We start from the raw sequence: 57,671 nt of genomic DNA, 5'->3' as shown, positions 1-57,671 counted from the left end.
TTGATTTGGAAACCGGTTGTGCAAACTTTGCTCGTTTATGGGGACAGATTCCTTTCTTTGAAATATTAGCCAGTGAATATGCAAAAGCTCGAAATGCTGATGAAGCATATTGTAGGAAGCAGATAATGTATTACCGGAAGAGATTCTGGAAAAGATACGCAAAAAGGCACCAAGTAGGTTTTAAATTAGAACTCTGAGAATTATTTATATATTCAAAACTACTAAAAACAAAAAATGAAAGATTTTTTCAAACTTATCAAACAGTTTATTCTGCCATACAAGAAACATCTTTTCGGTGCTCTATTCCTCAATATACTATCGGGGTTACTGAATGTGTTTTCTTTTTTGGCACTGATACCTATACTAAGTATCCTTTTTAAAGTAAATGATGAAGTAGTCGTTTATGAGTTTATGCCTTGGCAGTTAGATGGTTTAAAAAAAATTGCCGAAAATAACTTCAATTATTACATGTCGGGACTCATTGAAAATCATGGTGCTATTTATACATTAATAGTTATTGGGATTGCTTTTATAATACTGACTTTCTTCAAAACATCTACGTATTTCGGATCATCGGCTATTATGATTCCGTTACGGACAGGGATTGTTAAAGACATACGTGTGTCGCTTTATAATAAAATAGTACAGTTGCCACTTTCTTTCTTCTCGGAAGAACGTAAAGGAGATATTATTGCCCGTATGAGTGGTGATGTAAATGAAGTCGAAAACTCAATTGGCAGTTCTCTGGATATGCTGATAAAAAACCCCATCTTCATCTTCATCTATTTTGTTACATTGATTGTTATTAGTTGGAAACTTACCCTCTTTACCATAGTGGTTATTCCGGGGTTGGCTTGGGCTATGGGCGCTATTGGTAAGAAGCTGAAAAGGAAATCTCTGACAGCGCAAGAGAAATGGAGCGAAACAATGACGCAAGTAGAAGAAACCCTTGGTGGATTGCGAATAATCAAAGCCTTCCTGGCCGAAAAGAAGATGATGAATCGCTTTGAAAAGTGTAGCGATGACTACAGGCATGCTGTAAGTAAAGTTGCAACCCGACAAGTATTAGCACATCCGGTAAGTGAGTTTCTGGGTACAGCAATTATAATTATTGTATTGTGGTTTGGAGGATATCTTATTTTAAGCGACAGTGCAACAATCACTGCCCCATCTTTTATATTCTATCTGGTGGTGCTTTATAGCGTGCTTAACCCACTGAAAGAGTTTTCGAGAGCCAGTTATAATATTCCTAAGGGAATGGCTTCTATGGAGCGTATCAATAAAATACTCGATGCCGAAAATAAAATACTGGAACAAGATAATCCAATACCATTGAATGGTTTTAACGACAAAATACAATTCGAGAATGTAACCTTTAGTTACGACGATAAACGAGTGGTTTTACAGGATATCGACCTCACCGTTTTTAAAGGCAAAACAATTGCTTTGGTAGGGCAATCCGGATCGGGTAAATCTACATTGGTTGATTTGTTGCCCCGTTATCACGACATACAAGAGGGAAAAATACTAGTAGATGGAATAAATATTAAAAACGCGAAGATTCATGATTTGCGAAGCTTGATAGGAAACGTAAATCAGGAAGCTATACTTTTTAATGATTCGTTCTTTAATAATATAGCCTTTGGTGTTGAAAGTGCAACAATGGACGAAGTTGTTGAAGCCGCAAAAATAGCCAACGCTCATGACTTTATCATGGAAACAGAATTTGGTTATGAAACAAATGTAGGCGACAGAGGATGCAAACTCTCCGGAGGGCAACGCCAACGTATTAGTATTGCCCGGGCCATATTAAAGAATCCTCCTATCCTTATTCTGGATGAGGCTACTTCGGCTCTTGATACCGAATCCGAACGTTTGGTTCAACAGGCATTGGAACACTTAATGAAAACCCGTACTACCATTGCTATTGCCCACCGGCTTTCTACTATTAGAAATGCGGATGAGATTTGTGTGTTACACGAAGGCCGCATAGTAGAACGGGGTAAACATGAAGAACTATTAGCCAAGAATGGCTACTATAAACGCTTGCACGATATGCAGAGCCTATAGTTATCTAGTTATCTCCCATCCAAATCATCATACAACGTCTGTAATATAGCCTTTCCCCGGTCTAGTCGATTCTGATCGGGCGAAGGGCTTTCGCTTACTATCACATCTGCACCTGTATCGTATACCGAAACACCTGTACTATCCTTAAAACCAAAGCCATTAGCATAAGAGAAAAAAGCAAAGGGATAGGTGTACAACTCACTGAATACATCCCGGCTGAAACAGAATTCTTTATGCTCAATACCCAACTGACCCAATAAAGTTGCAGCCAAATCCGACTGATTCATTAAAGCATCAATCTTCATTGGTTCTTTTATAGCACCACCAAGCCATAACATAGGCGAATGGAAGATGCGTAAATCACTGGTACTTAAATCATCGGGGTAACGGGTACCATGGTCGGGTAAACAAATTACCAATAGGTTTTCCCAAGCGGGAGTCTGTTTCAGTTTCTCAATAAAGGCTCCCAAACAGTTGTCTGTGTAAGCGGCTGCATTCAGTTTCTTGTCTTCGAACTTGTTGAAAGACGGTGTGTCGTACGGATCGTGGTTACTCAATGTAAGGTAAGTAGTAAACCAGGGAGACTCTTTTCCTTTACTTATTGTGTTATATAAATATTCGAATGTGGTTTTGTCGCTTACTCCCCACCGTTGCTCTTCCTGTTGTTTCAAAGTAAAATCCTTGTCGGCAACAAGTTCCTGATAACCAGTACTACGCAGATAGCTTTGCATGTTTGTGAAGTTTATATCGCCCCCATACAGGAAATTGGTTTTGTAACCATTGGTCGATAAGCTTTTTGCAATAGACGGCAGATTTTTGCTTTTTACCGGCAGCTTCATGATCGAAGCAGTGGGCAAGCCAAGATGACCGCTAAGTGCGCACACTACTGCACGATCGGTTCTGAAACTACTGCTATAATAGTTGGTGAAGAAGATGCCTTCCTCAGTTAGTTTATTTAGATTTACTGTAATATCGGGCAAGCCGCCCAGTGGTTCAATATAAGTAGAAGTAAAGCTTTCCAGTAGTATGATAAGCACATCCGGACGTTTGCTTGTGAGCAGTAGCTGTGTGTTTACACTATTGTCGGGATACAAGCCATTGAATAATGCTGTTCTTTCGGCCTCCGGAAAAAAGTTAAACTGGTTGGCAAACTTTTCGGATTTCATGGACGAAGAAAAGAAACTGAATACCGGATTAACTGCCGAGTGATTCAGGAACTGATTGCTACTATAGTATACCCGACCGATATTAGGTGTTGATTCGGCATATCCTCCTCTAATTAAAAAGAATATCACCCCACCAACAAATACCATTAACAGGCTGTTTAAAAGTTTGCCTTTCAACGACAGGATAGGAGATAGTTTGGTGGGAGTAATCTTTATAAATACCATTGCTATGATGCCGGTCACTAATACAATCATAAGTATTCTTACAATCAAGAACATTGTTGATACACTGGCAGCTGCATTTGATGGAGAATCGAGATAAAACAATACTGTAGCATCCAGCTTGAAATCCCAGAATTCGTAAAGCGAAGCATCCACAACAAAAATAATAGCCATTACTAGCCCTACCAGAATGAAATATCCCATTAATACTTTGCGCAGGTTAATCTTGCGAATCCAGATGCTTGACAGAATCACAGCAAAAGGAATTACGATTAGCATTGCCGACATGGTACTGTCTAATGTTAGCCCGTGCCACATAACCTCCATGTAATCGGTAAAAGACAATCCGGCTGCTAATGCGCTGTTATATAATATAAAGAATGGCTTGTAGATAATGAAGAAAAATAAGAAAATAAAAAATAAGCCTACAAGGTATAAGATTCTCTTTGTCATATTTTAAGTTTTTTGAGTTCTAACATCATTTGCGTCCAAAGTCAGCCGGTATTTCTCCCCATACCTTTGTTTCCCATTTCAGGATGGTGGTAGAGTAATTGTTTGTTTGCAACCATTTTTCGGCGCGTTCAATAATCCGGAATAACTCTTCTGTTTCTTTGGTGCGGGGTAGTTTGGTTTTGCATTTCTTCTGCTTCACCCAGCTAATAGCATTAACACTATCACTGTAAATGGGCATATCAAATCCTTTCTGTTTAAGGAGTGCTAGTCCATGAACAAGTGCCAGAAATTCGCCTATGTTATTGGTGCCTTTCATGGGGCCGAAGCGAAAAATCTCTTGTCCGCTGGCTATGTGTACACCACGATACTCCATTGGTCCCGGATTGCCGCTGCAAGCAGCATCAACAGCCAGACTGTTGTCAACTACCTCCTTGGGGTAAGAATCAAGTTTAGGGGTTTTGCCAGGTGCCTTCTTTCCGATATACGCATAGGGTGACGAAGCAGATGCCTTTTCGGCTTCTTCGCGCGTTTCAAATGATTTGTATTTTGCTCCGTCGTATCCTTTAATTTGTAGCTGGCAATCGTTCCACGAATCATAAATTCCCGGATTAACTCCATCCCATACCACATAATATTTCTTCTTAGCCATTTATAATAGATTCTATCTATTGTGATTGATGAGGCAAAAGTAGGAATAATTTTTAGTTCCAACATTCTTTCAATATATTTGTTATTAATGAATGGAAGGAGTTATAGTTTTAACTGGTTCAGTTAGGGACTGATTTGAACTAAAATTAAAACACAGAGTCACAGAAACACTGAGCTTTTCCTTGTGCTGAACACAGAGTTTCTAGCGTAGAGCTTTCTTGCATACAAATACGCTTCGAGACCTACAGCCTCGCATTCCATGCGATATCCTTCATCGTAGGCCGTTGGCCTACGCTAGAGGCTATTAGGTCGTTGGCCTATTTTGAGTATTGTACGACAAAAGCGAAGCCTCCGTGTTCAGCACAAGGAAAAGCTCAGTGTTTCTGTGACTCTGTGTTTTAATTCAATTCCAAATTTATGAAGTAGAGAACAAAAATATATAATTATGAATAGAACATTTGTTGAAGCTATAAAGCATCGCAGAAGCCATTATGCGTTAAAGAGCGAGTCGCCAATATCCAATAAGGAGATTGAAGAGTTGTTGAAAGTTGTTGTGAAATATGTTCCTTCGGCGTTTAATTCGCAAACAACCCGTACTGTACTATTGTTGGGCGATAATCATATAAAGCTTTGGGATATAGTAAAAGAAACATTGAAAAAGAGAATCTCTGCTGAGGCTTTTATTCAAACAGAAAACAAAATCAATACTTGTTTTCAGAGTGGTTACGGTACAGTATTATTCTTCGAAGACGAATCTATTGTAAAGGGGCTACAAAAGGCATTTCCATCGTATGCCGATAACTTTCCGGGCTGGTCGTTACAAACTTCTGCTATGCACCAGTTTGCTACATGGACTGTTTTGGAAGATGTTGGCTTTGGAGCTTCCTTGCAACATTACAATCCTTTGATTGATGACGAAGTGCGTAAAACATGGAATTTACCCGCTGATTGGAAGTTGATTGCACAAATGCCTTTCGGCGTTTCCATTAGCGAACCGGGCGAAAAGGAATTTAAGGATTTGAATGAGAGGGTTATTAGTTTTGAGTAATGAGTTTTGAGTAATGAGTAATGAGTATTGAGTGGTGAGTTTTAGCCATGCGGCATCGCTACTCAAAACTCATTACTCAAAACTCATTACTCATTACTCATTACTCAAAACTAATAACCCTTCCGGGCCCATATTAAAAAGAAGATCAATAATGCTGAGGTTGGGTAGGAATCCATGTCGGGCTTCGAACACCTGATAATAAGGGGTTGTAACTGATGTGGAGTTCTTTTTAGGGTGGATGGTTTCGCGGAAATCATACTCGTTGGCAGCGAAGTCTGTTTTATACTCCTTTGTTCTTTCCATATCAACATCTATATCAATCAATTTACAGATTAACTGGCAAAGCTCCTCATTAAAGTCGGCTAGGAAAGTATATGACTGCTCATAAAAAGGGCGGAAGTCATCTTTATAATACTCATAAAAAGGCGTGTTGTTATAAGCCGATTCAATTGCATTCCAATGAAGATGTCGCCAGTTACCATGATCCGATATGCGGATGTCTTTCATTGGGCATTTCAATGTATCAGGCCGAACAATAGGAACAGTTAATGCCTGAATCCCACCAGGCCCGGCTATATTACAACGGTTCCGATAGGTTTGCTTTATATAATGATCGTGCTGCTCAATAAATATTTTGTTGGCATGCAACAGCTTGCTGTAATACTCTATCGGGGCCAGATAGGCCGAACTTAAATAGGCCACTGCACGAAACTCATTACTCATTACTCAATACTCATTACTTATAACTTAAAAAATATTCTTTCCCATCTGAATCCCTCAAATAAGCCAGTACAAGGCTCTTTCGAGAACCAGATGAATGCAGCCTTGCCAATAAGGTTTTCTGCCGGAACAAAGCCAAATAACCGGGAGTCGGCCATGTTGATGGTATTGTTAGACATCATCCAGTAGTAGTTTTTTGTAAAAGTGAAGCTATTGGCTGGTTGCCCTTCAATGAAGAGGCTATCGTTTATTATTTCGGCTTGCTTACCCTCATGCAAAAGAATGGTATTACGGTAAAGAGTGAGGTTCCAGTTTTCGAAAGTTACGGTTTTGCCTGTGCCGGGAACAATAAGTTGTTTTACCATACTGGTGTCTTGAAACTGCACACACTTCACCCAATTATCCTCGCCTAAGGCCTGCTCAATAAGATAATACTCGTAACGGCTGAAGCTTCTCATAAATGCATCAGCATCGCCACCCATCAGATAATTATTCGTGATGGAAAGTACATTGAGCAAAGAATCCATTTGTCGTTCGCGATATCTGGAATACGAATAAAGGTTTTTTCTGTCGGGCCCGCTTCGTGCCCAGCCCGAAATGGCATTGAAAAGAGTGTCAAGCAGCAACGTGTCTCCCGGAACACCTACACACCGGCTGATGAATGCTTCCTTTTTATCGGATATCGGATTGTTGAAAACAACCAAATCGCCAGGCTTAGGAGATTTATTCCTATAGCTCAACTTATTCGCAATTATCCTATCGCCTTCGTACAAGGCATTCTCCATTCCCATAGAAGGAATGGTATAAGGAGTAAATACGAATCCGCGAAGCAATAAAACAAAGATTATTGCAGTTGCAAAAACAATTATCCAAGTCTTCATAAAACCAAAGGTTTTATGAATTAAGAATTAAGAATTAGGAATTAAGAATTTACCTGCGGCATCGCCAATTCTTAATTCCTAATTCTTAATTCTTAATTCTTAATGTACCATTTTAAACAAACGATTCCAACGAATCTTGCCATCAAACCATCCGCGGTCTTTATCTAGCGATAGCCAAACAACAATAGGTTTACCCACTACATGATCTTCGGGAACAAATCCCCAATAGCGAGAGTCGGCAGATTTATGGCGGTTATCTCCAAGCATCCAGTAGTAATCCATCTTGAAGGTATATGTATCTGTTTTTTCGCCGTTGATATAAATTCCGTCGGCCTTTTGCTCTACAGTATTGCCTTCGTATGCATGAATGCATCTTTCATAAATAGGAAGATTATCTTCTGTCAACGTTATTGTAGAGCCTTTTGCTGGTATCCATATTGGGCCATAGTTATCAACAGTCCAATCCATGTACAAGTTTTGAGGGTACATGTTACCGCGGGTACCTTCATCGGGTTCCTTAACTATTTTATGTATTAATGCTGTATTGGCCGAGAATGTTTCCAGCATTTTCTTTGTTAATGGCAAATAATAAACCGGGTTCGACTTGTTTTGAGCATTCTTTCCGGTTAGGCCAAGTTGCATAAGATATGCGTTCCACTCGCCATTTGTTACCATTATCTGGTCTTCATTGCTAATGCCCAGATCTCTGAATACCTTTTCCGGAATATATGCACCGGTAGTTTGCACAAAGTAGTTGAATTGAAGCCCTTCTGGGTTTTCGATAGCCGAACCGTTTACATACACCTGTCCGTCGATTATCTGTAAGTTATCTCCGGGAAGACCCACACAACGTTTTACGTAATTCTCGCGGCGATCTACCGGGCGGTAAATCACTTCTCCATAATTGCGTGGAATCTGCTGACGTCCAAGTGCATAATACTGATCGTAGATCATCCGCTGTTGCCAGCGTGTCATGCTATCCATGTTTACCGATTTACCATACAGTTTTTTGCCTTCGCGGTAAGCCATCAAATAAATGTCTTCCTGTTGGCGGCTAAGTACAACAGTGTCTCCGGCAGGGAAGTTAAATACCACAATGTCGTTTAACTTCACTTTACCAAAACCTTTCACACGTTTGTACGACCATTGAGGCCAATCCAAATAAGATTTGGTATTTACTATCGGTAATGTGTGCTGGGTTAATGGCATAGATAGGGGAGTGTTAGGTACCCGTGGTCCATAACTAACCTTGCTCACATAGAGAAAATCGCCTACAAGCAACGATTTTTCAAGTGATGAAGAAGGAATCTGGTAATTCTGAAACAGGTAGATATTCACAAAGTACACTGCAATCAATGAGAAAACAATAGCATCTACCCAACTCATTACATTGCGAACCGTTTGGTTCTTCGATTTCTTCCAGAAAGTCCAGGGGATGATTTTAGATATATATATGTCGAAGATTATCGGAACAAATAACAATCCCCACCAACTTCTTACCCAAAGCAGGAACAAAAGATAGATTGCCAGTACTATAAAAAATGTAATCCACTGGCGACGGTTTGCTTTTCTCATTATTATTAGTAGTTAGTAGCTAGTAGTTAGTAGCTGGTAGTTAGCTAGTAGCCAGTAGCTGGTGATTAAATTAGTAGTTAGTAGTTAGTAGCTAGTAGTTAGTAGCTAGTAGCTGGTAGTTAGTAGGTTAGTAGTAAAACATCCGCATGGCCTACTAGCTACTAACTACTAGCTACTAATTAACAGAACGGAAACAAATCACTCATTCCCAGATATCCTTCCTTGCCCGCAGTAAATTCGGCAGCAAGTACAGCGCCCATAACAAACCCATCCCGATTCTTTGCATCGTGCGTTATTGTTATGCTATCGGCAGCCGATTCGTAGCATATAGAATGTAATCCAACAACCTCTCCCTCACGAATTGACTCGATAGGAAGTTCTGTTTCGGTTTCCGATTCGGTATTTACCCAATTCTTTTTCCTGTCCAGATTTTCCAGAATACCTTCGGCAAGTGTGATTGCTGTACCACTGGGAGCATCCATTTTATGAATATGATGAGTTTCGCTCATGGTAACATCGTATTGGGGGAACTGGTTCATAACCTTAGCCAGAAACTTATTTACGCCCGAGAAAATAGCTACTCCCAAACTGAAGTTAGATGCCCAGAACAATGTTTTCCCTTCTTCCCGGCACATCCGCTTTATTTCTTCGCCATGTTCTTCCATCCAGCCAGTGCTTCCGGAAACCAATTTAACCCCTGCATTAAATGTTTTAATGTAATTATTATAAGCTACTTTTGGGTTGGTAAACTCAATAGCAACATCGGCCGAACGAAATGCATCCGAGTCAAAATCCTCCTGATTGTCGATGTCAATAATACAAACGATTTCGTGTCCGCGACGTAAAGCAAGCTTTTCAATCTCCTTGCCCATCTTGCCATATCCAATTAATGCTAATTTCATAAAAAGTTTTAAGTTATGAGTTTTAAGTTATAAAAACTCTATTTATGACGCAAAGATAAGGAATTTGAAAGTTAAGTTGCTACTTTTGTCACGTAGTTTTGAATTTTTATATTACAAGTACCTGTGCGGCATCGAAACTCAAAACTTATAACTCATAACTCAAAACTCAAATGGAACAATTACTACATTATGTGTGGAAGCATAAAATCTTTCCTCTACAAGAATTGCGTACAGTCTCCGGACAAGCTGTTGAGGTGATCGATCCCGGCCTCAGTAATCACAACGCAGGCCCGGATTTTTTTAATGCAAAAATAAAGATTGATGGTACCCTATGGATAGGAAATGTAGAATTGCATACCATTGCATCCGACTGGATTAAACATGGGCACGACAAAGATAAAGCATACGACTCTGTTATTCTGCATGTAGCTTCGCAGATAGATATGGATATTTATCGGAGTAATGGCGAAGCAATCCCTCAAATGGTGTTAACATGCCCGGAATCAGTAACTTCCCATTATGAAGAACTGAGGCAGGCAGATATGAAGCCTCCTTGCTTTTCGGTGATACCGGCGCTATCAAAACTTACCATACATTCATGGTTCAGTGCCTTGCAAACCGAAAGGTTTGAGGAGAAAACCAATGTTATTAAAAAACGCTTAGAAACACTGAATAACCATTGGGAGGATGCATTTTTTATTACTCTGGCCCGTAATTTTGGTTTCGGGATTAATGGAGATGCTTTTGAAACATGGGCCAAGCAGATTCCGTTCCGGGCTGTTGATAAACACCGTGATAACCTGTTTCAGGTAGAAGCCATCTTCTTCGGTCAGGCCGGATTGCTGGAAGCCGATTTAAGCGATGCGTATTACCTTGAACTGCAAAAGGAATATAAATACCTGCAACATAAATTTCAGTTTCAAAAAATAGAACCGGAAAGTTGGAAACTTCTTCGGTTGAGGCCTGGTAACTTCCCTCATGTGCGCATTGCTCAACTGGCTTATTTCTATAACAAAGAGCATTCTTTGTTCTCTAAAATAATAGAAGCCGAAACAACCGATCAGATAAAATCCATCTTTAAAACCGGAACTTCACCTTATTGGGAAACTCATTATAATTTTAACAAAACGGCTCCGAACAAAGAAAAAAGTTTAGGAAATGGCTCGCTCAACCTACTTATTATAAATACTGTAGTTCCCTTTTTGTATGCGTATGGTTTATATAAAGCCGACGAAACCCTTTGTGCACGGGCAACCACATTTCTGGAAAACACAAAGGCCGAAAACAATTATGTAACCAGGCGATGGGATGGTACAGGAATACCGGTATTCACAGCTGCCGATTCGCAAGCCTTGTTGCAACTGCAAAAGGAGTATTGCGATAAGAAAAAATGTTTGTACTGCCGGTTTGGGTATGAGTATCTTAAACAAAAAACAACTGGTTTGTATCACCAGCATGATACAAAAGTGCCACGCTTGTGATACAAAAGTATCTTAGTAGTGATACTTTTGTACCACCAGCATGATACTTTTTTCTCAAGCCCATGAAAGGTGGTGATACTTTTGTACCAGCGTTAAAAGATATGTGGTACTGTAATTTGTTGATTATCTTAGGATTATATTTTTTGTAGCATGTGCAAACAAAACAATCGCGTACTTTTAGGAATGAGTGGCGGAACAGATAGTTCTGTTGCAGCTATATTACTTCAGGATGCAGGATATGATGTAACAGGCATTACTTTTCGATTTTATGAGAAAGATAACCAAACAACTTATTTAGAAGATGCCCGTGAACTAGCTAACCGTTTACAAATACCCCATTTGGTTTATGATGCCCGCGAAGTGTTCAGCACCAATGTTATTGAATATTTTATAAACGAATACATGTCGGGCCGTACCCCTGTTCCCTGTGCAGTATGCAACAATATGCTTAAATGGCCTTTATTAGCAAAAGTAGCCGATGAAAACGGAATAAACCATATCTCTACCGGGCACTATGTAAAAAAGGAACAGGTTGGAGATACCTACTTTATTAAAACAGCCAAAGACCCGGAAAAGGATCAAAGTTTTTTTCTTTGGGGATTAAAACAAAATATACTTTCGCGCATGATACTTCCTATGGGCGATATACTTAAGAGCGAAGCCAGAGGCCTGGCACAAGAGAGGGGATATCAAAAAGTTGCCCAAAAGAAAGATAGCATTGGTGTTTGTTTTTGTCCTTTCGATTATCATACTTTTCTGAAAGAACATGTTGATAACCGGTTGTTTCAAAGGGGAAGATTCCTTGATGAAGAGGGAAATTTTATTGCTTTCCATCAGGGATATCCTTTCTATACAGTAGGTCAGCGGCGGGGCTTGGGGATACACCTTAATAAAGCAGTATTTGTGAAAGAAATCAATCCCACTACCAATGATATTGTATTAAGCCCACTCAAATCTCTTGAAAAAACCGGAATGGTACTGAAGAACTGGAATATTGTAGATGAAAAAGCATTGCTGAACCACAACGATATTATTGTAAAGATACGCTATAGAAAGCAGGAAAATCATTGCACTGTATCAGTAAGGGAGGATGGACTTTTGGATGTGACTCTTCATGAACCTCTTACTGCAATTGCTCCAGGGCAGGCAGCTGCGTTTTATAAGGATGGGTTGGTGCTGGGGGGAGGGATAATAGTGTGAATCCCTGACCGAAGAATCTGCAGTCAGGGATGAGTTAGACTATTGGAAGTTCCAATAATCATCGTTGTTTAGATAGAGGTCGTTCATTGCTTTAGAAATATCCCAATAGGAAGAATGAGTAAGGTTATTTGAAGATCCAAATGTCGTTACGGGTTCCAAACTCTTTATCTAAATCAACAACTGAGCCATCAGGGTTTATACCACCATAATATGGCTGATTAGCAATTGTAAAAACTTTCCTTTGTTCTTTACCATCTATTAAAAGAAACATTTCTTCAATTATATTTTCTGTTTCAGTCTGTAACTTTATGGTTATAATAGTTTTTTCCAAAGAAACAACAAAATTATTATTGCCTATTGTCTCTTTATGATAAATGATTTTATAGTTATCGTTTCCACTAATTATTTTTATCTGCCTTTCTTTTTCGTTTTCTCCAAAATAGATTTTAGTATCATCTATTTTTAAGGGAATGATTTCCTGCTTTTCATTTAAATTAATATCTTCTCTCTCCTGACAAGCAAGTAGAAGAAAAAAGATTGGTAAAAATAAATACAACCTTGTTTTCATAAAATATTTTTTTGATAGTTATCCTTGAATAAGCTAGGATTATTGAAAATCCCAATATTCATCATTGTTTAACAAATAATACTCCAGATTTTTGTGTACATCATAATAGGGGGCTTCAATTCCACCATATAAAAATTCGTTTTGTACCCAAAATATTCTCCTTTTTCCTTTCTCATCCATAAGTAAATAGATTGCAGTAAGATGTTCTCCTTGAGGAATAGGAGTAATTAAATCGATGGATATAGTTGATTCAGTTAATGATACACTATAATATGTGTTTGGGTCTAGTGTGTTTTTTTTCTTAGGATGGACAATTTTATAATTACCATTGCCACTTATAGTTCTTTCTTGATGGAAACCACCACATTCTGGTGTTAATATTATCTGTGGTCCATGAATAATAAGTGGAAGAGGTTCGGGGTCGACTTCTGTAATATCATTCTTACTGCAAGCAATAAAAAGAAAAACAAAGATAACAGATAATGTTCTGTTTTTGAAGATTGACAACCTTGTTTTCATAAATATTTTTTTGATAGTTAGTTAATAATAGTAAGTGAACCTTACGAGGAACAAAATAAGTAATTTAGCAAAAAATAAACGAGAAAACAGAGTCACAAAAAACTCACAATTTACTCAGTTTCGATGAAATCGACTTATTTCATCGGGAATAATCAGTATTTCATCGGTTTTCTTCCTCATATAATAGTGTTTGTATTGAAGAGAGTACACATTATATCGTATTTTTGTTTCATCTTAAAAACTCATAAACTTAAATAACATGGAAGTAAACAAAACCCCAAAACCAGTTGGTGCTTATTGGATTGCAGCAATCTTTATAGCAGTAGGCGTATTACTATTAGGAAAAAACCTGAATATCATTAGTTATGATGTTTACCGGATATTTGTTTCATGGCAAATGCTTCTGATTGTAATAGGAGTAAATCTGTTAACCAAGAAACAAATGGTTGGAAGTATTATCCTGATAGCTACAGGTGTTTATTTTTTGATGCCCAAAATTCATTTCTTTAATGATGTATTTGCTAACTTCTTTTGGCCGGTTGTATTAATAATTACGGGTCTATTGGTTGTTACATCCAAAAAGAATTCAATGTTCAGGAACAATCACCGGCACCATCATCAAAACTCCCGAATGAACCATCATACACAAAATGGTTTTGTTAATATAGATAACAGCTTTAGCTCTACACAAGAGGTTGTTACTGAAGATGTTTTTAAAGGTGGAATCATAACCAATTCGTTTGGAAGTGTTGTTTTAGATCTTCGTCGTACAACATTAGAACCCGGTACTACCTACCTCGACTTAAGCATTAGTTTTGGAGGGGCCGAGATTTATATCCCATCTAACTGGGTAGTTAAATCGGAACTGCAAACATCACTAGGTGGATATGAAGACTCTCGCATCAGTGGATTAGGGCCAATTGAGGTAGATAAGATCCTTGTTCTACGCGGAAGTGTGTCTTTTAGTGGTGTTGAAGTAAAGAGCTAAGCATGTACAAACATCCTTTTATAGAAAACCAATATAGAAAAACGGCTGTGGGGATAATTGTTGTTCTGGCAATATCCCTATATGCTTTGTTGCTCTGGTTCTATGGATCAATTCCACTATATGCAGCTTTGTTAGATAGCAGCATATCCATTCTTGTTTTATTCTTGTTGGGGTTTCTTTTTTGGTTTATTGTGGATACAATACACATACCACAGGCCGAATTTATTCTCTCCCTAGTCGTTATTTTGGCATGGCTGATAGTTTGCTTTGTTATACAGCTGATTGAATACCCGATGGATAAATTATTCTTTCAGCGTTTTTTATTTCTTTTGCCATTACGGTTTACGTTTGCCATTTTGGTATGGTTTATTTTGGTGCAGTGGTACCGAACCGTGAAGCTGAACAGGTGGAAGAAAGACAGGCTATTATCAGAGAGCGTTCAAACACAGTTGGCCGAAACGATGGATCGTATTGCTGTAAAGAATGGTTCGCGCATTCATGTAATTCAGGTCAATAACCTAACCCATGTGCAGGCTTGTGGCGATTATGTAATGCTGTTTACCGCCGAGGGTGAATTCCTTAAAGAGCAAACAATGAAGTCGCTTGAACAGAACTTACCCGAGAATTTTGTGCGTATTCACAGGTCATATATTGTAAATGTAGAGTATATCGACCGGGTAGAACTATATGCAAAAGAAACATACCACATACACCTTAAAAATGGAACCACGTTGCGGGCAAGTATATCGGGGTATAAGCAGTTGAAAGAGACGCTGTCTATTTAGTTGAGGGTTGAGAGTTGAGAATTGAGAGTTACCATGCGGCATCGCAACTTTCAACTCTCAATTCTCAACTATTTAAACTCAACTATTTAAAGTCAGCATTTCTTCTATATGATCTCTGATGTTGCTTAAGCGTGGCACTTTGTGCTGCCCTCCGAGTTTACCTTTCTCTTTTAACCAGTCGTGGAATAATCCTGGGCGGGCTACAATAACTTCCAGCGGTTGCAGGGCAATATCTTTCCAACGTTTAGCTTCGTAATCGGAGTTTACTTCTTTCAAAGTATCATCCAGCACTTTGGCAAAATGTTCAATAGAGTCGGGCATTGTTGCAAACTCAATCAGCCATTGATGACGGCATTTGGCATTCTCGTCCATAAATACAGGTGCAGCAGAATATTCGCTTACCTGAGCTCCTGTTTCTTCGCATGCCTTTTTCAGTCCTTTCTCGGCATTATCAACAATTAGTTCTTCGCCAAAAGCATTAATAAAATGTTTGGTTCTTCCTGTAATGATGAATTTATGCGGAGCTTTGCAAGTAAACTTAACGGTGTCTCCAATCATATATCTCCATAAGCCTGAGCTTGTTGAGATAAGCATAGCATAATTCTTATTCAGCTCAACCTCTTCCAAAGAAAACACTCGTGGATTAGGGCTTTCAATGTCTTCCATCGGGATGAATTCGTAGAACACACCATAGTCAATCATCAATAGCATAGAAAGATCGGACAGATCGTTTTGGGTACCGAAGTAGCCTTCGGATGCATTATATGTTTCTACATAATGCATTTTGGGTGATTTAATGAGCTGTGTGTATTGCTCTCTGTATGGGGTAAAGCTAACACCACCATGAAAAAACACTTCAAGATTAGGCCAAACCTCTTCCAGGTTTTGTTTACCTGTTTTCTCTAATACTCGTTTTATTAATACCAGAAACCAGGAGGGTACACCCGACAAACTGGTTACATCTGCATTTATGGTATTGTTGGCAATAGCTTCGAGTTTGGTTTCCCATTCGCTCATCAGAGCAATTTTTTTGCTGGGAACACGGAGGTAGTTAACAGCAGGATTGATGTTTTCGATAAGAATGGCTGATAAATCGCCCACTAATCCATGTTTTGAGTTATGATTAGGACGATGACTACCACCCAGAATAACGCCTTTCCCAGAGAAGAAACGGCTTTGAGGATTCATGCGCAGATACAAAGCTACGGCATCGCCTCCACCCCGGTAATGTGTATCTTTCAGGGCTTCTTTACTAACAGGCAGAAATTTACTTTTATCGTTTGTTGTTCCGCTTGATTTAGCAAACCATTCTATTTTAGAAGGCCAGATAATGTTCTGTTCACCTGCTCTTAAGCGTTCAACATAAGGCTTAATATCATCATAAGTTTGAACAGGTACTGTGTTTCTAAACTGGTCGTAGCTTCTAATTGATTTATAATCGTATTTCTTTCCCCATTCAGTGTTCTCGGCTTTCTTTATCAGCCTCATCAGCACCTTATATTGAAGTTCGCCAGCTTGTGTGGTATATAAATCTATTTGCTTTAACCTTCCCTCAAAAACCTTACTTACAATTTTAGTAATATTCATTTGCTATTAAATAACGTTTTGCAGCGCAAAAGTAAGTTAATTTCTGCTTTCTAGCTATCTTTGTACGCCAAATAATAAAAATTTGGGTTAAGTTTATAGTTTTTAAGTTTATAATCAGCAAAAAAACGATGAAAATATCAGTAACTCTTATCTTATTTCTTTTTCCTTTTGCATTTATAAACGCACAGTCCTATACCGGATTGAAAAACGAGGTATTGGAGAAACGAATGTCTTTTCAACAACAGTATAACGAAATTGAGAATAAGGACTCCATAGTAATTGAAGCCCGGAATTATCTATTAAATGTTTCGGATAGTTTCTTCCGTTCATGGTATAACACACCATGGACTTTTCATGGGCATAGCCAAACTCCTGGACAGGGCAGTATAGCTTGTGGGTATTTTGTTACTACCACCCTTCGCGATATGGGTTTCGATATTCCCCGCATTAAATGGGCGCAACAAGCATCCGAGTATTTAATTAAAAAACTGACAACAGATATAAAACGGTTCCACAATAAACCAATGAATGATATTGTTGGTTATATTAATCAGCAGGGCGAGGGACTTTATATTGTGGGTCTTGACTGCCATGTAGGTTACATCTATTATTGGAAAGGAAAAATGACGTTTGTTCATGCTAACTACTACAAGCCCGAAACAGGTGTTATGGCCGAACCTTTAATAGGTCGAAATCCGCTGAACGATTCTAAATACAGGGTTATCGGCAGGATATTAGACAATGATATGGTGCGCAACTGGATTTTGAATGTTTCGTATAAAGAGTAATTAAGGAGTAAGCATTAAGTATTAAGTAGCAAGAATCCATGCGGCATTCTTACTGCTTACTTGATTCTAAATTCTAAAAACATTAAGGAGTAATAGCAAGAACCATTCTTACTACTTACTTCTTGATTCTAAATTCTAAAAAAACATTATGAGAATTGGAATTTTAACATCAGGAGGAGATTGTCCGGGTATAAATGCAACCATCCGGGGAGTATGCAAAACGGCTATCCATCATTATGGGATGGAGGTTATAGGCATACATAGTGGTTTTCAGGGTTTGTTTGAAAAGGATGTTGAAGTACTTACCGAAAAGTCTCTTTCGGGCTTGTTGATACAGGGTGGTACAATTCTGGGTACTTCGCGCGATAAGCCTTTTAAAAAGAAAGGGATGCCTGCTGATATTGATAAACCTGCCATAATAGCCCAGAACATTCAGGAACTGGGAATTGACTGTGTTGTTTGCATTGGAGGTAACGGTACGCAGAAAACCGCAGCCAAGTTTGCTGCTATGGGCGTTAATATAATATCTCTCCCCAAAACAATAGATAATGATATCTGGGGAACGGAATTAACCTTCGGGTTCGATTCGGCCGTGACTATTGCAACAGAGGCAATAGACCGTTTGCATACAACAGCAAGTTCGCACAAAAGGGTAATGGTTATTGAGGTAATGGGGCATAAAGCCGGATGGATTGCTCTTTATTCGGGCATGGCAGGTGGAGGAGATGTTATCTTGATTCCTGAAATTCCTTATGATATAAAAAGGGTGGGAGAGACCATCCTCAATCGCGTTAAGAAAGGGAAACCTTATTCTATTGTTGTTGTTGCCGAAGGTATTAAAACAGATGGTAAAAAGCGTGTTGCCGAATATATTGCTCAGGAAATAGAATTTGAAACAGGCATTGAAACACGCGAAACTGTTCTGGGATATACACAGCGTGGAGGATCGCCTACCTCTTTCGACCGTAATTTGGCTACCCGGATGGGCGGTCATGCAACCGAACTGGTTGCCAACCGGCAGTTTGGAAGAATGGTGGCTTTGGTCGACGGTAAAATAACCTCTCTACCTTTAAACGAAGTGGCAGGGAAATTAAAACTGGTGCCCGAAGATCATGATCTTATTATACAAGGGAAAAGACTGGGAGTGAGTTTTGGCTAAGCCGTTTGATCGGGATGTCAACTTTTTTATTTATATTTGTAGTAAGTATAAAATATTCATGCAATGACAGCTCACTTCAACCGTAAACTCCCGATTGGGATACAAACATTCGAAGTAATTCGCAATGATCATTACCTCTATGTAGATAAAACTGATCTGGTATGGAAGATAGCTAATAGAGGTAAACCCTATTTCCTGAGCCGTCCCCGTCGGTTTGGTAAGAGCTTGTTGTTGTCTACTTTAGAATCGTACTTTGAAGGGCGTAAAGACCTTTTTGAAGGTTTGGCTATTGCCAATCTGGAAACAGAGTGGATACAATACCCCATACTACACCTTGACCTAAATGCCGAAAAGTACGAAAGTGTAGAGCGCCTGAATGGGATATTAAGTCGCCACCTCAACATCTGGGAAGATAAATGGGGAAAGGATGAGCGCGAGCAATCGCCTGCCGACCGTTTTTCTGGTGTTATTCGCCGTGCCTACGAACAAACCGGGCGTGGCGTAGTGGTACTGATAGATGAATACGATAAACCACTGTTGCAAACTATTCTTGATGAGTCGCTACTAGACGAATACCGTAAAACATTGAAAGCTTTTTATGGTGTTTTGAAAAGTGCCGACCGATATCTTCGTTTTGTGTTTCTGACTGGGGTAACAAAGTTTGCACAGGTAAGTGTATTCAGTGATTTGAATCAGTTGAGTGATATCAGCATGGATCCTTCTTATGATACAATTTGTGGCATCACAGGCAAAGAATTGGTACAGGTATTTAGCCCCGAGATAGAAAAAGTAGGTGAGTATAATCGCCTCACTTTTGAACAAACAGTAGAGAAAATGACTGCTCTATATGATGGTTATCACTTTTATGAGTATGGTACTGGTATGTTTAACCCTTTCAGTGTACTTAATGCACTGCAAAAGTACCGTTTAGACAACTATTGGTTTCAAACCGGAACACCTACTTTTTTAGTAGACCTCTTGAAACAGAGCGATTATGACTTGCGTACCCTTATTGATGGAGTGGAAGCTGAACAATCTTCTTTTACTGAATACCATGCAGAAGTCAATAACCCTATCCCACTTATTTACCAAAGCGGATACCTTACAATTAAAGAGTATGATCCTGAATTTAAAATGTATACTCTCGGCTTTCCCAATGAAGAGGTGAAGTATGCATTTCTTAAATTTCTTCAACCATTTTATTCATCTGTTACGGATAGTGAACGTGCTTTTCACATTTTGCATTTTGTACGTGAGTTGCGTAGTGGTGATCTACCATCATTTATGCAACGTTTGAGGGCTTTTTTTGCTGACTTTCCCTACGAACTAAGCGACCAAACCGAACGTCATTATCAAGTAGTGTTCTATTTGGTATTTAAGTTAATGGGTGAGTTTATTGAGACTGAAGTACGTAGTGCCCGTGGTCGTGCCGATGCGGTGGTGAAGACCCAAAACCATATTTATGTATTTGAATTTAAATTGGATGGTACTGTTGAAGAGGCCCTGCAACAAATTGATGAAAAAGGATATCTGATACCTTATACTGCTGATAGCAGAACGTTGGTGAAAGTAGGAGTTAATTTTAATTCTGCAGAAAGGAATTTGGGAGAATGGGAAGTGGGATAAAACAGAATCCCACTACTCTTCAGTGGTTTCGATTTCAAATTCATCAGAAGAACTTTCTACTTCTGAATCTACAGTTTCTGGGTTTTCTACTTCAGGATCTTCTGTTTCAATGCTTTCTACCTCAAGGTTTTCTTCCTCGGGTACCATGTTTTCTTCTTTGGCAACATGAATAGATACCACAAACTCTTGTGATGATTTTATCTTCTTAAGTGCCATTTTTGCCGCATTCTGTTGCGATTCCTTTTTAGAGTATCCTTCGCCATGGCCGGCAGAGATGTTCTCTATTAAAACCTCAGTTTGGAAAATAGGATTAGAGTTTTTATCCAGGCTTTGTTCTATCAGTTCAAAAGAAACTTCGACTTTATTCTTTTGGCACCACTCTATTAACTTCGACTTAAAGTTAACTTCCTTCTTCGATAGTTTATCCAGGTCGATGTAGCGTGCAATGATTCTTTCTTCGATAAATTTCTTGCATTTATCATAACCCTGATCCAAGTATATGGCACCAATAAATGCTTCGAAAGCATTACCGTACATATAACTGTTGTGCGACGATGATCGGGTTGAATACTTTATAAGCTTGTCGAGGCCAATTTCTACAGCCAGCTTATTGAGGGTGTCTCGTTGAACTATTTTTGAACGGGTATTGGTTAAGAATCCCTCTCTTTTACCCTCGAAATGGCGATAAACAATATCGCCCACAACGGCATCGAGAATGGCATCGCCTAAAAACTCCAGACGTTCATTGTTTACCGGACGTCCTTTTTCCGAACGTACGGAAGATGATTTATGAAGTAAAGCCTGTTGGTATACCTTGATGTTGCCAGGGAAAAAGCCAAGTATATGATAGAAACACAAATAAGACTCTGCATTCCTACGGAACAAGAGTCTTATTCTATCTATTGTATTTTTAAGCACGATATTAATCAGCGAATTTCTTAAAAATAATACAAGCGTTATGACCACCAAATCCAAATGTATTGGAGAGGGCAACCTTTACTTCGCGTTGTTGAGCTTTGTTAAAGGTAAAGTTAAGGTCATAATCAATGTTCTCGTCGTTATCACCTTCGGTATGGTTAATTGTTGGAGGTACAATGCCGTTCTTAATTGCAAGGATACTTGCAATAGACTCTACAGCACCAGCTGCTCCTAACAAGTGACCAGTCATTGACTTACTTGAGCTGATGTTCAGTTTGTAAGCATGATCACCGAAAACATCCTTTATCGCTTTTACTTCCGAAATATCTCCAACAGGTGTTGAAGTTCCGTGAACGTTGATGTAATCAACCTCTTCCGGTTTCATTTCGGCATCTTCCAAAGCATTTCTCATCACCAATTTGGCTCCTAATCCTTCGGGATGCGAAGCTGTAAGGTGGTAAGCATCACCCGAAAGCCCTGTACCAGCTACTTCGGCATAGATTTTTGCTCCACGTGCAAGTGCATGTTCAAGTTCTTCCAGAATTAAACAGCCTCCGCCTTCGCCCATAACAAATCCGTCGCGGCTTGCACTGAAAGGACGTGATGCCTTTTCTGCTTCCTCATTACGGGTAGACAAAGCGTGCATAGCATTGAAACCTCCTACGCCGGCCGCAGCAATAGCTGCTTCGGAACCACCACTTACTATTACATTGGCTTTACCTAAGCGAATCAGGTTGAAAGCATCGGCAATAGCATTAGTAGAAGTGGCACATGCTGAACATGTAGCATAGTTGGGACCATGGAAACCGTACATAATCGAAATTTGTCCGGCTGCAATGTCAGATATCATTTTGGGGATAAAAAACGGATTGAATTTGGGGCCTTTGTCTTTATTGAGGGCATAGTTGCCAACCTCATCTTCGAATGTATTAATACCTCCGATACCGGCTCCAAAGATAACGCCAATTCTGTTTAAATCTTCTTTCTCCACATCCAGACCCGAGTCTTCAACAGCCTCTTTGGCTACAGCAATGGCGTATTGTGTGTAAAGGTCCATTTTACGGGCTTCTTTACGATCGATATAGTTGGTTGCATTGAAGTTTTTCACTTCGCATGCAAAACGGGTCTTAAATTGTGATGCGTCGAAATGAGTAATAGGCCCTGCTCCACTAACCCCGTTCACAAGGTTTTCCCAAAATTCGGGAACGCTGTTGCCAATGGGAGTAATGGCGCCGAGACCTGTTACTACAACTCTTTTTAATTCCATATAATGAAACAGAGATTACTTATTAGCGTTTTCGATATACGAAACAGCGTCGCCTACAGTACCAATCTTTTCTGCTTGATCATCAGGAATAGATATTCCGAATTCTTTTTCGAATTCCATGATAAGTTCAACAGTGTCAAGAGAGTCTGCACCCAAATCATTTGTGAAGCTAGCTTCATTTGTAACTTCTGATTCTTCAACGCCTAATTTATCGACGATAATAGCTTTTACTCTTGATGCAATTTCAGACATAACTTTAAATTTTTAATTAATAAATAGATTTATTTCTTTAATTTTGCGGTGCAAAGGAATAAATATTTATTGTTCCGAGCAAATATTTAACTAACAAAATGCAATTTCTTGCACATTTTTCACCTTTTTGTGCAGACAACAACCTTTATATGACTAAAAACATTGCAATTTTTGCTTCAGGTTCGGGCTCAAATGCCGAAAATATCGCCCGTTATTTCCAAGAGAATGACACTGTTAAAATCAAACTGATTGTAGCCAACAAAAGTGATGCTTATGTATTGGAACGTGCTCGTAATCTGGGTATTCCGTCGGTAGTGTTCCTTAAAAAAGAATGGGATAAAGCCGATAATATACTAGCTGTATTAAAGGAAAACGATATTGATTTCATTGTTCTGGCAGGTTTCCTGTTGCGAATCCCCGAAGCAATTCTGCATGCTTATCCAAATAAGATTATAAATATTCATCCGGCTCTTCTTCCTAAATATGGTGGCAAAGGTATGTATGGCGATAATGTTCATAAGGCTGTTGTAGCCGCAGGCGAAACAGAGAGTGGCATCACCATACACTATGTTAATGAAGAATACGATAAGGGTGAAATGATTGCCCAATTTACATGCGAGGTTACTCCTGCCGATACGTACGAAACTGTTGCGGCCAAGGTTCATGCATTAGAGTACGAGCATTTTCCACGAGTAATTAAAGAGGTTTTAAACACAGAGTCACAGAAACACTGAGCTTTTCCTTGTGCTGAACACGGAGGCTTCGCTTTTGTCGTACAATACTCAAAATAGGGCAACGGCCTAACATCATTGCATAGGCGGCTTTACCTTGTGCTCGGATATTATTCCATGGCCTCTATTACCTTCTCTATCCAAACATCACGTTCTTCTGTTATGTCTTGCCGGGTTGGTGATACATGAATATCTATTTTCAGTCCTTTACGTTGAAGCATTTCCCAATTGGGGTAATAGGCACCTAGTTGTGTATATACAAATTCTATATTGCCAGGCAAAAACACCTGAGATATATTGCCGTTTGTCCCAGCTGTTTGCCTGCCTATAGTAATGCTATTTGGAAATGTTTGAAACCACATAGCCCATGATTCTCTGGCACTTTGTGTATATTCATCAACCAGTATAAATATTTTTCCTTTATACATTGGCTCCGGAATAACTTCTGGTGTTTTATTGTATTCGGCAATTGCCTGATAATTCCCTGGGAAAGATTTGTTGTTTTGCGACAACCATAATGGTGGGTTAGATAGTAATAACTCAGGAAGGAGGGTCAGATTATCAAAGCCAATTCTTAAATCTACAATAAATCCTTTCGAATTCATGTTCCTCAATAGCATATCTCTTATTTCTTCTGCGTTTTTTTGTCCATAGCAATGAAGTATGTTTTTGCTGTCTAGCTGGTATATTTCTCCCCAGTTTGTATTTGTTTTTTGCCTGTTCTTTCTAAAGTCTTTAATAACAAAAGACTCTTTTTTACCCTTCCGCATTATTTCTACTTGCAATTGGTCGGAGTTGGTGCAGAGTAAATATTGTAGTACTTTCCTTATTAATCCGCCTTTGTTTGAGGCAATAATATACGGACTCATCTCTTCTATAATCTTATCTACTTCTTTTCCATTTACCGACAATAGTATATCTCCCCGGTTAAAATGAATACTTTCTGTGGATTTCACAACAATGTAATTATCGGCTGTGAAAATCAATTCTACTGGCACCTTGTTCTTTTTACGAATAGGGTAATGAGGCATTTCATACAGTTGGTTGTAGGGAATTACCATCATACCATGTGAATCATCTATTTCTGCAACAAGTTTCCTGATTGATAGTGCATAATCTTCCTGATCCGTGGGAGAAAAAAAGACTGGTATGTATTCATCAATCATTGCATCCCATGCGCAATCCATATACTCTGTATAAGGGAAACAATATTCTATTAAATTCCACAGTCTGAAGAATGTAAGGATACGAAAGCCTTGATCTTCCCAGCTAATGTGTGTATACTTTTTCTCTCTTTCTGCTGCAAGCGTGTTGTTAACCTGCTTTATATAATGTGGCAAGTAATAATTAAATTTTTGGCTTCGTTTGGCATTTTTAATGCCATTAAGTTTCAGTATAACCTTTTCATCGAATATCTCAGAATCATTTATCCAATCCAGATTGATAAAACGCGAATATTTAGAAGAATCCACTATTGCATAAGATGAAGTTTCTTTTATTGAACCATATTTATCAATCCATTTGCTTAAGAGTTCATTTCTTTCATCCTTGTTTTTTGCACCAGCTATCCAGGGGAGAACCCTGAACAACTCATAATCCCAGTTGTAATTTCCTTTGGTAACTGCAGGATGATAGTATTTCATAAATCCCCATATCCGGCAAAGAACTTTTATGTTTTGAAGCTTTTCTGTGGTTAGTTCTCCCAAATCAATACCCGACCCTTGGTCAAACTCTACATCTAATGTTGCATCATAGCTTTTGGTTATAAAATCGGATAAAGCCCAATCGTTGTCAATCCATGCCTCGCAATCACTGAGAAGTAAATCTATCTCTTTTGTACCTAGAACCCAAAATGATGCTTCTTTAGATTCGGTTAATAAGGGGATTGTAAGACGGAAATCATGCCATTTTGCTGTATTCAGGTGAGTTATAGAAACAGAGTCTGTTGCATCTTCGTTTTTTAATGGTTTCAAATAAAATGTTAGTTCCGCCTCCAGCGATTTCCTAACCTTATATTTCCCAGTAACGGTTAAGGTGCGGCCTTCTATTTCGGACAAATCAAAGAAATAAACTGCGGAGATTGCACTGTCTTTGCGAGATGTTAAGTGTAACGACTTCTCCTTTCGATATAAATTCAATGTATCGAGCCTAACATCTCCTTTTTGTTTATACCATTTATTTGTGAAAAGGTAATTGTTTGGATTATATTCGTATATACTAGCCTCATTAAAAGACATGGAATTGTCTTTTTGCTGTATGCAAGAAATGAGGATGGATGCAAGAATGCAAATCAACAGAACTTTTTTCATACTTTTTCTTCTTGTTGAACAATGTAAATGAAATAGAAGTAAAAGTATGTTATGTTCGTGTTATATCCAAATCTCCTTCATGATAATAAGAACTTTATTCATTTGAATATGTTCCAAACTTATTTTCTTTTTCAAAAATGCTAATTGCACTATCTTCCAATGGCGTACGTTTTATTATTTCGTTATTTGTCCAAAAGTCTGGTGAGTATTTTCTTTTTGCGATTAATTCAATAAGATTTGTTTTATGATAAATCTTCTTTCCTTTCTCTTTTGTGTCCAAGTTTAAATTGTACAAGATAGAATTGATCTCCACTGAATTCGATACACCGAAGTCAATGCAGACAAAAGAATTATGAACATTTACCGATTCTACAATGGGTAGTTCATCTATTTGCTTGTAGATAATAGAAAAATTGAGTTTGTGATTTTTAATAAGTTTACCTCCTCGACCGGTTGGTGGAGCATTTCTTGTTTTACCTTCAAATTTTAGAATAGTTAATTGTTCAGGATCAATAAATAAAGAACCCTCAACGATAGGCCTATTGATGTTTTTTTTGGATAAGAATTTTATTTCATAAATATCCTTGTGGCCAAGAGCATCAATAGACAAATCATAAAAATCGGAAAAGTCAGCTCTGAGAGGCACTATGAGCTTATCTTTTTTGTCCTTTTTGGGATCAATCAACGTAAACTGAGAATATTGAATATAGTTCGTAAAAGTCATATATTGACATTGATTTAATGAATCGGGTAATAATTCTGCATATCGTCCTTCAACTAACTCTAATTCTCGAATACAAAGCAGAGAAGTTGCACTGAAAAAAGCCTCCAAGATTTCATTGCATGTATTATCGGTTTTTGTGGTTTGCCGATAAAAAAAGCGTTTAGGGGTTTGGTTCTTTGTTTGTACCACTTGACTGTATTTTTCAAACAACTTATTTACTATGTTTGCGCAATCAATTGGTGTTATTATAACATCAGACAAATTAACTGTAAGAGGTTGGAGCTCAATAATTGTTGGAATTTCATTAATTGAATATATCTTCTTTTCATAACCAACATACGAAATTGTTATATTCGAATTCTCCGACCCTACTTCGATAGAGAAGAAACCTTCTTGATTGGATATTGCACCATGCGTTTTAGTTGTATAAATTGTAGCATAGGGCAATAACTCTTTAGTTATACAATCTATTATTTGCCCTGTAATCAGCCGCTGATTCTCTTGAGCAGATACTAAAGAACTAATAATACAGGAAATAAATAGTAGTTTCGTTCTCATTGCTTATTACGTTAATTGTTGGGTGCAAGATAAGAAAAACAGCATAGATTAACAGATTGCAATATGTTGCCAATCTATTAATCTATGGTTAACGCTTTTAAATATTTAGTTTTTGCCTTTTATCACAATTGGCGGTGCATCGTTTTCCAATACTGTTCCATCTGCAAATGTTATTTTAATGTGGAATGTATAGGTGTCTGTTTTTTCGGGTTTTCTGTTTAGAAACAGCAGCCAGAATGCTTCTGTAAACAAATAATCTTCCAGATTTGTTTTGGATAGGCAACGCCATGATTCTGGATTATCTATGGAAGGAACATGATTTAAATAGCAGAATGTATATGATTCTGGGACATGTATATAATTATTTTTAATGGTTGCATATATATCGTCAAAAAGAATAAGGAAGAATGAACTTAGATCGGTGTTAGCAGGGTAATTTTTATCAAATTCCTTATTTGCTGTAATGGAGATGTTTTTTATTGAAACGCATGATACAATAACACCACGCCCTCCTGCCTTATTATATGTTGTGTCGCCAACTTCCTCAATGTATTTATCATATTGCGCCTGTATGTCTAAATAATATGGATCATTTGGATTATCTCCATTTGACATTAAAATATCAGTAGAACCGATATAAGGAAATTGGCAGAAATAATTAGTAGGATACTTTTGGCATGTGGGTTGCTGTCCATTGACTCCTATAACAATGTTTTCTTGAGAAGAGTCTTCTAACCAATAGCATAATTTATTTTCTTCATCTATAACCAATCCATCAGCATGGGTTATTTTCAGCGAATCGCATTTGATGAATGCTCCAATATAGGATTTATTACATGATGGTTTAATTATATATGGACTGGGATCATTATCGCAAGAAATAAGTAGTGTAATTGTTAATGTGATTATTAATAATTTCTTCATAAGTTTATTGTTTCAATGTGATTAGCGAGATTTTATGTAAGGACAAATTTCTTTTATGAATTGAAAATTCTTTTCATCATAAGTTATTTTTGCTCGGGTATTTGATGACAAGTTATCTGGATCATAAGCATCATAACTTCCTGCCACAATATAAGAGTTATAATAATAACCATTTTCACCCTCCCATCCCCAATTGTGGTGAAGATAATTAGCATAACTGTATGTGGTTGTGCTAGTTTGGCTAACAACAACTCCAGTAGATCTGTTTTTAACTATAACACGAACAGTTGTGGCTTTTTTCCTTTTGAGATAACCATCAATTACCCAAGCATGCCCTTGCTTATACTCACTCCAAGTTCCAATAGTCCATATAATTTTTATTCGATGTTGGACTTTTTCGGAGTACCCACTCGTGTATACAGGTTGTCGATTATCTAATGAGTGTATAACTCTGTCATAGTTGTAGCCTGTGATACCTTGTGTATTATATCCAATATAAGATAAAAATCTCATAGCATTAGTCGTTGATGCAGAACTTCCATCATCTGTGTACTTCATTCCAGTGCGTGAACCGATAAGTTCGACAAGAGAAGAAACCTGCGAAATAAAATTTCGTTCATCAGTAGACAATGAAGAATATTGATTCTCAAATCTATTAAATTGCTTTTTATCAGATATATTCGGGTATGCACCAAGTCTTGCTGTATAACTTCTCATCAGAGGCCAATTAAAAGTATTATTGTCTACGCGAGCTGGATACTGCCAATAAGCCATTATTTGAGCTAATGCTATAGCTACACAACCTGCAGGCGCATCAGTGCAACCATTTTTGTTCTTCACACGATGATTAAAAGGAAATTTTTGGTTCCATTCTACAGGCAAAAGTGGTTGAACCTGCGCAGTAGTTACCCAGCGACCAACAGTAGTGCTTGTGGTTGTAGTAGTAGGAGGAAGTGCTACTGGGCCTGATTCATCAACAATTAATTCATATTGCTGAAGGTAGTCATTTCTCATACCAAGATCATTAATTGCTCTTGTGGCAGATTTCTCTGCAATCAACTTATTCAGAATATCACCCGTTATGGAATCTATCTGATTTTCATAGTTAGTAATGGATTGCACAATGTAATTTTCAACATCAAGCAACGAACCGATCAGCCCAGGATTATCAACCTCTTCTGTCAGAGAACCCGCAGCACCATATCCAAGTATGGGAGCACCAATCCGTTTATCTCCTGACACAATGGTGAATCCAGCCTCATTATCAAAATTGAAAAGATAGGCAATGGTATCAGGTATTTCTATCGTTTTCCCATCAAATGATCTCGTAAGTGGCTGTGTAGATTCAGAAGTCAGTGCAGTTACAGAACTAATTTTTCTTGGAGATGCAGTCCGTGTAGATATATCTCCGTCAAGGAAACCAATTACATCATTGGCAAAGTTGGTAGCTTCACTTATATCAACTTTATGGTCTTCGCCACGCATCTGAAATAAAGCAGTCAATTCGGCATCTGTAAATTCTACACCTTCGACAAAAGAATGTTCCAGTGAATCCTCATTATTACAGGATATCACAACTAGAGAAATAATACATAAAAAGAATAGAGTTTTGTTTTTCATAATGTTAGTTTTTAAATATTCAATATTATAATGCTCATTAAATTTAATTTTACTATTTTCACTCCAACCAAAACTCCCCATCATACCTCTTTCCATCCACTGTCAACTCTAACCTATAATTACCACTATCTTCCCCAAACAATTCAATAGTGAAATCATTTAGATTCATAATTGTATTAGAATACACCATACAGCCAGTATCCTCATTCATAATTGTAACAGTTGCCGATTCGCATAGGTATACAAATTCCAATAGAATTGTAGTTTTGTCTATAAAAGCTCTAACAGGAATCACTAATAAAGAGCGTACTCTTTTAACATCTGTTGTTTTTATATCAATCTCTTTTGCTGTTTCATTAAGAGAATTTGCAAAAACATTTAATACTGTACAGGATAGAATTAGTAATAGTAGTTTCGTTCTCATTACTTAAATTTATTACGTTAATTGTTGAGCGCAAAATTAATAAGAACGAAGTGTTGACTTCTATAACGAAGGTAACATTTAGGTAACATTTTACCGGAGCAGGTAACAATAAGGTAACGAATTTACGATGTTTGCTGATTATTGTCTTTTTGAATAGAACAAAAACGAAAACATTTCTTCAGATTTTAGTTTAGATTTTATACGATTCTTTCGTGTTTTACAAACATCTGTACTTGAAAAAGCAAAGAATAAAACAATCTCTTTATAAGAAAAACCCAAAAAGCAGAAAACACAAAACTCAGCATCAGTTTTTGTGATAGGGTAGGCCTCCATAAGTTCATTGATAACCATACAAAAGAAACTGCGTACTGTTTTCAATACTTCTTTTCTGTTTGAATCGGGAATACGGCAGTTTTCTTCAGAAGCATTTGTTACTAACAAAAGTATATTTTTATAGACCTGTTCTTCTTTAAACAGATTAGCTTGAACGGTTAATTGCTCTTTTATCCGAATAAAAGACTCCTCTTTTATGTCATCAATCTCTATTATCTCATCATCAATCATAATTGGTGAATGATCAATCTCTGCATACAAGGCTTTTGTCTGTATTTGAATAATGGATTCTTGTTGTTCTATTAATTGCTTTTTCTTTTGGTTGTATAGCCACATAAAAACAAAGAAACAAGCGAAGATCAACATTAAAAAAACAGCAATCATTAACAATCGTTCGTTTTTTTGTTTGTTCTTCAGATTTTGTAGTCCTATCTCTATTTCATGTTTAGTCATCAAGGAGGCTACTTCAGCATGTCTTTTTATATTGTACAAGGAATCTTGAAGTGCATAATAAATGTCCATTGACTCCAGACTTTTCTCCCAGTTTCCTACTTTTTTTTCAAGTTCATACAAAGCCAAATAACTGGACGCTTGCGTGTATATATCTTCACTATTCTTACTGTAGTTAAAACAGACTCTGGCAGAATCTTCATTATTGAGATTGCGTAATATTTTACCTTTTATATAAAGAAAGGAAAGGCTATCTGCTTTAATGGTAGATGCATTCAGAGCTTTTGTGATATAATAGTTTGCTTGTTCCGATTCATGGTTTAAATCATGTGCATGAGCAATGTTTCTTAAAATAACCGGATACAAGGTTTGATCGTTACTATTCTCTATTATAGTTAACGCTTGTTTTTGATATAACAACGAACTATCAATATTGTCGCTATATAAAAAAAGGCGGCCAATATCCATCATTGGGTAAACGAGGTCTAAGGAGTCATTTCTAATGATACAATTATAATAGGCCTCTCTACTCTCGTTCATTGCATCCGGATAGAAATCCTGATTTTCATATAGTGATGTTAAATTAATATGAGTAAGATATAATAGCCTGCTATTTAGGTTATTCTTCTGTATATCTCTTTTGACTTTCAAGAAAACTTTTATTGCCTCAGTTCTCATTCCCATATCCCGATACACACTTCCTAAATAAAAGTATGCCCTAATCTTTTTATCATAATCATTCCGGTCTTTGTAATAATCTACTGCTACCTGTATCAACGAATCACAAGTATGTGTGACATAATTTTTGTCATCTGCCTGGGTTTTTAGCAATGCATACAAAGCTTGTTCTGCTTTACTCATGCTTTGTGGTTGTTCAATGCTTTGTAACAACAACAATACACTGTCAGAACAGCACTCTATAAGTGAATCGGCTTGCAATAATATTGTGTTAGATATCTTTCCTGAGGTACATGAACAACAAAAAAGACATAAGGATATAATGTAATTAAATAAGATATTCGTTTTCATAGCATTTTTTATTAATTCCACCTAAACCTCAACCACCCTATACACCGTACCATTACGCGCTCTTCTCGACTCAAACTTGTTTTTTAGCGAACGCCCCAAGGTCATTGCTGCTGTACGACTAAAATTGAATCCGGCATGTTTGCTGCGTACCCTTGTTAGCAATTCGGTGGATGTTAACTCTTCGTATGGTTCATTGCCAACAGGTGTGCGGAAGTATGTTAGCACCATTTCCTCTTCGGGTGTAACCCGTAAGAAACATTGGTTGCACAAAGTTATGTAAGCTTCGTCCTCGTGGGTATACCAGTATCGCTCTTTATTGCGTACGGCCTGTAGAGCCTGTGCATAGAGTTGTCTGTAATCAATAGGTTGTGTGTAGTCAATAATGCCCTCTACTTCTACACAAATAAAACGACGATTACCTGTGGGATCTGATAGTAAATCGAAATTATTACTTGTAGCAATAAATGTGGCATACCGGCGAATCACATCCGTAGTACCTGCATAAGGTAAGCGGGTTTGTACAACAGCCTTTTGCAGAATGTGCTTCATAAATCCCTGGTATGATGAACTAATGGAATCGAACTCGTCCATATTGATAAGCGCAAACCGGCCTAAAGCATACTCTACGTTGCGACGGTTGCTAAAGTCAATACTATCGGTATAGTAATCGCGCAGTTCAACAGGTAGTATGTTTAAGCAGAATGTTGATTTGCCACAACCCTGATTACCAACTAATAAGGGCAAGGTACTGTTGGCGTGCCGATGGTCGATTTGTTGCCAATGGGCTACCATGGACAGAAACCAAGTATAAAACAAATCGGGCCAACGGGGATTTTTACATTTCACACAGTTCGCTAAAGCACGGATGCGGTCGTTACCATCCCAAGCAGGGAGGTTTAAAAGGTATTCTTCGATAGGGTTGTACACAGGTACGCGGTCCGATTCGATATAACGCTTAATGTCGGCATCCCAGGCGTTGATGCCTTCGGCTGTGGCATTCAGCGAAATACTGTTCATTGCCTGTTTGGTTAGTGGGCGGAAGTCGAAGTAAAAAGACTTCAGTTCGCGGAACTCAACCATTCCTTTCACTGTGTTTCGCCTGAACTGGTACCTGCGGTTCATAAATTCGTCTAACTGAGCTACTAATGTTACCGACAAGGATATACAGGGTTTTCCACCAAATTTTTTCTTCAGCATGTACACACTCCGAAAGTTGTTTCGTATCTGTATCTCGTATTTCTTAAGGTCTTCGTGCAGTGTGGTCCATTTCACAGCCTCTTCTTCGGGTATGCCCGACTTGTAACAGTTTTCGGCTAACCGGGTAAAGAAGGGTTTCAGCTCGTCTTTCTCCCAGTCGATCCGGGGAAGTTGGGCAATGGCATCGTTTAACGAAGTATCGAACAGGGTCGATATAATACGAAAACGCTCGTAACCCGGAATGAGCCGTAGCAAAGGGTCGCTAATGGCTTGTTGTACTTCCTGGTATGTTGGTTCGGTCGGCATGCGTACCGGTTGCTCTATGCGAATGGCCGCTGCTTGTGGATTATAGTATAATTGGGGATCGAAAGACATCCGGCATCCCCTTTCTAATGTGGGTTTCTTTAAATCAATTTCTCGTTTCATCTGTGGCTGATACCATTTTACGGCATCGCGGTAGGCTTGTGCATGAAACAGTTCAATGAATTCGCGTTCTTCGGGAAGTGTGCCATCCATCAACGTGAAAGGAATAATTATTTTAACGCTTCGTCCGCTCGAACCAACAAAAGCAACCAACGTTTGGGGCAATGAAGCTGCCAGATTGCGTAAATTGGCTGCTTCGTGTAAATTGGCTAGCTTGTTTATTTCGATGGTTACCAAACCGTTGTACGAGAGCAGTTGCTGCTGTTTATCTTTCTTGCCAAACACACCGGTAAATATAAATATGGGTAATTTAGGAGCGTACTCACTTTGTCGGCCGGGAGAAATATGCATTAAATTCTCGCGTAACATGGATACGGGTTTCGATTTTATTTCGGTACGCATAGCATCCAGTGCGGTTTCTAACTCTAACGTGCGTTGTGTTTGTGTTTCTCCGTCCTTGCGATAACTGGTTATTTTCATTGTGCTTTGGCTTTAAAAATGTATTGTGATAAATAGCTGATACTACTTTGTTTTGTTTCTAATCCTTATTGCTTTGTTTTGTGTACACCCGGGTGTTAATAGTGTGTACACCCGGGTCTACACGTCTTGTACATCCGGGTGTACGGGCATTGTACACCCGGGTGTACCAATATTGCACACCCGGGTGTGCGCAAGAAGAATTTAATGCAATAAGCAAAAGTTCTTTGTAGCAAATATAAAGAATTGCATAAGGATGAACAAAGAAATCTACTGCTTTTTAGTGAGGAATTGGCAAAATGTGACACTTCGGTGGTACTTATTTTTCTTAAAAACACAAAGTGTCACACTGCAATTAATTGAATTTTAGAGTGTTATAGCGATGTTGCACTTGTGACACTTTTTTCGCCGAAAATCTTCTGGGGAGATAAATTAGAATACTAGAGATACTAGAGTATACTAAAATTAAAACACAGAGGCACAGAAACACGGAGCTTTTCCTTGTGCTGAACACAGAGGGCCACGTAGTGGCTATCTGTTCATAGCCCCGTGCGGAAGCGCGGGGACCCCAAAAGCAAATATGGCAAGCGCCCCATCGGGGTGCTATGTGGAAAATAACATAGCACCCCGATGGGGCGCAAGGAAAGGTGCCACACCCCGTGCTTCCACACGGGGCTATGAACAGGAAGCCGCTATGCGGCAAAGAGAAAACAAAGCTCACGAGGCTTCGTTTTTTGTCATACAATAACTCCGTGTTCAGCACAAGGAAAAGCTCAGTGTTTCTGTGCCTCTGTGTTTTAATTCAAATTAAATCCGTGTAATCCCACGTAATCCGTGTCTAAATAAAAACTATAACCGTTGCAAAAACTCCGCCAGGTTATCCTCCTGACTCAATTGTAATTTCTTCCTTAACCGGTACCGGCTAATCTCTACTCCACGAAGTGAGATATTCATTAAAGGTGCTATTTCTTTCGACATTAAATCCATCCGGATATAAGCACAAAGCAGTTTTTCTTTCTTGTTCAGTTCGGGGAATTGTTTATCCAGTTTCTCAAAGAAATCATGATGAACAGAATCGAATGTGGTTTGGAAAGCCTGCAAATCATCATCGTGTTCCAGGTTGGTATCTACACTATTAATTAAACGGATAACTTTGCGGCGTATGTTGGGCAGGTTCTCATCATCAATAGAACGTGATATGGAAACAGCTTCCTTTTTAATGTTTTGCAGCATCTCGTTTTTACGAACAATGTTAAGTGTGGTTCGTATCAGTTCGTCCGATTTATGTTTCAGTTCTGCTTGCAGGTTCTTTTCTTTCAGCGAAACAATCTTCTCGTCCTTCTTTGTGTTCTCTTCTTTTTGCTTGATTATCTCCATCTCTTTCTTCCGGATGGTTTTTTGTTGCCCCACTATAAACTTATAATATAAATATAGAATAGCCAGTATAATGGCCAGTGTATAAATGGCATAGGCATACCAACTTCTGTACCACGGTGGAAGCACTTCAAAGTTAAAAGATGCCGTTATCTCTTCCATATCTTCGGCAATGGATGTTTTTACATGAAATGTGTATTTACCTTCCGGAAGATTGGTGTATTCTTTAATATTGTTTTCGCTGAACTCGCTCCATTCGCTATAACCACTACCGCTTAGTTTATACGAATATTGGGTAACAAAAAGCTGGGCATAGTTATTCAAGCTATATTCTATCTTTATAGAGTTATTAGTATAAGGTATAATCAAGGGAGAATTATCGTATGTATAATTCCGTCCATATACCAGCGAGTCTTTACGAAGGGTGAGGTACACTTTCCTGATTTGAAGATTCAACGGATATTCTTTCCGGATGTTTTTGCTGAAATCGAGCAGGCAGAAACCCTCTTCCGTCCCAATCAGTGCATCGTTCTGTCCATAAACAGCTACATGTTCAAAGTCTTCAATAAGATAATCTCTTAAATACGATTCGCTTTGGTTTCTTTTCCATGTACCGGTTTCGGGCTGATAATGTACAAACTTTAATGTTCCGTTGCTGGCATACCAAATGTTGTTTTTGGCATCTTGTGTAATATAGGTATAAGGAACGCTTCCTTCGAGTGTGTTTTCGAGTATCTCATGCCTTTCCAACTTGTCTTTTATTTGATTGTAGCGAAACAATCCCTGGCGGGAGGCAATAATTATCTCGTCGTTTATCTGGGTTATATATGTATTATCGCCGGCAGGAAGCGAACTGTTATTGTAGTTCTTTACTTGTGCGGTTTTTAAATCATCGCTCAAGGTAAGCCGGAAAAGTCCTTTTTCTTTGTTTGTTATCCAGATGGCTCCGGTTACCTCTTCGATATACATGTTTTTGGCAGGATAATTAGCATTGGCAACCCGATGCGACATAACCCATTCATCGCCTACTTTTTTCAGAATATATAATCCAAAATATGTTCCGGCAATGATGTATTCCGGATGTTGTTTTGAGGTAGATAGAGCCCATATTCCTCTTATTCCCTTAATCTTGTAGCCATTAATTCCATCATATACTATAAGTGCATTAACTCCTCCGCAAAATATTTTGTTGTCGTATTCCAGAAGCGACCACACTTGTCCTTCAGTTCCTTGAATAAATTTGAGATTAGTCTCTTCGGTTAGTTTAATAGGATAATCAGTAGCATAAAGTCCCTGATTTGTTCCTAAATATAATTTGTTTTTATAAAAAAGTGAGGTATATCCTGAACCGATTGTAGATTTATTGCTTAACAGAGCAAACATAGGTAGATTAAGATGAATACAGTCTATTCCATTGTCAAGCCCTAACCATAAATTATTCTCCCGGTCGAAAAACATAGATAATACAGTTTTATTTTGCAAACCGTTTTTAATTGATATTTTCTCGGTTTCACCATTCTTCATGTTTAATAATAGAATTCCATCTTGTACAGACCCTAATGCTAACAAAGAATCTTTCATGGCTGAGCATAGTAACTGGTTGTTTTCTAAAAACGAATCAGTAGTACTATAAAATTGGGTAGTACTCATTCCATCGTATAAAAATATTCCATCTAGTGCACTAACAATTAATAGCTTCTCTTCAAAAGGGAATATTCCTACAGTTTTTGTTTTTGTAGCTGATGCAGTATTGGGAAGCAAAGTAAACGAATCTCCATTAAGAAAATATACACCACGAAATGAGGTTGCATAGAATTTATTATTGATAATGGTTGAATATATAACCCCATCTGGACATTTAACTTTATGCAAAATGTCATTCTCTAGGTAATATACTGCAAGATCTGCCTGAAAATAAACCCGATCATCTAAGGTGTATGTGCCAGATGTTTCCTGCAGATCTTTTTGTGTCCAAGCTGTCGGATAAACAAGTATAATCTAAACCACCATATTTGTTAGGAGAGAAGTAACCAAACTGTCCTAGCCCTCCCACATAAATGCGACCATCTTTACCTTGTTTTACAGCACGAGTTTTTGCATTATGAATAGAGTAGGTGTTCCAGGTTACCCCATCAAACTCTAATAATCCTTTGTTGTTGGCAAAATACATCCAACCATTTTCGTGCTGACTTATCATCCAGTTTTGATTTGCAGCTTTATATTCATGTCGGTTGTAATTGGTAATGGAGCGTTGCCAGTTAGCAAGTGCTGAATTAAAAATGAGCAACAGAGAGAGTAAAGTTAGAATCCGGTCTTTCATGTAAGATTGTATTAGATATTTCAAAATTATAAAATTATAATGTTACCCCCAAGAATAAGCAATTATTTTTTGTATTCCGTTTGCGCAAACAGTGGTTGTGAGGTGGTTTGCAGGTATGGTGTTTTTCACTACATCATCTATTGTTGCAATTGATTTTGTTTTTGCGATTAAATTAGATTTAATTATCTTATTTACAGTGAATTATCATTGCTTTGAGAAAGTGTTGTAGTAGTTCCTTTTACTTTCAATAGTACTTGTGTTGTAGCATTTTTTAAGGTTTTCTGTGCTTGTTTATATATCTTTGGTTTAGCAGCGAAATGCTATTAATTAATAAAATCTAGTTATTATGAAAAGAAAACCCTCTTCAGGAAGGATAATACAGCTACTATCTATCTGCTGTATGTTCTTTCTTTCTATCACAAGGATTTCTGCCCAAAGTACAGTCGAAGTTCATGGGCAAATACTGGATGCCACAATGCAAGAACCATTGATTGGTGTCTCTATTGTTGAAAAAGGAACCACTAATGGTACTATCACAAACTTAGATGGGAAATTCTCTTTGAAAGTTAACCAAGGTGCAACTGTTGTTCTTTCGTATATTGGTTACCTGCCAATTGAGATGGAGGCATCGAAAGTACCTGCGGTAATCCAAATGAAAGAAGATTCTAAAACACTTGATGAAGTTGTAGTTGTAGGTTATGGGGTGCAGAAGAAAGCACATCTAACAGGAGCAGTATCGGCTGTAGATGGTAAAGAACTTGCAGCTCGTAAAAGTGCAAGTGTACTGGCCTCTATGCAAGGTGCATTACCAGGAGTTGCTGTAACACGTACAGGTGGTCGGCCTGGAGGTGAAGAAGCTTCTATTGCTATTAGAGGTATTTCTTCAGTAAATTCAGCTTCAGCTCTAGTTCTTATTGATGGTGTAGAAGGTAATCTAACAACCCTAAATCCCGATGATGTTGAATCTGTATCAGTATTGAAAGATGCTGCAGCCTCTGCTATTTATGGAGCTCGCGCTGCTGCTGGGGTAGTTTTGGTTACTACTAAAAAAGGTACAGCCAAAGGAAAAGCAAAAGTTTCTTATAATGGTTCCTTTGGTATAAATCTGCCTACTTATATGCCTGAACGTGTAACAGCATGGGAGGAACAATATTTAATAAACTTATCTCGAATAAATGCCAGCGTAAATGCAGAAACAGGTGTTGCAAATGGTGGTGTTGAATATGATCCGGAACGAACATCATGGGTGGGAAATCCTAATTACTGGTATCGTCCTAATGGCAATCGTTGGGAAATGTTAGGCAGTGAAAACTGGATGGCAAAAGGTTTAGATGATTATGGTTATACCCATCAACATTCTGTATCTGTAAATGGTGGTTCAGAGAAAACACAGTATTATTTATCTGGAGGATATTATGGAAATAAGGGTATTTTAAAGTATGGACCAGACAATCACGACCGTGTTAATTTAAGAATGACGCTTAATACAGAGTTTAATAAATATCTTTCTGCTGATGTGCTGGTTTCTTATGAAGCAAATACAACAAAAGAATCTGCTTATGGAAGTGCTAATGTACTAAGCTTGCTTTATTCAAACCGTGGTCGTCAAGCAATTTATCAACCAGAAGAGGATCTTTATTTTGAAACGAATCCTTATAATGGAGATTTGCATGTAAATCCGATTGATGTTATGAAGAATTCCGGACTTAATAAATCTCGTACCGAGTATTTTACAGGAAAATTCGGATTAAAAGTACAAAATATAGTAAAAGGGCTGACATTAGATTTAAATTTTTCGCGTAGAGCAAGTTATTATGCATATGAAGCGAATAGACGTAAATTAGTGTATTATGGGAAGGATAAACTTGGAGTAAGAAGAAATACAGGAACTGGATATGTAACCAAAACCAAGAACAATGCTTATCAGGATAAGTATGAGGCCTTACTTAATTATACATATAAAATTGATGGACATTCATTCCATGCATTAGGAGGAGCTTCCTATGAGCAATATCTGAAAGATCAAATTACTGGTACTGCCAGAAACATGTTGTCTGACGATTTCTTTAGTTTTAATTTTTATGATAATGCAGATGCGGCTAATACCACTCTTTCTGATTTAATTGCGCCTTGGAAAATGGCATCTTTATTTGGTCGTATAGATTATAACTGGGCCGAACGATATTTGATTGAAGGAGTAATCCGTTATGATGGTAGTTCACGTTTAGCACCAGGTCGCCGATGGGATATATTCCCTTCTGTATCGGCTGGGTGGCGTGTTAGTGAAGAACCTTTCTTCAAGAAAACCCCTGTAGCTAACTATATTAATAATTTGAAACTTCGTGCATCTTGGGGAGAATTGGGTAATAGTTCTGCACTTTCTAGTTATTTCCCTTATTTAGGGTTGATAACAAGTAAAAATAGCAATGAAAGTAGTGCTGCTACCATGAAACTACTTGGTAACCCTGTGTATTGGCAATCCATTATGGTATCTCAGAATTTAACTTGGGAAATATTGGAATCGAAAAACATAGGTGTAGACATGGGTTTACTTGATAATCGTTTAAATCTTGGATTTGAGTATTATTGGAAAAAGAATAAAAACATGATGACTGACCTGAAAGTTGGAAATATTGTAGGGGTAGCTACTCCATATCAAAATACAGGTCAATTGAATTCATGGGGATGGGAAATTACTGCTAGTTGGAACGATAAAATAGGCGAAGTTTCTTATCAAATAGGTGCAAATTTACATGATCCCAAAAATGAATTAGTTCGTTTTGAAGGAGCTACTGTATTGAAAGCCGGATTAAATAACACAGTTATTGGTTATCCTGTAAACTCTATTTTTGGATATCAAACAGATGGATATTGGAGTAGTAGACAGGAATATTTAGATTATAAAGCAGCTAACCCTGGATATCAAACTGTTAAAAGTGATAATCTGGTTACAGGAGGTGATGTGAAATATATTGCTCAAGGCGCCGCCGACCATACAGTACAAGCTGGTAGTACCTTAGAACAGCCAGGAGATATTATTTATCTGGGTAATACTAACCCTCGTTATCTTTTTGGTATTAACCTAGCTGTTCAATGGAAGGGGTTTGATTTGGCTCTCGACTTTCAGGGAGTTGGTAAGCGTAATCTCCTAATTAGTAATGAAGCTATTATGCCTTTCCAAGCTTCGCAGAATATGCCTTGGAAAATTCATTTGGACTATTGGACTGTAGATAATCCAAATGCATTTTTCCCGCGAATTATCAATCAAAATGATATGAACTATCAGGTGTCTGATAAATGGGTACAAGATGGAGCTTACATTCGTTTAAAAAATGTTCAATTAGGGTATACTATTCCTATACGTAGAAATATCTTAGAAAATCTGCGTGTATACATTGCAGGTACTGATGTTTGGGAACACACTAATTTGTTATCAGTGTTCGACCCTGAAGTTAAAAATGATATTAAGAGAACTTATTACCCGTTCTTCCGCACTTGGACAGCAGGAGTTAACATAACATTCTAAAAGAAAAAGAATATGAAAAAAATATTATATATATGCACACTGTTTTGCGTAATAATGCTGGCTGGATGTGATGATTTATTAGATGTTACACCTGGCTCGGAATTAACAGATGATGGTTTCTGGAAATCAGCAAAAGATTTTGAAGGAGCCTGCAACAAACTATATTATGATTTAGGAGGTTGGAGTAATGATACGCGTGCCGATGAATTGGTTGGTAAAAGTTCGGATGATATAAGTTCTGGAAACAGTACAATTAAATCAGGTAATAGCAACTGGAAAAATAGGTATTCATATATTTATGTAGCCAATAATATTATAGATAAAGGCTTGAAAGCATCTGTTGCCGAGAGTGTGCGCGACAGGTGGTTGGCAGAAGCTTATTTTTTTCGTGCCTATCATTATTTTGAATTGGTGAAAAAATATGGTGATGTACCATTAATATTGAAGATATTTACAAGTACTTCGGACCCAGACTTAAAGATGGGGCGTACTCCGCGTGAAACAGTGATTCAACAATGTTATACGGATTTAGAATTTGCTATTAAATATCTGCCAGATCATAAAGATTTACCCACTTCCGAGTTAGGGCGTCGCCGGGTAAGCACTTCGTCGGCTTTAGGTATGATAGTACGTATTGGTTTGTATGAGGGTACTTTTCGGAAATATCATGGAGGAAACGATGCGGCAGAACATCTGAAAAAATCTATTAATGCATTTGAACGACTAGATGCCAAAGGTTATCATAAATTATTTGAAGATTTTAATGAGGTGTTTTCCTATAAAAATGAAGCAAATAATGTAAACAGGGAAATTATTTTTGGTAAGCCATATGGTGAAAATGATTTTGCAACAGTAACTACAGGACATATGAATACGCGAGAATTGGAGGGGAATTTTGCTTTAACTCGTAATATCCTTGATCTTTTCCTTTATGCTGATGGACTTCCAATGAGTAAAACAGCTTTGAAAGTTGAAAAAGAGACTTCAATGAATAATATTGTAGGTTTAGATACTGATGGAAATCCATTACCCAATGATAAAGGCCAACGTGATCCTCGTTTATTAAAAACAATCTGGACATTTAATGATGCTGTAGAATATGAAAGCTTTATGGGCTGGTCGGAAGCTGGCAAAGGTAAATATCATCCATTCGATTCGCAACGTCCCAAAGGATATATTTGTAAAAAAGCGTTTTTTGGTTCTATGTGGTCAAATAGCCTTGGTAACAAAGATTTTACAGATAAAATATTAATTCGTTATGCCGAGATGTTGGTATCATATGCAGAAGCCCTTTATGAATTGAATGGAAGTATTACAGATGCACAATTAGATGCCACAATTAATAAACTGCGCGAGCGTGTTGGCTTTAATATTCCACTAACCAACGACTTTGTTACTAAAAACGGATTGGATATGTTAGAGGAAATTCGACGTGAACGTACAGTCGAGTTAATGGCAGAAGGATTCCGTTATGACGATATCATTCGATGGAAAACAGCAGAAAAGGTTCTTCCAGTAGCGATGATTGGACCTTATTGTAGCCCGGATGAGGTACAAACAACAGCTACATATGAGGATAGTAAAAAACGTTTAACTGATTCAGAAGGGAAAATAGATGGTACTTTTGCTTATGACCAGCAAGGCGTTTATGTTATTGAATATGCCAATACTCGTAAGTTTAATCCCAAACGTGATTATCTGTATCCAATTCCAACAGATGAAATAGCTTATTCAGATGATAATATTACGCAGAATCCGGAATGGTAATAATTTAAAAAGTATATAAGATGAAAAAAGTATTATATATGTTCGCAATTATTGCGACAACATTGTGTGTCATTAGCTGTGGAGATGATGAATGGTCAACAAATCCAGAGTATGAGCACATTTATTATGTAGGTTTTTACAAATCGTATGTTCATAGTCAGCAGTTGCAATACAATATTGCTGCTGATGGTACTGCTCAGTGGCGTTATTATGTAAGTGCTTCTGTACAAAGTGCATGGGAGAAAACAGGAACAGATGGGGTTAGTAGCAATATTCCTATTGATCTTCATAGCCAGTTAAAATATCAATATGATATTATAGCTTATTTTTATGTAGCTAATGACGAAGGCTCAAATTTGGTTGCTGGTACAGATTATATCGTAGTGGATGAGACGGGAAATACAATATCCTCATCTGATGGAAAATATGCGCTAACATGGTCGCAGGCCAATAAAGAAAAACGCAAAAATATCAGAATAAAGCGTTTAACTTCAGCAACTGGTGTGTTGAAAGTGAATACACTTCGTACAAAACCTATCATTACAAATGACGATTTTGTTGAAACTACTAGTAATAACATTACCAATCAATACGAAGTTCGTGGTTTAAGTCACGACTGGAATACACAAACAGTTACTTTCGAGTAGGTATTAGGTACCTTATTTTGCAAATTTAAGCTTAGGTAATTGATTTGTTTAGGAGTGGCAGGAAGCTGATTCCTGCCACTCTTCTTAAATGGTTTTAAAAAAACAAGTGATTTGGAAATATAGTTGTAATTGTTTAATTTAATTTCTGTTGTTATGAAAACAAAAATTTGGTTTACTACGATTTTTGTGATATTGTTTGCAGCATGCAACAATGAGGAAATGGAATATAATCAACCCAACGAGGAGATTGATTATATTAGTATTATTGAAGCTATGGGGTTTAATACAGAAGGAATTGTTGAGGATGAAGAGAGCTTTACTGTTGAAGGGGATATTATTTTATTAAAAGAGGAGTTGCCTCGTTATCAATTAACAAAAACACGGCAGGCAAGATACCAATATATTGTTGCCCCTTCTCGACAAAATAATATTCGTATTTATGTTGAACCTTCTCTTAATTTGGGATGGAGACATGCTACCGATTGGGCTATAGCTGCCTGGAATTGTGCTGGTTCCAATATAAAGTTTACTCTTGGATCAGTTTCATCTTATGATATTAGAATTTATAACGGAAACTATGGTAACAACACTTCAGTGGTTGCTAGTGCTGCATATCCATACTCTTCAGGTGCACCGGGAGATATCCTAAAGATAAATACCCACTTCGATAATATGACAACAGCAGAGAAAGCATATGTGCTTATTCACGAACTTGGACATACAATCGGTTTCACACATTCAAACTGGAGAGAATCAGGTAATGCTACCGGAATTGAAATCCCAGGAACTCCTTCTTCTTCGCAAACATTGCCAGAAACAAATCCTGAAATAATAGCTTCTGTAATGTATTCGCATTCAGGTGGACGTCGTTGGGATTTGGAACAGTTTACGTATTATGATATTTATGCTGCTAAAGCAGTATATCCAATGCCAAGTGGAATAACTTGTTCAGGACCACTTTCTATCGGACCAAACAGGAGCGGGATCTATACTCTTCAAAATTTGCCATCAAATGCTTCTGTACGTTGGTCCATTAGTCTTGGTAATTTGAGTTTGGGTTCAACGAATTCGTCTTCTGTTGTAGTGTATAACAACAATGACAATGAAGAAGGTTATGGAAAACTAACAGCTTTCATCACATCTCCAAGTGGTAATTATACAGTAACTAGAAACATAGCTCATATACGTTGGAGCGATTATACATACTTTACTTTGGAAGGGGGTGAATTTAGGAATGTAGTATGGAAAGTTTCTCAGGGAGATGTTGCAGATTATACAGGACAGCATTGGGCACAGATAAACCTAGGATTATCTGGATACCAAACAGCAACAGTTAAATGTAGGGCTGTAGATTATAGTGGACATATATATGAATTTGAGGAAACATTTAATAATGAAAAATTGGTGAATGACTTTGATGGTACATACCAATAATTCTTTATGTATGATTTGTTTATGTTAAAAAGATTGTTTTTCATGAAACTATTTGCTTCTTACTTTCTTCTAACCTTACTTTCTCTGCCTGTGTTGGCAGGCAGAGAAACCAAAACCATCAACAGCGGTTGGAAGTTCCGCAAAGCCGATACCTGGGAAACCGTTTCGCTTCCCCACACCTGGAACACCGATGCTTACACACACAAGGATTATTATAAAGGAGTTGGATGGTACGAGAAACAGCTTCAACTACCACAGGAATGGGCCAACAAGCAATTATTTCTGAAATTCGAAGCAGCCAGTAAATCGGCCGAAGTATATATAAACAATAAGTTGGTTGGCACACATAAAGGGGGCTATACTGCTTTTACCTTTGATATTACTTCTTATTGCTCTTTTACCACTCCCAATACTATAACTGTTAAAGTTGATAATTCAACCTTAGATACACCACCCATATCGGGCGATTTTACCTTTTTTGGTGGAATTTACCGGGATGTATGGCTCATAGCTACATCCAAACAACACTTCGATCTGCAGAACCTGGGTTCTGGAGGAATATATATTGAAACACCCGAAGTAACCGCTGAGCAAGCATCACTGCAAATTAAAAGCCTTATAAAGAATGATGCTGCCGATAAAAAACGGCTACTGGTGGAGCATACCATTTCATCGCCCGATGGTGAAGTTCTGCAATCTCTGAAAAGAACTGTCACAGTAAATCCCAGCGAAACCTTTTCGCTTCTGGAAAAAGCAAACCCCATACTTAACCCCAAGTTATGGACACCCGAAACCCCTTATCTATATAAAGTAGAATCCGTAATAAAAGATGCCCGTACAAAAGAAATAATAGATATACAAAATAACCACACCGGATTTCGTTGGTACAAGTTCGATGCAGAAGAAGGATTCTTCTTGAATGGCAAGCCCTACAAGTTGAATGGAATCTGCCGCCATCAGGATCAGAAACCTATTGGTGTAGCCCTTACCGACGAAATGCACCGCCGCGACATGCTACTGATGAAAGAAATGGGAGCCAACTTTATACGTATATCACACTATCCGCAAGATAACGCCATACTTGAACAATGCGATAAACTGGGCATGCTGGTATGGGAAGAAATACCCATCATCGACATAGTGCCCGATACCGATGGATACGCCGAAACTTGCGAAACAAACCTGCGCGAAATGATTCGGCAGCATTATAATCACCCATCGGTTATCACCTGGGGGTATATGAATGAAATTCTTTTAGTAACTTTGCGTCGCTATAAAGGCGAAGAGCTTAAACCAGTATTAAACAGAACACTGGAATTAGCAAACAGGTTAGAAAAAGTATTGAAAGAAGAAGATGCTTACCGGGTAAGCACAATGGCGTTTCATGGAAGCAATCAATACAACGAAGTAGGATTAGGCAACATCACCGATGTGGTAGGTTGGAATCTTTATCAGGGATGGTATGGCGGACAACTGGAAGGGTTCGACCGTTTCCTCGATGAACAACACCAGAAATATCCTACACACCCTATCATAGTAAGCGAGTATGGGGCAGGATCGGATAAACGAATACATTCGTTTGAACCTAAAAGCTTTGATTTCAGCATTGAATATCAACAAAAATACCTGGAACATTATCTTCCTGCTATGGAAAAAAGAAACTTTGTTGCCGGCAGTACCCATTGGAATTTCATTGATTTCTCATCGGCCTTGCGCGATGAGTCTATGCCGCGTATTAATAACAAAGGATTGGTTTATGCCGATAGAACCCCCAAAGATGTGTACTATTATTATAAAGCAATGTTCCGCAAAGACACTCCGGTTTTACACATTGCCTCGCGCGACTGGTCTCGCCGATCGGGCATTCAAACAGGAAACAATGCCGTTGTACAACCAGTTAAGATTTACACCAACCTGCCCGAAGTAGAACTGTGGCTCAATGGAAAATCGCTAGGCACAAAGAAAAGCAGTAATTGTACAGTGGTTTACGATGTACCTTTTGAAAAAGGAACCAATACACTGAGAACCACAGATACATCCAATAATCAGGAAGATGTAATGACTATACAGTTTAATCCTGTTCCGGATATACTAACCACCGAGAATATGAGGAGGCTGGAACTGGCCATAAATGTAGGTAGCAATTGTTTCTATACCAGCGACGAGAGCAACCTAACCTGGTTGCCCGATCGCATGTACAACAAAGGAAGCTGGGGATACGTGGATGGTAATGAAGAATCGCGCCAGACAGGCACACAAACCGAAATTCACAATACACTAGATGGTCCGTTGTTCCAAACATTGCGTACCAACCCGGGAAGCTATCAGTTTGATGTGCCTGCAGGAGAGTACGAACTTGAATTGCTGTTTGCCGATATATTCAAGCCACAAGAAAACCTGGTATATCAGTTGGGGCAACCTGCAACCGAAGCAAGTGCTGGAAATATGTTTACTGTATATGCAAATAACTGCAAAATAGAATATGCCTTTTCACCGGGCGATGAAGTTGGATACTTCCAGGCAATACGAAAACGTTTTGTTGTATCTGTAACGGATTGTAACGGTTTGAATATCCGGTTCGAGAATATTCATGGAAAAAGTTTCTTGAATGGGTTAAAGCTAAGAAAATTATAATGTGACACAAAAGTGACACGCTGTGACGCACATTGACACAAAAGTGACACGTGACAAATGGCGTGACACAAAAGTGACACCGTGTAAAAAGCCCAATCGCTCTTTGCTTTAGTTACGAATTGTAAGCAATTACCCCGGCAGGGGTAATATGTGCATAACCCCGGGTGAGCAAAGCGTAACCCGGGGTCTATAACTCCCTTGATTTCCTGAGCTCCGAAGGAGTTCAACCCTTTCAGGGCTGTTTTGAGTGGGGGTTTAGCCTACCCCGGGTTACGCTTTGCTCACCCGGGGTTATGCATAGTTAAAGCCCTTCGGGCTTATGCTACTTTAAAGACCTCTAAAGCAGCAATTGATAGCTGAAATTATGAACATAAAAGAACAGTTATGAACATTAATAGATATATCATGAAAAAAACAGTACTTTTTATTACAACACTCTTAGTTAGTGTTATGCTATCTGCACAATCTATGTGGGATATCAAACACTTGGAAAGCGTTAAAGCATCCATAAACGATCCGGCCTACAACAAAACCTACCAATATTTAATTAAAGAGGCCGATAGGATAATGGATATAGAACCCTTGTCGGTAATGATGAAAGATAAAACCCCGGCCAGTGGTGATAAACACGACTATATGAGTCAGGCACGCTATTACTGGCCCAATCCTAATAAGCCCGATGGAATGCCCTATATTGCACGCGATGGCGAATCGAACCCCGAACTGGAAAAACTGGACCGTAACCGATTGGGCGATTTAGCCGGACGGGTTACTGCGCTTTCATTGGCATGGTATTTCAGTGGCGACGAAAAGTATGCGCAGAAAGCAACCGAACTTATCCGTGTGTGGTTTTTCAATAAGGCAACTAAAATGAATCCCAACCTTAATTACGCTCAGGTAATACCCGGACGCGATAATGATAAGGGGCGTTGCTATGGGGTTATTGATGCCTATTCCTTTGTTGAAATGTTGGATGCTGTGCAATTACTTGAAAAATCAAAGGCTTTTACCACTAAAGATTCTAAGCAATTAAAAGATTGGTTTGGTAAGCTGGTAAACTGGATGTTAACCAGCGAACAGGGTAAGGAAGAAAGTATTCAGAAAAACAATCACAGTGTAGCTTATGATGCACAGGTTATAGCTTATGCACTATACTCGGGCAATACTAAGATAGCCGAACAATTCATCAATGAGTTTCCTGAGAAACGCATCTTCAAACAAATTGAACCCGATGGTCGTCAGCCGCAAGAGTTGAGAAGAACACTTGCTTTTGGTTACTCGCAATACAACCTCAGCCACATGATTGATATCTTCCTGATGGCACGCAGCATTAACCTTTCTATCGACGATGCTACTTCGGCCGATGGAAGAAACTTTTATAAAGCAGTAGAATTTCTGGCTCCCTATTATGGAAAAGAGCCAGCCGATTGGCCTTATCAACAAATCAGTGAGTGGGATTATAAACAGGCTGAGTTTGGTAAAGACCTCTATCGCATCTACACGTTCAATAACACACATACAGATTATCTTCAACTGTTTCGTCAAAACCAACGAATTAACTGGGCCGACCGCTTTATGTTACTTTACTACAAAGCCGAAGTAACCGATAATGTTTTTGCTTTTGCCGATGAACAGCTCAGATATGCAATGAAGTGTGCCGATGAAGCAAAGAAAACAGCCACCAACAAGCTACTGGTTAGCCCCCGCACAGTAGAAAAAGATGGTAGCCTGCGACTGGTTGCCCCTCGCGACTGGTGTTCCGGTTTCTTTCCAGGTAGTTTGTGGCATACATTTGCTTATACAAAGAGTGACTATTGGCGCTGGCAAGCTATTAGTTACACCTGGCCCATTGAGCAAATGAAGAACTACAAAGGTACGCACGATTTAGGTTTCCTTATTAACTGTTCCTTTGGTAAGGCATACGAATTAATCGGTGAACGCTCTTATAAAGATGTGAACCTGCAAGCTGCAAAATCTCTTGTAACGCGTTACAATGATAAGATTAAGGCCATTCGATCGTGGGATTGGACTCCCAAGGGATGGCAGTTCCCTGTGATTATTGATAACATGATGAATCTGGAACTTCTGTTCTGGGCTACACAAGAGACAGGCGATTCCATCTATCACAAGATTGCAGTGAACCATGCAAACACCACTTTGAAGAATCACTTCCGGGCAGATCATTCGTCCTATCATGTTATAGGATACGATACCATTACCACACAAGCCCACATGAAAATAACTCATCAAGGCATTGCCGACGAATCTGTATGGAGCCGCGGCCAAGGATGGGGATTGTATGGATATACCATGTGTTACCGTTTTACAAAAGATCCTGCTTATTTGCAACAGGCTGAAAATATCGCTTCATTCTTCTTTAACCTGAAAAATATGCCTACAGATTTAATTCCATATTGGGATATGAACGACCCTGCTATACCACAGGCTTTTCGTGATGCTTCGGCTGCGGCAGTAATTGCTTCTGCTTTGTACGAGCTGGCTACTTATGTGTCTCAGGAGAAGGCAACTCAATATCTTGCGTGGGCAAATACAATTACCAATAATCTTTATGCCCACTATCAGGCTGAGCCGGGAACAACTAAAGGATTCCTTTTGCTCCATTCTACCGGAAATTATCCAAAGAACGACGAGATTGATGCACCAATATCGTATGCCGATTATTATTATCTGGAAGCGCTGTTGAGGAGAGTTGGTATTGCTAATTATTAGTAGCCTATTTTAAAAAACACCATGCAAAGAATCACCCTATTATTCTTTATAACCTTTAGCTGTCTGCTCCATATAACAGCAACAGTTATCCCCACTACCCAGAAAACCCGTTTAAATGATAACTGGGAATTCATCCGTCAGGATATGGGGAGTGTTTGGGAAGTAATGCGTCCCTTCCGTGCTGGTCAACCAGAATCTGTACCGTTGTGGACACCAGTAACCTTGCCTCATTGCTTCAATGCCGATGATGCAGTAGACCCCGATGTAAATTACTACCAAGGTGCCGGTTGGTACAAAACCCAACTCGAACTGAACAGTCCGTATCCACAAGGACGAATCCTGTTAGAGTTTGAAGGAGCCGGACAACGTACAGAAGCATATATCTACACTACCAAGGTGGGAAGTCATGTAGGTGGATACGATGGTTGGGCAGTAGACATCACCGATGCAGTGAAAGAATTTGCGCAAACCAACGAATACACCGAACGTTTTAAAGGTAAAATACCAGTAGCCATCCGTTGCGATAATACAAGGGATACAGAAATTATTCCTTCGGATATGTCCGACTTTAACCTCTATGGCGGGCTTTACCGTTGTCGATGAAAAGGGTAGGATAGGAGAACTTTCCATTCAAACCTCCTTCTATAACCCAACAAATAAAGATAGAAATGGAATCTTGACGCTAACTGTAAAACATCCGTCGGGGAAAGAAATCATCAAGCAATCTCAAACCTATTCCCTGAAAGATGATGTTACCTTACTAAATACCCAACTAAAGAAACCCGCTTTGTGGGATGTAGATAATCCTCAACTATACACCTGCGAAATAGAGTTGGAGGTTGATGGGCAGAAGCTAACTGCAACCAATCGTTTTGGGTTCCGTCACTTTGAATTCAAAGAAAAAGGCCCTTTCCATCTGAATGGAAGGAGAGTTTTGCTTAAAGGAACTCATCGGCACGAAGATCATGCCGGACTAGCTGCCGCGCTTACCGAGGAATTGATGGTAAAAGAAATGCAGCTCATTAAAGATATGGGAGCCAACTTTATCCGCTTGGGGCATTACCAACAATCGGATATCGCCCTCCGTTTATGCGATGAATTGGGCATACTTGTATGGGAGGAAATCCCCTGGTGCCGTGGCGGACTGGGTGGCGAAAGCTACAAGCAGCAGGCCCGCGATATGCTCACAAATATGGTTAAGCAGCATTATAACCACCCTTCGGTTATTCTTTGGGGAATGGGAAATGAAAACGACTGGCCGGGCGACTTTGAGTATTTCGATAAAGAAGCCATCCGCACATTTATGAAAGAACTGCATAACCTGTCGCACCAATTAGACAATAACCGACTGACAGCTATTCGTCGTTGCGAGTTCTGCAAAGATATTATTGATGTGTACGCACCTTCAATCTGGGCAGGATGGTACAGCCGTAAGTTTACCGATTATCGCGAAATGAGCGATAAAGGCATTGAAGGAACCACACGTTTCTTCCACGCAGAGTGGGGAGGCGATAGCCATGCACGCCGTCATGCAGAAGGAGATTTTAAAGATGTAAGCAACGCAGCTAACCGGGGCGACTGGTCGGAGTCGTACATCATTCGCCTGTTCGATTGGCATCTGAAAGAGCAAGAAACCATGCCCTACTTAACCGGTGCAGCTTTCTGGACATTCAAAGACTTTTCTACTCCCCTGCGACCGGAGAATCCTGTTCCTTATGTAAATCAGAAAGGTGTTGTTGAACGCGATCTTACTCCCAAAGAAAGCTACTATGTTTTCCAATCTTATTGGGCAGATAAACCAATGATTCACATTTACGGTCATACCTGGCCTGTACGTTGGGGCGAAAGAAATGAAGAGAAAGAAATACTGGTTTACTCCAACTGTTCCGAGGTAGAACTGTTTGTAAACGGTATATCGCAAGGTAAAAAGAAACGCAATAGTCAGGATTTCCCTGCAGCAGGATTGCATTGGTATGTTCCGCTCAGCGAAGGTGATAATCATATTGAAGCTGTGGGCTATGCTGGAAAGCAACGTTTAACCGATGAAATCCATCAGGAATACCAAACAGAAAAATGGGGCGCTCCGGCAAATATCTCCTTAACATCCAAACAATTGAATGAAAACGAATGGTTAGTAACCGCCGAACTATTGGATGCAAATAATGTTCGTTGTCTGGATGCCCGCAACTACATTGAGTTTGATTTTGCAGGCGATATTATTCTTTTGGATAACCAAGGCACCTCTACCGGATCAAGAAAAGTACAGGCATATAATGGTAAGGCCAGTATAAAAATAACAAAAAAGGAAAATTTAACCGTTAACGCACACATTTGTGCTAAATCGAGTAACTTACCTTCTAAATTTATACATATATTTGCACCACACTAATCAATTGAGTATTGAGTTGTGAGTATTGAGTTATGAGTTTTGAGTGATGCCACATGGCTAAAACTCACAACTCAATACTCATTACTCAATACTCAGAACTCAAAAACTTAAAAACTTAAAATAACATGGGAAACTTATTTTGCATTAAAGACAAAGTAGTCCTGATTACCGGTGGATCTGGTATTTTAGGAAGAGTTATCGGTAAATATCTTGCAGGCGAGGGTGCTAAAGTAGTAATTCTCGACAGAGATGAAAAGGCCGGCATTGAATTGGTTGACGATATTAAAAAAGAAGGTGGTGAAGCGTCATTCTTTGCAACCGATGTACTGAATAAAGAAGTTCTGGAAAAGAACCGCGAAGACATTCTGACCAAATATGGTCGTATTGATGTTTTGCTTAATGCAGCAGGCGGTAACATGGCTGGTGCAACGATTGGACCCGACCAAACATTCTTTGATTTGCAAGTAGATGCTTTCAAGAAAGTGCTCGATTTAAATTTGGTAGGTACAGTATTACCCACACAAATATTCTTGAAACCCATGGTGGAACAAAAATCAGGAAGCATTGTAAACTTCTCGTCCATGGCCGCTTTCCGTCCTATGACCCGCGTTGCCGGATATGCTGCTGCTAAAGCTGGTATCTCTAACTTTACAAAATATATGGCTACAGAAGTAGCAACAAAATTTGGTGAAGGCATTCGTGTAAATGCAATTGCACCGGGATTCTTCCTAACTCAACAAAACAAAGACCTGTTAACTAATCCTGATGGTTCATGGACTCAACGTGGACAGGATGTGATTCGTCAAACTCCATTCGGCCGTATGGGTCGTCCCGAAGAACTGTGTGGAACCATTCACTACCTTATCAGTGAAGCTGCAAGCTTTGTTACTGGTACAGTAGCCGTTGTTGATGGTGGATTTGAAGTATTTGCAATGTAAAATTAGTTGTGAGTAATGAGTTTTGAGTAATGAGCTTTGAGTAATGAGTGCCATGCGGCATCGTAACTCATAACTCATAACTCATAACTCATAACTCATAACTCATAACTCATAACTCAAAACTCAACTTATATGATTTTATGTGAGCAAACCTGGCGCTGGTATGGGCCAAATGATCCGGTTAGCCTCTGGGATATAAAACAAGCAGGAGCAACAGGAGTAGTTACAGCATTGCATCATATTCCTAATGGTGAAGTGTGGACTGTAGAAGAAATACAAAAACGTATTAACGAAGTAGAAGCTGTAGGTTTACGCTGGTCGGTAGTAGAAAGTGTACCTGTACACGAACATATTAAAACCCAAACCGGCGACTTCCAGAAGTATATCGACAATTATAAAGAAAGCCTTCGTAATTTGGGTAAATGCGGAGTGGATGTTGTTACTTACAACTTCATGCCGGTTTTGGACTGGACACGTACCAATCTGGCCTACGAATTACCTGATGGCTCAAGAGCCTTGCGCTTTGAACGGGCCGCTTTTATGGCATTCGATCTTTTCATGTTGAGACGTCCCGGTGCTGAAGCTGAATATTCTGATGAAGATAAGGCCAAAGCCAAAGCTCGTTACGAGCAGATGGACGAAGCCGAAAAACAATTAATCATTCGCAATATCATTGCCGGACTTCCTGGCTCGGAAGAAAGCTTCACCCTTGAACAATTTCAGGAAGCACTAGACCGATATAAGGATATTGATGCAGAGAAACTTCGTTCCAACTTGATCTATTTCCTTAGCGAGATAGCCCCGGTTGCCGATGAAGCCGGAGTAAAACTGGTTATTCATCCGGACGATCCTCCTTATCCTATCTTGGGATTACCACGTATATTAAGTACTGCCGAAGATTTTCAAAAGATTATTGATGCTGTGCCCAATGAATCGAACGGATTGTGTTTGTGTACCGGTTCCTTCGGAGTAAGCAGTGCCAATGATCTGGAAGGAATGATGAAACGTTTTGCCGATCGGATAAACTTTGTACACCTTCGTAGCACACAACGCGATGCAGAGGGTAACTTCTACGAAGCTAATCACCTTGAGGGCGATGTGGATATGTATCATGTAATGAAGGCATTCTTCGAACTTCAACAAAGAAGACAGGTATCTATTGCAATGCGTCCCGACCACGGTCATCAGATGATAGACGATTTGAAGAAGAAAACTAATCCGGGATACTCTTGTATTGGCCGCCTTCGCGGACTAGCAGAACTTCGCGGGTTAGAGTTGGGGATAGCTAAATCGCATCCGGAATATAATAAATAAGAAGCGGATTTATTAAAAAGGACTCGTCATTCTGGATGACGAGTCCTTTTTTAATTAACCTTACTTCAAATCAAAAGGCACCACCCCTTTGATATCCGTTGCCGAAGCAGCCACTACTGCCTCAAACTTACCAGGCTCGGCTACCCAAGCTTTTTGAGCAGGATCGTAGAAGCTTAATGCATCTTTAGCAATGGTAAACGAAACTTGTTTTTCTTCTCCCGGAGCCAGTTTCACTTTCTTAAAGGCTTTCAGCTCTTTAACGGGACGAGGCAACGAAGATTTCTTATCACTGATGTATAACTGCACCACTTCTTGGCCTTCAATAGAACCGGTATTCTTAACTGTAACATTAAAAGTGATGGTTTCATCGGCCGAAATTACTTTCTTGTTTGCTGATGGTTTACCATATTCAAAGGTAGTATAGCTTAAACCGTGACCAAAGGCAAAAAGAGGTTTGCTTTTCTTCTGCATATCGGCCCAACGGTAACCAACAAAGATGCCTTCGTTATAAATAACATCAATTGTATCTCTTTTATTTGCCAGTTGAGTAGGGTCGCCAGGATATACACCTAACTTATGCGCACCAACATCGTCCAGTTTCATTGGGAATGTAAAAGGAAGTTTTCCCGATGGATTGGCATCACCAACCAATACAGAAGCCAATGCACTACCAGTTTCGGAACCTAAGAACCAACCTTGTACAATGGCAGGAACTTCGTTTACCCAAGGCATAGCAACAGCATTACCCGAGATGTTTACCACAACCAGATTCTTGTTTGCCTTAGCCAGTTGGCTGATTACTTTATTCTGATTGTAAGGAAGTTCAAGATGATTACGGTCGGCACCTTCGCAGTCCTGATGATTACTCTTATTTAAACCACCGATGAATATTACGTAATCTGCACTTTTTGCCACTTCAACAGCTTCGGCAAGCAGAACATCGAACGAACGGGTTTCGGATAAATCCTGACCCGACACAACACCGTTGTAGCTACCTGTAGGGTCGCCTACATAACCGCGGGCATATACAGCCTCGGCTTGTGAACCTACTCTGTTACGGATACCATCGAGAGGAGATATTTCATATTTCACTTTCAAAGAAGAACTACCACCACCTACTGTCATCATCTTTACGGCGTTTTCACCGATAACAGCAATGCGTTTGGCAGTGTTTAAATTGATGGGTAATACATTGTTTTTATTCTGCAACAGTACAATACCTTCTTCACCAATACGTTTACCAGCCAAGCCATGTTCGGGAGAGTTGAGCGATCCTAAAGGCTTGTTCTTATTCATTGAAGTACGGAAGCCCAAACGAAGTACCCGGCGCACTTTATCGTCCAGTTCTTTAGTGCCTACCTTGCCCGATTTAATCAGTTCTAGGTAAGGGTTAGCCATCAGGTAATTATCGTAAGCATTGGTTGCCCCCATGGTAAGTCCGTCTGTCCATGTTCCAAATTCAAGGTCAAGGCCGTTGTAAATAGCCTGCATGGTATCGTGGGTGCCTCCCCAGTCGGATACAACTGCACCATCAAATCCCCATTCACCTTTTAATATATCATTCAAAAGGTATTGGTTGTGGCACAAATGTTGGTTCTTATAAAGGTTATAAGCACTCATAATAGTCCATGTTTTTCCTTCCTGAACGGCTGCTTTAAAGGCAGGCAGGTAGATTTCGTACAATGCACGATCGTCCAGGATAACATTGCTTGTGTGGCGGTTAAATTCCTGATTGTTCAAGGCATAGTGTTTAACGCAGGTTGCTACACCATTCTCCTGAACACCTTTAATATAAGGTACAACCATTTTCGAAGCCAGATAAGGGTCTTCGCCCATGTATTCAAAGTTACGTCCGTTCAATGGAGTACGATAGATGTTTACCCCAGGACCTAACAGTACATCCTTTTCGCGATAACGGGCCTCTTCACCGATAGATTTTCCGTACAGGTAAGACATGTCTTCGTTCCATGTAGCTGCCAAACAGGTTAATGCCGGGAAAGCAATACAGGAGTCGTTGGTCCATGCAGCCTGTTCCCATTCATCCCACAATACTTCGGGACGGATACCGTGAGGACCATCGGTCATCCAAAGTTCAGGAATACCTAAACGGGGAACTCCAGCAGAGCTGAATTTAGATTGAGCGTGGATGATGGCAATCTTTTCTTCCAACGTCATCCGCTTTAATGCGTCTTCAACTCTGTCTTCAATAGGGGCAGAGTCGTTTAAATAAACCGGCTGTTGCGCGAAGACGGGAAGCGCAAGCAGCGATAATCCGAATACAATCTGTTTGATTTTCATGATTTTATTTTTTATAGTTTGGTGATACCCTCTATTTAGTAATGGAGGCCAACGGCCTCTATGCAGTAGCGTAGGGCAAAGCCCTACGTTGGCATATGATATTGCATTGTGACCCCAACGGGGTCAACTTTTAAACATTGCGTTGACCCCGTTGGGGTCAATGTGATGCTGTTTCGGATACGTAGGGCTTTGCCCTACGCTACGTGCGCCCCGCATGAGCAGCGCGCACTTGCGTGCAAGCTATTAAAAAGCCGCAAATATACAAATGATTTGTGTTA

The 57,671-nt window shown here is 38.9% G+C and carries 41 protein-coding genes and 1 pseudogene (1 of these 42 running past the window's edge); 20 read left to right on the top strand and 22 right to left on the bottom strand.

Annotation, left to right across the window (positions count from 1 at the left end; translation table 11 throughout):
- Both D0T85_RS07840 and D0T85_RS07835 read left to right on the top strand, forming a co-directional pair.
- Positions 1 to 197, top strand: partial view of a lipopolysaccharide kinase InaA family protein gene (locus D0T85_RS07840; RefSeq protein ID WP_163211979.1) — the 3' portion only. It extends 547 nt beyond the left edge of the window; only the last 197 of its 744 coding nucleotides appear in the window; its start codon lies off the left edge, out of view; its stop codon occupies positions 195 to 197.
- Between the two features lie 37 nt (positions 198 to 234).
- Positions 235 to 2,070 carry an ABC transporter ATP-binding protein gene (locus D0T85_RS07835; RefSeq protein ID WP_163211977.1) on the top strand — a complete coding sequence of 612 codons (1,836 nt, stop codon included), beginning with the start codon at positions 235 to 237 and terminating at the stop codon, positions 2,068 to 2,070.
- A gap of 8 nt (positions 2,071 to 2,078) precedes the next feature.
- On the opposite strand, the gene D0T85_RS07830 is transcribed toward D0T85_RS07835, so the two are convergent.
- Entirely contained in the window at positions 2,079 to 3,911 is a 1,833-nt protein-coding gene (locus tag D0T85_RS07830) for an LTA synthase family protein (protein WP_163211975.1), read from the bottom strand.
- 25 nt (positions 3,912 to 3,936) lie between these two features.
- On the bottom strand, positions 3,937 to 4,560 hold the full coding sequence (locus D0T85_RS07825) for a viroplasmin family protein (RefSeq protein ID WP_163211973.1): 624 nt from the start codon (positions 4,558 to 4,560) through the stop codon (positions 3,937 to 3,939).
- A gap of 444 nt (positions 4,561 to 5,004) precedes the next feature.
- Here D0T85_RS07825 and D0T85_RS07820 point away from each other — a divergent pair, with 444 nt between their 5' ends.
- The gene (locus D0T85_RS07820; protein WP_163211971.1) at positions 5,005 to 5,607 is read left to right on the top strand and encodes a nitroreductase family protein; all 603 of its coding nucleotides are present in this window, start codon (positions 5,005 to 5,007) and stop codon (positions 5,605 to 5,607) included.
- 93 nt (positions 5,608 to 5,700) lie between these two features.
- Here the strand turns inward: D0T85_RS07820 and D0T85_RS07815 are convergent, their stop codons facing one another.
- From D0T85_RS07815 to dapB, 4 genes are all read right to left on the bottom strand, one after another.
- On the bottom strand, positions 5,701 to 6,330 hold the full coding sequence (locus tag D0T85_RS07815) for a WbqC family protein (protein ID WP_163211969.1): 630 nt from the start codon (positions 6,328 to 6,330) through the stop codon (positions 5,701 to 5,703).
- Positions 6,331 to 6,347: 17 nt separating this feature from the next.
- Positions 6,348 to 7,208 carry a signal peptidase I gene (lepB, locus tag D0T85_RS07810; protein ID WP_163211967.1) on the bottom strand — a complete coding sequence of 287 codons (861 nt, stop codon included), beginning with the start codon at positions 7,206 to 7,208 and terminating at the stop codon, positions 6,348 to 6,350.
- A gap of 99 nt (positions 7,209 to 7,307) precedes the next feature.
- Positions 7,308 to 8,783: a S26 family signal peptidase gene (locus D0T85_RS07805; protein ID WP_163211965.1), complete on the bottom strand. Its 1,476-nt coding sequence runs from the start codon at positions 8,781 to 8,783 to the stop codon at positions 7,308 to 7,310.
- Positions 8,784 to 8,962: 179 nt separating this feature from the next.
- Positions 8,963 to 9,685 (bottom strand): 4-hydroxy-tetrahydrodipicolinate reductase, encoded by a 723-nt coding sequence (gene dapB, locus D0T85_RS07800; RefSeq protein ID WP_163211963.1) that lies wholly within the window; start codon positions 9,683 to 9,685, stop codon positions 8,963 to 8,965.
- Between the two features lie 170 nt (positions 9,686 to 9,855).
- Here dapB and D0T85_RS07795 point away from each other — a divergent pair, with 170 nt between their 5' ends.
- Complete coding sequence (locus tag D0T85_RS07795; RefSeq protein ID WP_163211961.1) at positions 9,856 to 11,166, top strand: DUF2851 family protein; 1,311 nt, start codon at positions 9,856 to 9,858, stop codon at positions 11,164 to 11,166.
- 150 nt (positions 11,167 to 11,316) lie between these two features.
- Positions 11,317 to 12,366 carry a tRNA 2-thiouridine(34) synthase MnmA gene (mnmA, locus tag D0T85_RS07790; protein WP_163211959.1) on the top strand — a complete coding sequence of 350 codons (1,050 nt, stop codon included), beginning with the start codon at positions 11,317 to 11,319 and terminating at the stop codon, positions 12,364 to 12,366.
- A gap of 124 nt (positions 12,367 to 12,490) precedes the next feature.
- Here the strand turns inward: mnmA and D0T85_RS07785 are convergent, their stop codons facing one another.
- The gene (locus D0T85_RS07785) at positions 12,491 to 12,934 is read right to left on the bottom strand and encodes a hypothetical protein (protein WP_163211957.1); all 444 of its coding nucleotides are present in this window, start codon (positions 12,932 to 12,934) and stop codon (positions 12,491 to 12,493) included.
- Between the two features lie 39 nt (positions 12,935 to 12,973).
- Positions 12,974 to 13,453 carry a hypothetical protein gene (locus D0T85_RS07780; RefSeq protein WP_163211955.1) on the bottom strand — a complete coding sequence of 160 codons (480 nt, stop codon included), beginning with the start codon at positions 13,451 to 13,453 and terminating at the stop codon, positions 12,974 to 12,976.
- Positions 13,454 to 13,712: 259 nt separating this feature from the next.
- On the opposite strand from D0T85_RS07780, the gene D0T85_RS07775 reads away from it, so the two are divergent.
- Entirely contained in the window at positions 13,713 to 14,441 is a 729-nt protein-coding gene (locus tag D0T85_RS07775) for a LiaI-LiaF-like domain-containing protein (RefSeq protein ID WP_163211953.1), read from the top strand.
- 2 nt (positions 14,442 to 14,443) lie between these two features.
- Complete coding sequence (locus tag D0T85_RS07770) at positions 14,444 to 15,226, top strand: LytTR family DNA-binding domain-containing protein (RefSeq protein WP_163211951.1); 783 nt, start codon at positions 14,444 to 14,446, stop codon at positions 15,224 to 15,226.
- Positions 15,227 to 15,304: 78 nt separating this feature from the next.
- Here D0T85_RS07770 and D0T85_RS07765 read toward each other — a convergent pair whose 3' ends face one another.
- On the bottom strand, positions 15,305 to 16,813 hold the full coding sequence (locus D0T85_RS07765; protein WP_163211949.1) for a GH3 auxin-responsive promoter family protein: 1,509 nt from the start codon (positions 16,811 to 16,813) through the stop codon (positions 15,305 to 15,307).
- Between the two features lie 128 nt (positions 16,814 to 16,941).
- Here D0T85_RS07765 and D0T85_RS07760 point away from each other — a divergent pair, with 128 nt between their 5' ends.
- The 3 genes from D0T85_RS07760 (at position 16,942) to D0T85_RS07750 (ending at position 20,386) form a co-directional block, all read left to right on the top strand.
- Positions 16,942 to 17,601: a hypothetical protein gene (locus D0T85_RS07760; RefSeq protein WP_163211947.1), complete on the top strand. Its 660-nt coding sequence runs from the start codon at positions 16,942 to 16,944 to the stop codon at positions 17,599 to 17,601.
- A 148-nt stretch (positions 17,602 to 17,749) separates the two neighbouring features.
- Positions 17,750 to 18,760 (top strand): ATP-dependent 6-phosphofructokinase, encoded by a 1,011-nt coding sequence (locus D0T85_RS07755; protein ID WP_163211945.1) that lies wholly within the window; start codon positions 17,750 to 17,752, stop codon positions 18,758 to 18,760.
- Positions 18,761 to 18,823: 63 nt separating this feature from the next.
- On the top strand, positions 18,824 to 20,386 hold the full coding sequence (locus tag D0T85_RS07750) for an ATP-binding protein (protein WP_163211943.1): 1,563 nt from the start codon (positions 18,824 to 18,826) through the stop codon (positions 20,384 to 20,386).
- A gap of 12 nt (positions 20,387 to 20,398) precedes the next feature.
- Here the strand turns inward: D0T85_RS07750 and rnc are convergent, their stop codons facing one another.
- The 3 genes from rnc to D0T85_RS07735 are packed head-to-tail and all read right to left on the bottom strand — an operon-like array spanning position 20,399 to position 22,823.
- The gene (rnc, locus tag D0T85_RS07745) at positions 20,399 to 21,304 is read right to left on the bottom strand and encodes a ribonuclease III (protein ID WP_163211941.1); all 906 of its coding nucleotides are present in this window, start codon (positions 21,302 to 21,304) and stop codon (positions 20,399 to 20,401) included.
- Between the two features lie 4 nt (positions 21,305 to 21,308).
- Positions 21,309 to 22,571, bottom strand: a complete 1,263-nt coding sequence (fabF, locus tag D0T85_RS07740) for a beta-ketoacyl-ACP synthase II (RefSeq protein ID WP_163211939.1) — start codon at positions 22,569 to 22,571, stop codon at positions 21,309 to 21,311.
- Between the two features lie 15 nt (positions 22,572 to 22,586).
- On the bottom strand, positions 22,587 to 22,823 hold the full coding sequence (locus tag D0T85_RS07735) for an acyl carrier protein (protein WP_163211937.1): 237 nt from the start codon (positions 22,821 to 22,823) through the stop codon (positions 22,587 to 22,589).
- 98 nt (positions 22,824 to 22,921) lie between these two features.
- On the opposite strand from D0T85_RS07735, the gene purN reads away from it, so the two are divergent.
- Positions 22,922 to 23,557 carry a phosphoribosylglycinamide formyltransferase gene (gene purN, locus D0T85_RS07730; protein WP_163211935.1) on the top strand — a complete coding sequence of 212 codons (636 nt, stop codon included), beginning with the start codon at positions 22,922 to 22,924 and terminating at the stop codon, positions 23,555 to 23,557.
- A gap of 107 nt (positions 23,558 to 23,664) precedes the next feature.
- On the opposite strand, the gene D0T85_RS07725 is transcribed toward purN, so the two are convergent.
- The 9 genes from D0T85_RS07725 to D0T85_RS22710 form a co-directional block, all read right to left on the bottom strand.
- Positions 23,665 to 25,863 (bottom strand): S41 family peptidase, encoded by a 2,199-nt coding sequence (locus tag D0T85_RS07725; RefSeq protein WP_163211933.1) that lies wholly within the window; start codon positions 25,861 to 25,863, stop codon positions 23,665 to 23,667.
- A gap of 94 nt (positions 25,864 to 25,957) precedes the next feature.
- Complete coding sequence (locus D0T85_RS07720; protein ID WP_163211931.1) at positions 25,958 to 27,145, bottom strand: carboxypeptidase-like regulatory domain-containing protein; 1,188 nt, start codon at positions 27,143 to 27,145, stop codon at positions 25,958 to 25,960.
- A gap of 105 nt (positions 27,146 to 27,250) precedes the next feature.
- Entirely contained in the window at positions 27,251 to 28,069 is an 819-nt protein-coding gene (locus D0T85_RS07715; RefSeq protein WP_163211929.1) for a hypothetical protein, read from the bottom strand.
- A gap of 21 nt (positions 28,070 to 28,090) precedes the next feature.
- Positions 28,091 to 29,785 (bottom strand): C10 family peptidase, encoded by a 1,695-nt coding sequence (locus tag D0T85_RS07710; protein ID WP_163211927.1) that lies wholly within the window; start codon positions 29,783 to 29,785, stop codon positions 28,091 to 28,093.
- Positions 29,748 to 30,113, bottom strand: a complete 366-nt coding sequence (locus D0T85_RS07705) for a DUF3244 domain-containing protein (RefSeq protein WP_163211925.1) — start codon at positions 30,111 to 30,113, stop codon at positions 29,748 to 29,750. Before D0T85_RS07705 ends, D0T85_RS07710 begins: the two co-directional genes overlap by 38 nt.
- Positions 30,114 to 30,251: 138 nt before the next feature.
- A complete protein-coding gene (locus tag D0T85_RS07700) occupies positions 30,252 to 31,946 on the bottom strand; it encodes a lipopolysaccharide assembly protein LapB (protein WP_163211923.1) in 1,695 nt (564 codons plus the stop codon).
- Positions 31,947 to 34,025: a BT4734/BF3469 family protein gene (locus tag D0T85_RS07695; RefSeq protein ID WP_163211921.1), complete on the bottom strand. Its 2,079-nt coding sequence runs from the start codon at positions 34,023 to 34,025 to the stop codon at positions 31,947 to 31,949.
- Positions 34,026 to 34,871: 846 nt separating this feature from the next.
- A complete protein-coding gene (locus D0T85_RS07690; RefSeq protein WP_239060668.1) occupies positions 34,872 to 37,268 on the bottom strand; it encodes a triple tyrosine motif-containing protein in 2,397 nt (798 codons plus the stop codon).
- Positions 37,269 to 37,320: 52 nt separating this feature from the next.
- Positions 37,321 to 37,716: a hypothetical protein gene (locus D0T85_RS22710; protein ID WP_239060667.1), complete on the bottom strand. Its 396-nt coding sequence runs from the start codon at positions 37,714 to 37,716 to the stop codon at positions 37,321 to 37,323.
- A gap of 346 nt (positions 37,717 to 38,062) precedes the next feature.
- Between D0T85_RS22710 and D0T85_RS07685 the strand changes: the two genes are divergently transcribed.
- From D0T85_RS07685 to uxuA, 9 genes and pseudogenes are all read left to right on the top strand, one after another.
- Positions 38,063 to 41,242, top strand: coding sequence for a TonB-dependent receptor (locus D0T85_RS07685; RefSeq protein ID WP_163211919.1), 3,180 nt, complete (start codon positions 38,063 to 38,065; stop codon positions 41,240 to 41,242).
- Between the two features lie 12 nt (positions 41,243 to 41,254).
- Positions 41,255 to 43,009, top strand: a complete 1,755-nt coding sequence (locus D0T85_RS07680; protein ID WP_163211917.1) for a RagB/SusD family nutrient uptake outer membrane protein — start codon at positions 41,255 to 41,257, stop codon at positions 43,007 to 43,009.
- A 38-nt stretch (positions 43,010 to 43,047) separates the two neighbouring features.
- Positions 43,048 to 43,656, top strand: coding sequence for a hypothetical protein (locus D0T85_RS07675; RefSeq protein ID WP_163211915.1), 609 nt, complete (start codon positions 43,048 to 43,050; stop codon positions 43,654 to 43,656).
- Between the two features lie 153 nt (positions 43,657 to 43,809).
- Entirely contained in the window at positions 43,810 to 45,090 is a 1,281-nt protein-coding gene (locus tag D0T85_RS07670; RefSeq protein ID WP_163211913.1) for a M57 family metalloprotease, read from the top strand.
- Positions 45,091 to 45,132: 42 nt separating this feature from the next.
- Positions 45,133 to 47,724 (top strand): family 1 glycosylhydrolase, encoded by a 2,592-nt coding sequence (locus D0T85_RS07665; protein ID WP_239060666.1) that lies wholly within the window; start codon positions 45,133 to 45,135, stop codon positions 47,722 to 47,724.
- A 405-nt stretch (positions 47,725 to 48,129) separates the two neighbouring features.
- Positions 48,130 to 50,454 (top strand): alginate lyase family protein, encoded by a 2,325-nt coding sequence (locus tag D0T85_RS07660; RefSeq protein WP_163211909.1) that lies wholly within the window; start codon positions 48,130 to 48,132, stop codon positions 50,452 to 50,454.
- A gap of 21 nt (positions 50,455 to 50,475) precedes the next feature.
- Positions 50,476 to 52,843, top strand: a pseudogene (locus D0T85_RS07655) (glycoside hydrolase family 2 TIM barrel-domain containing protein).
- 125 nt (positions 52,844 to 52,968) lie between these two features.
- Entirely contained in the window at positions 52,969 to 53,781 is an 813-nt protein-coding gene (locus tag D0T85_RS07650) for an SDR family oxidoreductase (RefSeq protein ID WP_163211907.1), read from the top strand.
- Between the two features lie 132 nt (positions 53,782 to 53,913).
- Positions 53,914 to 55,095: a mannonate dehydratase gene (gene uxuA / locus D0T85_RS07645; protein WP_163211905.1), complete on the top strand. Its 1,182-nt coding sequence runs from the start codon at positions 53,914 to 53,916 to the stop codon at positions 55,093 to 55,095.
- 60 nt (positions 55,096 to 55,155) lie between these two features.
- On the opposite strand, the gene D0T85_RS07640 is transcribed toward uxuA, so the two are convergent.
- Entirely contained in the window at positions 55,156 to 57,393 is a 2,238-nt protein-coding gene (locus tag D0T85_RS07640; protein ID WP_163211903.1) for a glycoside hydrolase family 3 C-terminal domain-containing protein, read from the bottom strand.
- Positions 57,394 to 57,671: the final 278 nt, after the last annotated feature.

Source organism: Bacteroides sp. 519 (assembly GCF_010500955.1).
In the GTDB taxonomy this organism is placed as follows: Bacteria; Bacteroidota; Bacteroidia; order Bacteroidales; family Bacteroidaceae; genus Bacteroides.
The sequence above is the reverse complement of the archived record's forward strand: the minus strand, read 5'-3'. Positions and strand labels throughout refer to the sequence as shown.

What these genes read in the sequence shown, in the direction of transcription:
- D0T85_RS07710 (WP_163211927.1), bottom strand. Translation starts at nt 29,785, where the DNA reads ATGGAAAGAGGTATGATGGGGAGTTTTGGTTGGAGTGAAAATAGTAAA.
- D0T85_RS07795 (WP_163211961.1), top strand. Translation starts at nt 9,856, where the DNA reads ATGGAACAATTACTACATTATGTGTGGAAGCATAAAATCTTTCCTCTA.
- D0T85_RS07675 (WP_163211915.1), top strand. Translation starts at nt 43,048, where the DNA reads ATGTTCGCAATTATTGCGACAACATTGTGTGTCATTAGCTGTGGAGAT.
- D0T85_RS07650 (WP_163211907.1), top strand. Translation starts at nt 52,969, where the DNA reads ATGGGAAACTTATTTTGCATTAAAGACAAAGTAGTCCTGATTACCGGT.
- D0T85_RS07750 (WP_163211943.1), top strand. Translation starts at nt 18,824, where the DNA reads ATGACAGCTCACTTCAACCGTAAACTCCCGATTGGGATACAAACATTC.
- D0T85_RS07715 (WP_163211929.1), bottom strand. Translation starts at nt 28,069, where the DNA reads ATGAAGAAATTATTAATAATCACATTAACAATTACACTACTTATTTCT.
- D0T85_RS07735 (WP_163211937.1), bottom strand. Translation starts at nt 22,823, where the DNA reads ATGTCTGAAATTGCATCAAGAGTAAAAGCTATTATCGTCGATAAATTA.
- D0T85_RS07725 (WP_163211933.1), bottom strand. Translation starts at nt 25,863, where the DNA reads ATGAAAAAAGTTCTGTTGATTTGCATTCTTGCATCCATCCTCATTTCT.
- D0T85_RS07830 (WP_163211975.1), bottom strand. Translation starts at nt 3,911, where the DNA reads ATGACAAAGAGAATCTTATACCTTGTAGGCTTATTTTTTATTTTCTTA.
- mnmA (WP_163211959.1), top strand. Translation starts at nt 11,317, where the DNA reads ATGTGCAAACAAAACAATCGCGTACTTTTAGGAATGAGTGGCGGAACA.
- D0T85_RS07815 (WP_163211969.1), bottom strand. Translation starts at nt 6,330, where the DNA reads ATGAGTAATGAGTTTCGTGCAGTGGCCTATTTAAGTTCGGCCTATCTG.
- D0T85_RS07695 (WP_163211921.1), bottom strand. Translation starts at nt 34,025, where the DNA reads ATGAAAATAACCAGTTATCGCAAGGACGGAGAAACACAAACACAACGC.
- D0T85_RS07640 (WP_163211903.1), bottom strand. Translation starts at nt 57,393, where the DNA reads ATGAAAATCAAACAGATTGTATTCGGATTATCGCTGCTTGCGCTTCCC.
- D0T85_RS07765 (WP_163211949.1), bottom strand. Translation starts at nt 16,813, where the DNA reads ATGAATATTACTAAAATTGTAAGTAAGGTTTTTGAGGGAAGGTTAAAG.
- D0T85_RS22710 (WP_239060667.1), bottom strand. Translation starts at nt 37,716, where the DNA reads ATGAAAGACCGGATTCTAACTTTACTCTCTCTGTTGCTCATTTTTAAT.
- D0T85_RS07665 (WP_239060666.1), top strand. Translation starts at nt 45,133, where the DNA reads ATGAAACTATTTGCTTCTTACTTTCTTCTAACCTTACTTTCTCTGCCT.
- D0T85_RS07720 (WP_163211931.1), bottom strand. Translation starts at nt 27,145, where the DNA reads ATGAGAACGAAACTACTATTTATTTCCTGTATTATTAGTTCTTTAGTA.
- uxuA (WP_163211905.1), top strand. Translation starts at nt 53,914, where the DNA reads ATGATTTTATGTGAGCAAACCTGGCGCTGGTATGGGCCAAATGATCCG.
- D0T85_RS07705 (WP_163211925.1), bottom strand. Translation starts at nt 30,113, where the DNA reads ATGAGAACGAAACTACTATTACTAATTCTATCCTGTACAGTATTAAAT.
- D0T85_RS07685 (WP_163211919.1), top strand. Translation starts at nt 38,063, where the DNA reads ATGAAAAGAAAACCCTCTTCAGGAAGGATAATACAGCTACTATCTATC.
- D0T85_RS07760 (WP_163211947.1), top strand. Translation starts at nt 16,942, where the DNA reads ATGAAAATATCAGTAACTCTTATCTTATTTCTTTTTCCTTTTGCATTT.
- dapB (WP_163211963.1), bottom strand. Translation starts at nt 9,685, where the DNA reads ATGAAATTAGCATTAATTGGATATGGCAAGATGGGCAAGGAGATTGAA.
- D0T85_RS07825 (WP_163211973.1), bottom strand. Translation starts at nt 4,560, where the DNA reads ATGGCTAAGAAGAAATATTATGTGGTATGGGATGGAGTTAATCCGGGA.
- D0T85_RS07770 (WP_163211951.1), top strand. Translation starts at nt 14,444, where the DNA reads ATGTACAAACATCCTTTTATAGAAAACCAATATAGAAAAACGGCTGTG.
- D0T85_RS07755 (WP_163211945.1), top strand. Translation starts at nt 17,750, where the DNA reads ATGAGAATTGGAATTTTAACATCAGGAGGAGATTGTCCGGGTATAAAT.
- purN (WP_163211935.1), top strand. Translation starts at nt 22,922, where the DNA reads ATGCAATTTCTTGCACATTTTTCACCTTTTTGTGCAGACAACAACCTT.
- lepB (WP_163211967.1), bottom strand. Translation starts at nt 7,208, where the DNA reads ATGAAGACTTGGATAATTGTTTTTGCAACTGCAATAATCTTTGTTTTA.
- D0T85_RS07660 (WP_163211909.1), top strand. Translation starts at nt 48,130, where the DNA reads ATGAAAAAAACAGTACTTTTTATTACAACACTCTTAGTTAGTGTTATG.
- D0T85_RS07775 (WP_163211953.1), top strand. Translation starts at nt 13,713, where the DNA reads ATGGAAGTAAACAAAACCCCAAAACCAGTTGGTGCTTATTGGATTGCA.
- fabF (WP_163211939.1), bottom strand. Translation starts at nt 22,571, where the DNA reads ATGGAATTAAAAAGAGTTGTAGTAACAGGTCTCGGCGCCATTACTCCC.
- D0T85_RS07780 (WP_163211955.1), bottom strand. Translation starts at nt 13,453, where the DNA reads ATGAAAACAAGGTTGTCAATCTTCAAAAACAGAACATTATCTGTTATC.
- D0T85_RS07805 (WP_163211965.1), bottom strand. Translation starts at nt 8,783, where the DNA reads ATGAGAAAAGCAAACCGTCGCCAGTGGATTACATTTTTTATAGTACTG.
- D0T85_RS07785 (WP_163211957.1), bottom strand. Translation starts at nt 12,934, where the DNA reads ATGAAAACAAGGTTGTATTTATTTTTACCAATCTTTTTTCTTCTACTT.
- D0T85_RS07680 (WP_163211917.1), top strand. Translation starts at nt 41,255, where the DNA reads ATGAAAAAAATATTATATATATGCACACTGTTTTGCGTAATAATGCTG.
- D0T85_RS07670 (WP_163211913.1), top strand. Translation starts at nt 43,810, where the DNA reads ATGAAAACAAAAATTTGGTTTACTACGATTTTTGTGATATTGTTTGCA.
- D0T85_RS07835 (WP_163211977.1), top strand. Translation starts at nt 235, where the DNA reads ATGAAAGATTTTTTCAAACTTATCAAACAGTTTATTCTGCCATACAAG.
- D0T85_RS07820 (WP_163211971.1), top strand. Translation starts at nt 5,005, where the DNA reads ATGAATAGAACATTTGTTGAAGCTATAAAGCATCGCAGAAGCCATTAT.